Below are 43313 nucleotides of genomic sequence, written 5' to 3' on the forward strand. Positions count from 1 at the left end.
TCCCAAAGTCAATAACAGGCTCTAGCCATGACTGACCGCCGGCCACGTCTGCTGTTCATCAATCGGTCCTACTGGCCCGACGTCGAAGCGACGGGGCAGTTGCTGACTGAGTTGTGCGAGGATCTGGCCGAGCGATTTGACGTGACGGTGATTGCCGGCCAGCCAAATGTGAATGCCGCCGCCGAACGATTCGTGCCCCGCGGCAAGTCGATGCACAATGGCGTTCACATCGAGCGGGTCAGTCACACCCAATTCAACAAGGCGTCGTTCTGGGGGCGCGCCTGCAACCAGGTGAGCTTTCTGCTGGCTGCCGCCTGGCGCTCGCTGGATACCGAGCGCCCCGACGTCGTGATCGCGGAAAGCGATCCGCCCTTGCTCTGTCTGTTAGGAGCGCTGCTCAAGCGGCGCCATGGCTGCCGACTGATCGCGTATTTGCAAGACATTTACCCTGACGTGGCGGTCGCGCTCGGCGCGCTCCGCGAAGGCTGGCTGACTGCCGCGCTGCGACGCGCCTTCCGCGCGGCCTTAAGGCAAGTCGATGTCGTGATCGTGCCGGGGCATGACATGCGCCGCTGGCTGGCTGGCGACGGTATCGCGGCCAAGCAAATCGAATGCGTGCCGAATTGGATCGATACTTCGCTGGTGCGACCGACCGAGGCGTCCTGGGCGTTCCGTGCGCAACAAGGCTGGCAAGACAAATTCGTCGTGATGTACTCCGGCAACCTGGGACTCAGCCAGCGGCTGGATGATGTGCTCGAAGCGGCGGCGCGACTCCGCTTGACTCACCCCCAGGTGCAAATCGTGTTGATCGGCGACGGGGCGCGCAAGCCGGCCCTGGAAGCCCGCGCGGCGGAACGGCAACTGGCCAATGTGCAATTCCTGCCCTATCAGCCCAAGGCCCGGCTGTCCGAAAGCCTGGGAGCGGCGGATTTGCATCTGATTCCGGTCGATTCGCGTGTGACCAACTACTTGTTCCCGAGTAAGCTATACGGCATTCTAGCGGCGGGGCGGCCAGCGTTGGTCATCGCTCCGTCGCACAGTGAGATCGCTCAACTCGTTCACGAACAAGATTGCGGTCGCGCGGTCGAGCCGCAGCGGATCGAGCAACTGGCCGCGGCCGTCGCCTGGTACGTCGATCAACCCGACGTGGCGCGCGAGCAGGGTCGCCGGGCGCGACAGTTGGCCGAGCGTGAGTACGATCGGCGCTTGCTGACCAGCCGTTTTGCCGAGTTGCTTGACCGCTTGACCGGAACTGCGAACACCGCGCACGCCGCTAACGACGTCGGCGCACCCCGTCGCCCGGCGGAAGTTGTCACCTCGGCCCAGGAATAAGCACCCGATGAGTTCATTGCAAGGTCGACGCGTGGTGGTCACGGGCGGCGCAGGATTCCTGGGTCGGCACGTCGTCCAGGAGTTGGAACATTACGAACCCAGGTCGGTGTTCGCCCCGCGCAGCGCCCAGTACGACTTGCGCACTAGCGATGGGATCGAGCGGTTGCTGGAAGACGCCCGCCCTCAAGTGATTATTCACCTGGCGGCTGTCGTCGGCGGCATTGGCGCCAATCGCGAGAACCCCGGCCGGTACTTCTATGACAATGCGATCATGGGCTTGATGCTACTGGAACAAGCCCGACTCGCTGGCATCGAGAAGTTCGTCGCGCTGGCCACGATTTGCGCCTATCCCAAGTTCACGCCCGTGCCGTTCCGCGAAGACGATCTCTGGAGCGGCTATCCCGAGGAGACGAATGCGCCCTACGGACTGGCCAAGAAAATGCTGCTGGTGCAGTCCCAGGCGTACCGCCAGCAATACGGCACCAGCGCGATCACGCTGTTCCCCGTGAACCTGTACGGCCCGCACGACAACTTTGACCCGCAGTCGAGCCACGTGATCCCCGCCCTGATCCGCAAGTTCGTCGAAGCGCGCGAACAAGGCGACAAGGAAGTTGAGGTCTGGGGAACGGGCCTGGCGTCGCGCGAGTTCTTGTTCGTGCGCGACGCGGCCCAAGGCATCGCCCTGGCCGCCGACCGCTACGACAAGGCCGACCCGGTCAACCTGGGAGCGGGTCAGGAAATCACGATCCGCGAGCTGGCCGAGTTGATCGCCAAACATTGCCGCTTTGAAGGCGCGCTGCGATTTGACCCCAGCAAGCCCGACGGCCAGCCACGCCGCGCGCTCGACACCACGCGGGCCAAGCGCGAGTTCGGCTTCACCGCCACCACCGAGTTCTCGGCAGGACTGCGCGAGACGATCGCCTGGTATGAAGAGCATCGGCACCAGCTCGATCAAACGGTTGACGAGATACCTGCCGCGCCAACGGCCGTGCCGCGCAAGGCCCGCTAATACCTTCGATTCATCATCCTGTTGAACGCCGAAACCTCTGTCGCTGAAACATCGAGCGCCGCCGGCGAGGCGTCTTCCTCGTCAGCGCCGCCGCTGCTCAAGGTCATCGAGCCACGGGCCGGCGCCTGGTCGGGCATGCTGCCCGAGCTGTGGCGCTACCGCGAGTTGCTTTACTTCCTGACGTGGCGTGACATCAAAGTACGCTACAAGCAGACCGTGCTGGGCGCCGCCTGGGCGATTCTTCAGCCGGTCATGGCAATGGTCGTGCTGAACATCTTCTTCGGTGAACTGGGAGGGATGAACAAGTCGACCGACGTCTGGTATCCCCTGTTCCTCTATGCCGGCTTGCTTCCCTGGACATTCTTTGCCACCGCCGTCGGCCAGTCGGCCAACAGTCTGATCGGCAACAGCGCGCTACTCACCAAGGTCTACTTCCCGCGGTTGCTGGTTCCAGCAGCGACGATTCTGGCGGCGCTCGTTGACTTTGCCATCGCGTTTGGCGTGCTGCTAGTGTTAATGGTTTGGAGCGGTACGAAGTTCACCCTTGGCTTGTTGCTGGTGCCGCCGCTGATGCTGGCGATGGTGTTGGCGGCCCTGGCCGTGGGGGCGTTCTTGGCGGCGGCGACGGTGCGCTACCGAGACTTCCGCTACGTGGTGCCGTTCCTGCTGCAAATGTGGATGTTCGCCAGCCCCGTGGCTTACCAGCTCGATCAAAACAAGCTGCTCGCCCAGCACCACCTGTCGGAAAGTTGGCGGCTGGTCTACGCCTTGAATCCCGTGGCGGGGCCCATTCTGGCCCTTCGCGCGGCCGTGTTGGGCGAACCCTGGCCCGGCGTCGAATTGGCCATTTCGCTGGCGTCGACCGTGGCGTTGTTGCTACTGGGGTTGCGTTACTTCCTCCGCGTCGAGCGGCAGTTGGCCGACATCGTATGACCGCGGCCACCACCAGCCATCGACAGGAGCTTCGGACTTGAACCGGCTTTGGTACGCGCGCTGGATGCTGTTGGCCGGTTTGCTCAGCCTGGGAGCCGGCATTTTTGCCTGGTGGGTCCAGTATGAAATCGAAGCGCAAATCGAATCGAGCTTCTATGGTAAGCAATTGACAATCTCGGACGACGGCAAGTTGTTCGCCATTGGCACCGGAGTCTCGTGGCTGACGATCCGCGGCGCGCAAGACGGCGAGGTCCTGGCCCGGCGCAAGGAAGAAACTGTGCCCGTCTCGCTCGGTTTCAGCGACACCGGCCAGCAGTTGCTCTATGGAGGGCACGGACTCGTGCCTTCCACGGCGCTGGTTCGCAATGGGCATATCAAGGTCTACGAGAGCAAGAACCTGAACCAACAGCGCCGCATCCGCGTGCTCGGTGGGATCGTCAATGAGTGTGCCTGGGGGGCGGATAGCTCGATGATCGGCATCGTCCGATTCGCCGTGGGCAAATGGGACATGAAAACAGGCAACCGCGTCGTGTCGTACGAATTGCCAAGCCTTACCGGAGGACGTTTACGAGTGACCGACGGCGGTGTCTGGTTCGTGTACGGCGTGACGGGGCACGGCGGCAAGCAAATCATCGTCTATGACCCCAAGAACAAACGCACCCTACTGGATCAGACTCAGCCAGACCTGGCTGTCCATCACACGCACCTCTCGGCCGATGGCCGCTGGCTGGCTGTTGCGGCCGAGACGGCGGGGCGGCGCGGAAAACTGCAAGTCTGGGATGTGCCCGCCGGTCGCCGGGTGGCCGACATCAAACTGGAACAGTCGCAACGGCAAGTGCAATTTGGCGCCGGTGACCTGCTCTTTTCGGCGGGGGGCGAAGGTCAGCTCAACCGCTGGGAGTTCCGTCCCGACGCCGGCCTGAAATTGGTCAAGCAATTCTCCACCGGCGAGCCGTCGCTCGATCTGGTCAGTTGGACCCCCGATGGTCGGCGCGCGGCCGTGGCGTCGGAGTGGTCGCTCTCGATCTTCGACGGCGAAAGCGGCGATCGGCTGGTTCGCCCGATCGAACGGATGCCCACGCACGCCCAGCGGCGCTACGCGATGCTGGCCCGTTACGCCTTATTCGTCGTGTCGTTGGGATCGATCCTGGGCTGGTACTACATTCGCCCGCTGCGTCCGTTGCGCCGCCGATGACCGCACCCATCATTCGCGTCGAGCATTTGAAAAAGCGTTACCGCATCGGTGCCTTGGCCGAGCGGCGCACCACGCTGCGCGAAGCGCTGGCGAACGCCCTTCGACAACCCTGGCAAAGGCTGCGCAGCGCGCGGAGCGAGCCCACGGGCGCGGAACAATTCTGGGCCTTGGACGATGTTTCGTTCGAGGTCAACGCCGGAGACGCCATTGGCATCATCGGGCGCAACGGGGCCGGCAAGAGCACGCTGCTCAAGGTGCTGTCCCAGATCACCGAGCCGACGGCCGGCCGAATCGAACTGCGCGGGCGCGTGGCCAGTTTGCTCGAAGTGGGGACCGGGTTTCATTCCGAACTGACCGGCCGCGAGAACATTTACCTGAACGGCGCGATCCTGGGCATGACCCGCGCCGAGATCAAGCGGAAGTTCGACGAGATCGTGGCATTTGCCGAAGTGGAACGCTTTCTCGATACGCAAGTCAAGTATTACAGCAGCGGCATGTACATGCGGCTGGCGTTCGCGGTGGCGGCCCATTTGGAGCCGGAAATACTGATCGTCGACGAAGTGCTGGCCGTCGGGGATTTGGCCTTTCAAAAAAAATGCCTGGGGAAAATGGAGGAGGTGACACATCACAAGGGCCGCACGGTCCTGTTTGTCAGTCACAGCATGCAAGCGATCACCACGCTTTGCTCCCAGGCAGTGCTCTTGGACCGCGGTCGGGTACTGAAAGTCGGAGCGGTTCAAGACGTCGCGAGCGCCTATCTTCAACAGCTAAGCACTGTCAATGAAACAACGGTCTGGCAAGGCGATGCGGGAAACGACCTCTTGCGACTCAAATGCGCACGAGTCATCGGTGGCGCTGGCGGCGTATTTGGGACAGACGATGAACTGCGCATCCAGATGATCGCCGAGGTGCGTCAGCCCATCACTGGACTGGTTTATGCCATCGAGATTTACTCGATCGGCCGGCAATTGCTCGCCTATACAGCGCACGACGACGCCCACGAGCCACCAGCGCCACGGATTCCACCCGGGCCATTTGCCTGGGAATTGATAATCCCCGGCAATTCATTTGCATCCGGCACCTATGAGTTTCGGCTCGACGTCGGCATTCACAACGGCAAACGGTTGGTAAACGAGCGAATCGCATTTTCCATCACTTTTGAAAACCTGCGTGGGATTGGCCGCCGTTTTGAAAGCAGTTGGACTCAATGCTTTCGTCCAAATTGGCAATGGCGCCGAATCAGCGCGACAGAGCATGACCTGCCGTTGACCACGATCGCCGGATCGACCGATGTACCGGCGTCTGTAGCGGACGCGGAACGGCAATCTTAACACCCATGCGAATTCGGGGGCATTCTGGTTGCGAGGTTTCGTTCATTGACGAGTCCACGATTCGCAAGTCCGCCAAGGCCCAGCTTTCTCAACGACTTAAGAGACAGATTGAAAAGCAACAAGACTTTTCCAGCGCGGCGCCATTCGAACGAATTCGTACTCCGCGAGTGCTGCGTGTCAATTCAACGTCCGATGCGTACTACGCCGATATGGAGTTTATCTCCGCCAAGGACTTTGTTCAGTTCTTGACCGAGGCCGGCCAGGATGCGCTCGATGGGTTCTTGGAAACCGTCAGTGGATTCATCCACGCGAATCTCGCCAACTCACGTGTGGTCGAAGTGGGCCACTTGGTTGACGCCAAACTCATTGAGCTGGAGCGCCAGAACATCCCCGCACAATTCATCGCCGCGGCGCGCGAGCAGTGCGCCGATGGCGTCGTCATTCCCGTTGGGCCCTGCCACGGAGATTTGACGCTTTCGAATATCCTGTTTCAGACGTCGCGAATCTACTTGCTTGATTTCTTGGACGGCTTCGTTGAATCGCCCATCCTCGACATCGTCAAGCTGCGACAAGACACCTGTTTTGGCTGGTCAATCGAGTTATACGACCTTGAGTTCGATCGGACCAAGGTGCGGATTGCGCTTCGATACCTTGACCGGCACATCGAAAGTGCTTTCGCGACGTTCGATTGGTATCAGCGGCACTACGATTTATTTCAATTGATCAATTGGATGCGAATCCTGCCCTATTGCCGGGGCCGGCAGACGGCTGGATTTGTGAGTAGACGGCTGGCACAAATCGTCGGCGATTATCATCTGACAACTGTCCAAGCCGAGACGGACCACTCCCGTGACGTCCCCATGACACCGCAGGGCGAGCACTCATGAAACTGATCATTCCAGCCGCTGGGCAATCGTCTCGATTCCCGAATGTGAGACCCAAGTGGCTGTTGACGCATCCCAATGGCAATTTGATGTTGGCCGAATCGATTCGTGGGATCGCGCCGTTGGAGTTCGAGCAGGTTTACCTGACGGTGCTGGCGGAACATGTTCGCGACTTTGACTGCCTGCCGGGCATTCAAAAACAGTTCCAGCAGATCGGGCTGGGCGACAAGCTGACCGTGGTGCAATTGGAACAAGCAACCCAGTCTCAGCCAGAGACCGTCGCGCGAACTATCGAGGCGCATGACATTCGCGGTCCCATCTGCGTCAAGGACTCCGACAATTACTTTCGCGTGTCGTTGCGCCCCGGGAATTTCGTGTCGGTCGTTGACTTGAATAATGTCGGCTTCGTGAACCCCAGCAACAAGAGCTATGCCACCGTCAACGAATCGTCGATCGTCACGAACATAGTCGAGAAGCGGGTGATCAGCAATTATTTTTGCAGCGGCGCCTATGGATTCGAGGAATCGCGAGAGTATCTATCGGTCTATCGTGATTTGTCGCACCTCGATCAGCTTTACATTTCGCATGTGATTTACGAGATGATCCTGAGGAGCCGCGCTTTTTCAGCGGTCATCTGCTCCGATTACGCCGACTGGGGCACGTTGAGAGACTGGAATCGCTATAAATCGCAATTTGCTACTTTGTTTATCGATGTCGACGGCACGCTGGTGAAAAACTCGGGCGAGTTCTTTGCGCCCATGTGGGGAAGCACGGCAGGGATTCGCGAGAACATTCAAGTTACCAATCGTCTCTTCGACTCGGGCAAAGTGCAGATCATTTTGACAACTTCTCGCAAAGAGGAGTTTCGCGACGTTACCTTGGCGCAACTGCAGCGCGAGGGAGTGAAATTTCATCAGATACTATTTGGCTTGAACCACGGCAAACGAGTGGTTGTCAACGACTATGCCAAAACGAATCCGTTCAAGAGCTGCGACGCGGTGAATATCGCACGTGATTCAACTGACTTGAACGAGATGCTTGAATCAGTGTTGCAAATGGAAGACAACGGCTAGCAACAGCAAAGTCATCACGCATATCACCAACGTAGTGCCCGATTTCATTGGATCGTAACCGGCCATTCTGTTCATTCTTATGCAAGGCAACAGCGCCGGCGCGTTCATCGCCCTGATGGTGAAGTCATTGCAGAAATAGAGAGGTAAGCCTGACGATATGCGGCTTTTGTTTTCAGTTCCGGTCCACGAATCGAATGACACGGCCAAGGATCTGGCACGGAATGTCCTGCGATTCAATCCTGGTAGCATTTTGGTCGTGCATGTCTCGCAGCTATTTGACAATTTCGACTTTGGATATTTTGACAGCCTGCCGAACGTGATCGTCAATCCGCGACGACACGTCACCCAAAGAGGTCGAGGGCTCATGCATTGCCATTTGTCGAATTATCGTCACCTCAAGAAGCAAGGCATCGAGTTCGATGCCTTCTGCATCATTAGCAGCAACGAAATGTTTGTCAGGCCTGGCCTGGCTCAATACGTATCACGCGTCAAGAATGGGTTCCAGGCAGTTGAATTCAACAAAGAGGCTGGATGGCACAACTTCGCGCGTCACCACGAGGACAGTTCACAGGTCAAAATGCTGCTTAAATCCTTGAATGTCCCGCAAATGTTCGGCGGCCAAACCGAAGGCCAATTCTTCGAGCCCCGAGTCATGGATGAAATTGAAAAAGCATATCGAGATTCGTTCGGAGAGGAAGACATCAACGGCTTTGAGACTGAGGAGATCATCCCCCCGACGGTTTGCAGATCTTTGGGTATCCAGCCAGCAGATCCATTTACACTAGTCGACTATGCCCATTCGCTCGATTACCGGCTGAATGTAAATGCTGCCAGATTACTGGCAAACCCGCGGCTAGTGGGGCATGTCAGATTGAATCTTGGGGAAAAGGCTGTTCATATGCTTGTCAGCCCCCAGGTAGGTAAAACGAACGAGTATGTTTATTCCGTCAAACGCGTGGCGCGGCAGATGGATGACCCCGTGCGTCAATTCATCAACCAGCTAACCGGGCGCGAAACTGGCAATGAAGCATTTCTCTTGTTACCCGTCTGGCGTCGTATGCTCTATCGTGGCGCTGTTGTTCCCTTGGTGCCTATCCTTCATGTGCGCCAGGTTGTTCGCAAGTGCCTCACCTTTGCGCAACGCGTCATACGTCGGCTAAAAAGAACATGGCCGATCGGACTAGCGTTTCAAAAGTGATCACGCCGCTCGAAACCCACCTGTCGCACTTTCGCGCGCACGTCGTACGTGATGTTGCAGATTGACTACCTGATTGTCGGTTCCGGACTGACCGGCGCGGTGATTGCCCGGGCATTGGCTGATGCCGGTCGCGAGGTGCTGGTCGTCGACCGCCGCAGCCACATGGGCGGCAATGTCCACGATCACACCCACAGCAGCGGCATTCGCGTCCACACCTATGGCCCCCATTTCTTCCGCACGACCAGTGACGAGATTTGGGAGTTTGTGAATCGCTTTAGCGCGTTCTACAAGTTCGAGGGGTTTGTCAAAACATTGGTCGACGGCCAGTTCGAGAATTGGCCCATCGCAGGCAGCTATATCCGTCGCGCGATCGGCGCCAGTTGGCAGCCGGAGTTTCAAGGCACGCCCGCCAATTTTGAAGAGGCCTCGTTGACCATGATGCCGCGATTGATCTACGAAAAGTTCGTGCGCGGGTACAGCGAAAAGCAATGGGGGGTACCGGCTCGTGAGCTGTCGGCAGGCCTGGCACGGCGGTTTGATGTGCGCGTGGATGACGAACCGCGGCTGATGCGACACAAGCACCAGGGGCTGCCGGTCAATGGGTATGCCGAGCTGATGCCCAACATGCTGACCGGCATTCCGGTCTTGTTGAACTTCGATTACCTGCAGTACCGCCACGCGGTTACGGCCCGGCGCAAGTTGATCTTTTCCGGGCCCATCGACGAATACTATGGCTTTGAGCTGGGACGCCTGAAGTACCGTGGCCAGAAGCGCAAGCACGAGTATCACCCGGACGCGGTGTTGCTGCAACCTGCGCCGAGTGTGAACAACCCGGCGCACGACGGTGGACCCCATGTGCGAACGATCGAATGGAAGCACCTGATGGAGCCGCAATTTGCCGAGCGAATACGGGGCACCGTACTGACTCGCGAAACACCGTACACACCCGATCAGCCGCAACATTACGAGTATCCATTCCCCGATCAAGTGAACGCCGAACTGTACCAGCGATATCGTACCCGTGCCGACGCCGAAGAGCGGTTGCTCGTGTGCGGCCGACTGGGGGAATATCGCTACTACGATATGGACCAGGCCATTGGTCGGGCCATGATGCTGGGAGAACGCCTGCTGGCCGAGTGACGCGGCGCGACCGACACAAGCATGAAGCTAAACACGGTTCAACCTGACGTGAAAGCGAAGCGGAACATCCTGCCGATCGCGCCCGTGTCTGACAACGGCCCGCGACCGTTCTGGTCGGTGATGATTCCCACCTACAATTGCGCCCAGATGATGCGTCAGACGCTGCAAAGCGTGTTGCACCAAGACCCCGGCCCAGGAACGATGCAGGTCGAAATTGTCGACGACTTCTCCACGCGCGATGATCCCGAAGCGGTTGTGCGCGAACTCGGTGGCGACCGAGTTCAATACTATCGCCAACCGGCGAATGTCGGGCCGATCAACAATTTCAACACTTGCGTTCAGCGATCGCGCGGGCAATGGGTGCATATCTTGCACGGCGACGACCTGGCCCAACCAGGCTTCTACCGCAGGATGAAACAAGCGATCGCCGCCGAACCTGACGTCGGATTGTTCTTCTCGCGCTGCCTGATTATCGATGGCCAGGGCGAGATAGTGTCGTTGAACCTGCGTGCCATCGAATACGAAACGGCCAGCCGCGATCCGCGGCCGATGTACTATTCGAATCCGATTTGCACGCCGGGAGTTGTCGTCCATCGGCAAGCCTATGAAACCGTGGGAGGCTTTTTGCCGGAGCTTCCGCACGTGGCCGATTGGGAGATGTGGATGCGGGTGATCGAACGCTGCGGTGGCCGCTCGATCAACGAGCCCTTGGCCCGTTATCGTCAGCACGCGGCCAGCGATTCAGCCCAATTGAACCTGTCGGGTAATCAGCTGCGCGACTATTTGCGGCTGTCAGCTATCCTGGCCGAGCGCTACGCCGACTACGATAGCCAGCAAATGCGTCGCGGCGTGGCCCAAACCGCGTATTACCAGGCCCGGGCCGCACAAGCGGCGGGCAATCAACAGCAGGCCGCCGCGTACCAGCGGCTGTGTGCCGAGTTGACCCGGGATTTGGGTTGGCGGTTTCGCACGGCGTCGTGGGGGCGCCGGATGTTTCATCGTTGGTTCGGCTAGGCGATTGCTAGCAGGCTCCGTCTCGAGAAGCAACTGATGCGAATCGCGGTAATCACGGTACAAAGCCATCATATCTTCGGCGGCATCGACGTCTTGTGGCAAGCCATGGCGGAACGGGCCTTGGCCGCCGGACATGAATTGGGCGTCTTTGGCCAACCTGGACCAGGGGTCTCAGATCGATTGCAACGTCTCGTCGCAGCGGGCGCCAAACTATTCACCTGGAAAATGTCCCGCCATCGGCCCATCAATCGCTTAATCCGCCGCTGGCAGTTTCGCGAGGTGTTGCGGTATCGGCCCGACGTTGTCTATATCAACCAGTCCGAACCGGTTTTGGTTGCGAGTTTACCTGGACTGCGCGTGTTGGTTGAAGCGCTGATTGCCGAGCGAATCCCTTATGTGCTGATGTCGCATATGGATCCTGACTGGCCAGCAATGTACTCGTGGCAATGGCAGGCCGCCGATCCCCTGTATGCCGCCGCGGCCCGCGTGATTGTCAACTCGGAATATGGCCGTAGCGCGCTGCAGCGCAAGTTTGCTCACGAACTCAGCAATGTAACGATCGTTCCTAACCCACCGGGCTTCGCCAAGGTCGACGCGCTGGCGTGGCCCGAGACGCCGCAGCCCTGTCTGGCCTCGGTCGCGCGCTATGATATCAATAGCAAGGCGCAGGACATCCTGTTCGAGGCGTTCGCAAATCTAAAGTCGGAGCTTGGCGACTGGCGTCTCGACTGTTACGGAGCGGGAATTGACCGGCGCCGCCTCGAAGAGTTAATTCGCTATTTCGGCATTGATCGTCAAGTGAAGCTGCACGACTTCGTTGACGACGTGCGTTCGGTCTGGTCCGAGCACCAGGCGCTCGTCCTCGCCTCGCGCCATGAACTACACCCCGTCGCCATGGTCGAAGCGATGGTTTGTGGTCGGCCGGTGTTTTCCACGCCTGCGGCCGGAGTCGTCGACTGGCTCCAGGACGAATCGAATGGTTTGTTGGCCGCGGACTGCAGCGTACCGGCCCTGGTGGCAATGCTGCGCCGCGCATCGCAGGAGCGCCATCGCTGGCGCGCCATGGGCGAACAGGCCCGCACTGACGCGATACGATTGCTAACTCCCTGGCCTGGCGATGCCCTTTGGCAAGTAATTCGGGAAGCGGCAGCGGGCCGAAACGCCGTCGTTGGCCCTGAGCCGGCGCAAACGTCAGGGGGCCAGCGGTGAAGATAGTTCAACGAGTTGAGGGGACATTGGACTCGGTGTGATGGCCGACACCGTTCGTACTACCTGCGCGGAGGCATCGTTCGACGAGAATCAAGGTCTCGCTTCCCTGCGCAATCGACACACGATTGTGATTCTGACGGGGAATCACCTCTGCCACAATCCGCGCGTGATCAAGGAAGCCGACGCGCTGCATGCGGCGGGCTATCAGATTGAAGTGCTGGCCGGCTGGATTGACGATACGCTGGCCGAACGCGATCGCGAGCTGATGAAAACTCGCGCTTGGCGGTTAGCGGTGGTGGCCGATTGGCGCCCGTCACAACCTTGGGGACCGTGGCGCCGGCGCGGCCATTCGCTGTGGCGTCGTTGGGCAATCTGGCGGCAGCGGCAGCTCGGCCGTGAAAGCGTCGACCAATTCGGAGCGCCGGCCGGCGCTTTGCTATCAGCCGCAAACCAGCGCCCCGCGGCGCTGTACATTGCCCACAGCGAGGCCGCGATGTGGGTTGCCGTGCGAATGCTCGACCAAGGGGCAACCGTCGGCGTCGACTTCGAGGATTGGTTCTCCGAGGATTTGCCCAGCGAGGCGCGGCGCATCCGCCCCATCGAGTTAATGAAACGCTGGGAGCAACGACTGCTGGCCGAGGGGCAATACCGGGTCTGCGCATCCCAGGCTCTCAGCCAGCGCCTAGCCGAAACGTATCAGGTGGCCGCGCCCGACGTCATTTACAACGTGTTTCCCTGGGCCGATCGCGACCACCTCGACGGCTTGACCAAGGATCGCCGCGATTGTGAACGGGTTTCCATCCATTGGTTCTCGCAAACGCTTGGCGCTGGACGAGGGCTGGAAGATTTGCTGGCGGCGCTGCCGTTGCTCAATCAGCCGGTCGAAGTTCACCTGCGCGGCATGCCAAAAAGCGATTGGCCGTCGCTATTCGAGAAACACTGCCCGGCACGGTGCCGCGATTGGGTACACGTTCACACGCTGGTCAGTAACACGGAATTGTTGTCGAGGATTGCCGAGCACGACATAGGCTTTGCCGGCGAGGTGTCCCAGACAGCCAGCCGCGACCTGACCGCGACCAACAAATTGTTTCAATACTTGCTGGCGGGGCTGCCCGTGGTGGCCAGCAACACCATGGGTCAACGCGAGGTAATCGACGCCGTTGGCGACGCGGGGGCCCTGTATCCACAAGGTGACGTTACGGCATTGGCGGCAACCTTACGACAATGGATTGCTGATCGCGACGCACTCGCTGCCCGCAAACAGGCTGCGCTGGCCGCGGCGCGAGACTTATATCACTGGGAAGGCCAACTCGCTCGGGTCATCCACGCCGCCGATCGGGCCATATTGGCTTCGCCCATTGGTGAAGCGTTCGACAGGACATGAAGACCGAAACAACTCGCGACGAGAACCGCGGCATCGTCCCCTCCAAATGAGCGGGAATAGCCTCAACTTGTTTTATGATGAGCCGGAACCCGATCGTTGGTTCCACGGGGATCGGTATCCACGACGGATCATTCGTCGTTTGATCCGTGGCAATCACGCGGTCAGTGGGCAGCGACGCGTCTTTCTCAATCTTCGCGCCGGACTCGATCGTTTGGGAGTTTCCTACCGGCTGAACGATTACCGTCACCTGCGGCGCCATCCCGGTGCGTTGGCTTGTGTGGTGGGTAAGTCCTGCGTGTTGCCGCGGATTCCGCCAGGCAACCCGATCGTATTTGGCTCCGCCGTGTGCTCGCACCCTTGTGATGACCCCACGCTGTTGGAGCGATTCGCCATTCGTCGCATCCTTGTCCCCGGCGAATGGATGCGGGAGATGTGGGCCGATTACTTCGGCGATCGGGTGGTAAGTTGGCCAACCGGAATCGATGTCGACCGTTGGAAACCCGATCCCGCGATCGAGCCGGCTTGGGATGTCCTGGTCTACGACAAGGTGCGCTGGGAACACGAACGCTATCAACAGGAGTTGCTCGAGCCGATCTTGAACGAGTTGCGACGGCGAAACTTGACCATTACCACCATCCAATACGGCCACTATCGCGAAGACGACTTCCTGGAGCGCTTGCGGCGCGTGCGCTGGATGTTATTTGTGACCGAACACGAGACCCAGGGATTTGCGTATCAAGAGGCGCTTTCAACCGGAGTGCCAGTGTTGGCCTGGGACCGCGGTGGCTACTGGCAGGATCCCAGCTACTTCCCCGCTCGCGTCAAATTCTCGCCCGTTAGTTCGGTCCCCTATTGGGACGCGAGGTGCGGCACGAGGTTTTCAACCACGGCCGAGTTCCCGCGACGGCTTGACGAGTTTCTCGAACAACGGCAAGCCAACCGCTTTACCCCGCGACAATTCATTCTCGATAACTTGACGCTGGAGCGCTGTGCTCGGCATTACCTAAACCTCGTTGAACAAGCTTCCCCCTCATCTTGAAATGCTTGTTGCTTTGAACTTCCCGTTGCGTTACACGATCGCTTGCCTTCGGCCAGAGCATGTCGTGGCGATTGCCATTTTGAGCGGGCCCTGAGAGCATGTGCGGCATCGCGGGCATCCTGACGTCGCGAGTTGACCTCGATCTGGCGCAAGTCTGCGCGCAAATGCAAGGCGCGCTGGCCCACCGTGGGCCCGATGATCGCGGCATCGAACTGCTCGATGTCGGCGGAAACTGTCGGCTGGGCCTGGTCCACACTCGGCTGGCGATTCTCGATTTGTCTACGGCCGGCCACCAGCCCATGCACAATCCCGAGTCTGACTCATGGGTCGTCTTTAACGGCGAGATCTACAACTTCCGCACATTGCGTGAAACGCTGCCGGGCCCGTTTCGCTCGAACAGCGACACGGAAATCATCCTCAAAATGTGGAGCGAGCATGGCCCCGCCGCGATCGACAAGATCGGCGGCATGTTCGCCTGGGCGTTGTACGACGCCCGGCGGCGGCAATTGCACCTGGTCCGCGATCGGTTGGGAATCAAGCCGCTGTACGTGTATCGACACAGTGACGACATCTTGTTGTTTGCGTCCGAACTGCGAGCGCTATTGGCATCGGGACTGGTGCCCCGGAAACTATCTCGCCAGGCAATCGATAACTATTTAGCCTTTGGCGCTGTGAATGCTCCGCTGACGCTGCTCGAAGGCGTCGAAAGCTTGCTGCCGGCCGAGCATTGGCAGATCGAATGCGACAACGGCCGCATCAAGGAGCCGCTGCGGCGCAACTTCTGGTCGGTTCGATTCGCCAGCGCGGACCAGTCGATGCGCTATGACGAGGCCGTCGAGCGCGTCCGGCCCGTGCTGCTCGACTCGATGGCGCGGCATATGGTCGCCGACACGCCCGTGGGCGTGTTCCTTTCCGGCGGCATCGACTCGAGCGCCATCGTCGGCTCGCTGACGCATCTGGGCTTCCCCTTGCAAACCTTCTCGGTGTTGTTCAGCGAGCGGGGCTTTGACGAATCGGTTCACGCGCTGCAAGTGTCACAGACCTTCGGCACCGACCACCGCCCGCTGCAACTGCGCCCCGATACGCTGGTCGAGAGCTACCAAGGGGCGCTCGACGCCTATGACCAGCCTTCGATCGACGGCGTTAACACCTACTTGATCGCCCAAGCGGTTTCCCGGGCCGGCATGAAGGTGGCGCTGTCTGGTTTGGGTGGCGACGAACTGTTCGCCGGCTATCCATCGTTCCAGGCGGTGCGGCGGCTGGAGAGTCCCCTGTTTCGCGGTCTGGCCCTGGCTCTCGGGGGTATGCTGTCCACCTTCGCGCCGCATCAGGCGCGAACTGAAAAGCTGGCGGCCATTTTGCGCCACGTTGGCAATCACGTCGAAAATTACTGCATTATTCGGCAGGTACTCTCTCCCCAGCGACGCCGCGCGCTGCTGCATCGAGACGTCGTCGAGGACATGACGTTTTTGCCCCTCGATCGCTTGGAAACGCTGCTCGACCAGACGGCCGATTGCGATGCGGTCAACGCCCAGTCGTTGCTGGAATTGTCGGTCTACGTCGGCGACATGTTGCTGCGCGACGCCGACCAGATGAGCATGGCCCATCCGGTCGAGGTGCGCGTGCCGTTGCTCGACCACCTGCTGGTCGAGACGCTGGCCACCATACCTGGTCGACTCAAGTTGAGAGACGCTGGCTGGGGAGAAAAGAAACGGTTGCTGATCGACGCGCTGCCGGTGACGTTGCCGCGCAATATCACCCATCGACCCAAGATGGGCTTTGTCTTCCCATGGGAAGTCTGGTTGCGTGACGATTTGCGCGAACACGTGGCCGCGGTCTTGAACGATCAAGCGGCCATTCACAGCGCCGGCCTGGATGCCGCGGTCGTGAAGCAATTGACTAGCGACTTCGACCAACGAGCGCCGGGCATCCGCTACTCCGACGTGTTGGCGCTGGTCCACCTGCTGCACTGGGTCCGGCGACACGGGCTGACGCTATGACCGTGGAATCGACAACCATTGAGACCGCCCCGTCGGGTCGAGACTCGGCCGTCTCGGCCAGCGCCGCTCCTCGCCGCCGTCGCGTGCTGATCGTCGTGGGCTGCTACGAACCGTGTATGTTGGCCGACATGCATCGCGCGCGGATGCTGGCGTTCGATCTGCCTAAGTGTGGATGGGACGTCGAAATCCTCGCCCCGGAACAAGCGTTCCAGGCGGCGAACATCGTTGACCAGGACTCGGCCGGCCTGTTCGCGCCGAACGTCCCCGTGCATTACGCTCGGCGATCGTTTGATGCGTTGTTTCGGCGGCTCACCGTTCGGAGCGTGGTCTGGCGCGCCTGGTGGCCGATGTATCGGCTCGGTGCGTCACTCTTGTCGTCGGGGCGCTTCGATCTGGTTTACATTTCCACGGCGCAGCCTCAATTCTTCTGCCTGGGACCGATGTGGAAGCGACGCTACGACATCCCTTACGTCCTCGACTTTCATGACCCCTGGTATCGCCCGCAAGTTGCTTACGAAACCAGCACTCGGGCGTGGCGCGCGAAGGTCGTTCGCAAGATCAACGGGCCGCTGGAACAACTGGCGGTCTGCGGCGCGGCGGGATTGGTGGCCGTTTCACCTCATTATTTGAACACTTTGACGGATCGCTACGCCCGGCGGCAGCCCGCTTGGCTGCACTCGGGCAGGAACAAAGCGATTCCCTTCGCGGCCCTTGAGCACGATCTGGCCGCCGTTGGCGTTTGGTCGGCGCCTGCGCCACCTGTGAAACAGGACGCGACCTTTCGACTGGTCCATATCGGCGGTGGCGGCAATGTGCGTCGCGATGCGGTGATGGCACTCTGCCAGTCGTTGCGTGCGTTCCGTGCGGCAAAGCCCGAACTGGCCAACCGGCTGCGCTTCGAGCTGCACGCCACCACGCGCGATCCCGAGGATCCCTACGCGGGCATGCTGGCCGAGATCGCTCGGCGGTACGACGTCGGCGACCTGGTGGTCGAGTTTCCTGGCGCCGTGACCTATCGACGTTCGCTCGAATTGGCGCGCGACGCCGACGGACTGTTGATCCTGGGCGTTGACGACGTGGCCTACACTCCGTCAAAGCTGTTCAGCTATTTACTGTTTGGCAAGCCGGTGCTGGCGTCGCTGCGTCAGTATTCACCGGCCAGCAGCTATTTGCGCGAGCACCCAGAACTGGCCTCGCAGGTCGATTTTGGAACAGATGGAGCGATCGATGCGCCGGCGGCGGTCGCGACGCTCGACACGCTGTGCGATGCCTTGCGCTCCGGCCAGCGTCACGATCGGCGCACCGCGTTGGCTGAACATCTTTCGCCGGCAATGGCCGCGGCCCATGCTCGGCTGTTTGAGCGGTGCTTGTCGAGGCCTGACGTTTCGGCCCCAGGCGCGGCAGAGGCGGCGGGACGGTCGGCTTGACGGTGCTGTTTGGCCATCCGGGCGGCAACCCGAACTCGCACCATGCGGCACTCGCCCATTTTGAGCGCGGGAGACTCGAAGCATTTTGCGTCCCTTGGATGCCACGTCCGGCGGAACTGGCCGTGCTCGGCATGGCGCCTGGACTTGGCCGCTGGCGCGAACGTGTCGCGCGCCGCGCGTTTGCACCGTTGCAGGACGCGCCGCTGATTGAAGGGCGTCTTGGCGAATGGGGCCGTATGGTCCAGCGCGTATTGATGCCCAAGGCCGACGAAGGTCGATTCGCCAGGCAAGCCAATCAGTGGCTGATGCGAACCATGGCCAAACACGCTCGACACAGGGCCGTGACCGCGGTGCATGCTTATGAAGACTGTTCCTTGGCCCAGTTCGAAGTCGCCCGCCAACTGGGCAAGGCTTGCATTTATGATTTGCCGATCGGCTATACCGAAGCCTGGCAACAGCGGCGCGCCCAACTGTTGAATGAGTACGCCCCGTGGGTCGGCCGGGAAGCCAACGAAATCGACTCGGTGGTTAGCCTTGAGCAGAAGCAGCGCGAGATGAGGTTGGCTGATCTGGTGTTGGCGCCGAGCGCCTTCGTGGCCGACTCGATCAAACCATTTCACGACAAAACGGTCGCCGTGGCGCGATATGGGGTCGACAGCCAGTTCTGGTCGCCGCGGCCAAGCGACATCCCGCGCCGAAGCGGGCCGTTGCGGTTCATGTACGCCGGGCACATGTCCATTCGCAAAGGGGTTCCGCTGTTGCTGCGAGCGTGGAGCGCCGCGTCCATCGCCGACGCCGAGTTGCAACTGGTGGGCAATTGGCGCCTTGCCGAGCGCGCTAGGGCCGACCTGCCCACCGGAGTGGTCTACTCCGGCCCCTGCTCGCGGGAAGAGTTGCGCGACCGCTTTCAACAAGCGGACGTGTTTGTCTTCCCTTCATTCTTTGAAGGGGCGGCGCTCGTCGTGGCCGAAGCTTTGGCCACGGGGTTGCCAGTGTTGGCCAGCGACGCCAGCGGATATGCCGAAGTGATCGGTAATGAATTCGGACTGGTCTTCCCGGCGGGGAATCTCGAGGCCCTGGTGGTGGCCCTGCGCCGGTTGTCAGACTGCCGCGATCAGCTCCCCGCGATGGCAGTCAGCGCGCTTAAGGCTGCGGAACAACTGACATGGGGCAGTTACCGCCGATCGGTGTCAGCGGCGGTCGATACGTTGGGGGTAGCGTGACCGCCGAGGTGTTAACGCCGGTGCAACATGCCACTGTCGCGCGCCGCCGGCTCGCGTTCGTGGTTTCGCACCCGATCCAGTATTACGTGCCGATGTATCGGCAACTGGCGGCGCGTGGCGACCTTGACGTGCGCGTGTTCTATACCTGGCACGCGGGCGCTGGGCCCGTCGACGACCCAGGGTTTCAGCGAGCCATCGCTTGGGACATCCCGCTGACTGATGGCTACGAGTGGGAGTCGGTTCCGAACACTTCGCCTCGGCCAGGCACGGAGCACTTTGCTGGCCTGCAAAACCCGACGTTGTCACGCGCCGTACTTGATTGGCATCCCGACGCGGTCCACCTGACCGGTTACAATTACCAAAGCCATTATCGATTGCTGCGCGACCTGGCCCGCGTTGACATTCCCGTCATGTTTCGCGGCGACTCGCACTTGCTTTCGCCACGTCCTTGGTGGTGGCGAATTGCGCGCCAGTTCGCGCTGCGCAGGGTTTTCAGGCTTCCAGCAGTGTTCCTGTACACGGGCAAACACAATCACGACTATTACCGCGCCTTTGGCGTACCCGAGTCGAAGCTGTTCTACTGTCCCCACTCGATCGACGCGGTGCGGTTTCTTGACCCGCGGGGGATTCACGAAGCGGCAGCCACCGAGTGGCGCCGCGAACTGTCGATCGCCGACGACGAAGTGGTGATCCTGTTCGCTGGCAAGCTGCAAGAGAAGAAACAGCCGCTGGCGCTGATCGAAGCCGTGGCGCGTGCCGCCTTGCCCAACCTGGTGCTGGTGATTGTCGGCGATGGCGAACTACGCGCCCTGGCCGAGCGACAAGTGAATGTCCTGGGCATTCGCACGCGGTTTCTACCCTTTCAAAATCAAAGTCGCATGCCGGTCGTTTACCGCCTGGCCGATTTGTTCGTCCTGCCGTCCAATGCCGACGAGACTTGGGGGTTGGCGGTGAACGAAGCGATGGCCTGCGGGCGGCCGGCGCTGGTCAGCGATCAGGTTGGCTGCGTGCCAGAGCTTATCAAGTCGGGCGTGACTGGTGACGTTTTTCCTGCCAATGCGATTGGCGAGTTGGCGAATCGGCTCGTTGGATTGGCGACGGCGGGTCGAGCGAGATTGCGCGAGATGGGACACCGCGCGGAAGACTGGTCATCGCGACTCAGCGTCGAGGCCACTTGCGCCGGGGTATTGAATGCATTGGCACAATTGACGCCGAAATGACTCCGCTACTCGCCCCGCTGTTGAACTGGGAACAGTTTTCCTCATTGTCCTCGACGAGGCAACGCGCAAAGTATTTTCTGCAATCGGCCTGCAAGTTGGCTTGGGGGCGACAATTGAATTGCCCGTCGTGCGGCGAAAGCCGCTCGCACGTGGTCGATCGCAAATGGCTGGTCACCACATTGCGACGTTGCGATTCCTGCCGATTGTTGTATCGCGCTCCGACGACCTCGGCGGCCGAATACGAACGATTTTACCAGCGCCAATATGGGCAAGGTTTTACCACTGATTTGCCCGATGACGCCACGCTCGAACGATTGAAGCGGTCGCACTTTCGCGACAGCCCCAAGGACTATCAGCACTATCTCAACGTGCTGACAGCGCTAGGGGGCCGGCCGGGGCAGCGATTGTTCGACTTCGGTTGTTCGTGGGGGTACGGAAGTTGGCAACTGAGCCAAGCGGGCTACCAAGTTGATGCCTGCGAGATTTCTGTACCGCGCGGCCATTTTGCGCGTGATCGGTTAGGCGTGCGCGTGATGTCGGTCACCGAGATTGCCCCGGGAAGCTACGATCTGTTTTTCTCATCGCATGTCATCGAACACGTACCGAGCGTTGCGAAAATGCTCGCTCTCGGCCTGCGGGCATTGCGGCCGGGCGGTCTGTTTGTCGCCTTTACTCCGAATGGCAGCACTCCATTTCGGCAGCGATTTCCAGCGCTATTCCACCATGTCTGGGGCTTCGTGCATCCGCAACTGATCGATGGTGAATTCGCTCAGCACCTGGCTTTGAAATACACCGTGTTAACCGACTCTTCCCCCTATTCACTTGACAACATTGCGTGTTGCGCCTGGCAAGGGCACCAGGCCGTCAAACTCGATGGCCACGAATTGTTGCTAGTCGTGCGCAAGGACGATTGATGTTGCCGACGTTTCTCAGTCCTGATCGCGGTGTGATTTGGGCACACCCAGCGACATTGCTTGCGACAGCGAAGCTCTGCCACGCGCGGATCACGCATTCCGCCAGCGCTTGTTCAGGGACAAATGCACTCCATGCCCAGGCAGCCTTCCCAGCGTGCCGGATCCTCGACTTCGCGGAACATGGGATCGACCGCGTCGCCAAACTGCGCGCGGCGAATGCGCGTAAAACCAGCAGCGGACAACTCTCGGGTCAACGTCCTTTCGTCCCACATCCAGCGATGCCGGCTGTTGCCGAGCCATTCTCGCAACAACCCCATCAGGCCGCGCGGCCGGCGAGAATATCCCAGGCACGACTCTTGCATGAACCAATGCGCCGGCAACTCGACCGACAAAGCCAAATAGTCTCGAGCCAATCGTTCCAAGTCGGGCACCACGCAACGAAAGGTTCCTCCCGGTACCAGATACCGCCGCGTGTGTCGTACGGCGACCCGAAAGTCATCGAGCGCCAGATGCTCGAGCGTGTGCGAACAATACACGCCGCGGAAACTCGCGGCCACGACCGGCAAGCCGCGCACAATGTCGCCGTAGCGGACCTGGGGTGGGAATGGCGGACCAAAACGACGAACCAACTGTTCCGCCAGCGGCAGCCGCCGCCAGCGCACGATGGGACTGGCGTCAAAATTCAGCCACGACTCTGGCGCACACAGTCCACATCCAAATTGCAAGTATTCAATACGTGCCATGCGGCGAATCGCTCTACGAACGTGCGAATGTGCGCGGACAGGACGCGCGGGCATCGGCCAGTCTCCAATGTCCGTCACGCATCGGAAATGATTGGCCGAAGTTCCTTACCCTCCCATGATAGCAGCCGGGCGGATTGTTCGGGCTGAGCCGGAAGGGCGAACCACGCCCCAGCAACTGGCGGTAGCGCCGATTAAAACGGTTATAGGCAAATTGCCAGTCCTTTCCCCTGGACGCAATGACCACCCGCCTTGTGCATGACGAAATGTCGAAGCGATTGCCATATCATGGTAACATGAGTTTCTTCCTGGCCTCGCCCTACTGACATGCACTTCGTGGCGCCTCGCTAATCCGTTCTTGTCATGCCCCTTCAAACCCATCCCGCTGTAGTCGCACCCAAAGGGAGTGTCCGCAAGCTTCCTCCGATCAAGCTGCACTATATTTGGTTGCCGCTGGTCGTTTTGGCTTTTGAATTCGTGCGCAGCAAGAATTTCGACCAGCTACATCCGCTGGAAATCTGCCTGGGGATCTTCATCACGCTGCTCTGCTTTCTGCCCGGGTTCATTTGGGCGTCGCAAAAAGAGCGCGAGCCGCCAGCGTTTCAATGTTTTTGCGCCATTCACTACCCCTACTACGGTTATCCGATTGTTGTCGCTCAGTCGTCTTACATGAACTGTAACACCGCCGATCGATTGATGGCCGGCGCGGCCGTGACGTTGTTCTTGGTAGTGGCGATTGTCACCTACTACTTCAATCGGCCGCCAGACTTCTGCTCACGGCCGACCAAGTTGATTCAGATTCGCGAGATTCCGGAGCGCACGGCGACGGGCCTGGCATTTGGGCTGCTGCTTGCCTGGTGCGTCTTCACCATCTTGTGGACCTTGGGAATGGTGCAGGAATTCCTGACTCAGTCCTACCGGAACCCCGCGTTTGTGGCGGCATTCGGCGCCGGCACGATTGCCGTGTGGACCTTGGCGCGACAATTCGGCGCAAACAAACTGCGCTCGGGTGAGAAGCTGGTGTTTGTGTTGATCTTTGGCGTGGGCATGATCTTCCTGGCGTCCATCGTAATGCTCGTCCAGCCGATGACATTTTGCGTGGTTGGAATCATTGCCTTCATGATGGGGCGGGGCAAGATTCCTTGGTTGATGTTGGCCACCGTCCTGGTGGTGGCTGCCTTTCTGAACCTGGGCAAAGGTCCGGCCCGCGATAAAATCTGGGTGGGCGGCTCGGCACCCTATATGACGCCTGAGATGGTTATCCAATCCTACGAGACCTGGATCGCCGAATCGTTCAACGTGATCGTGACGGGCCGTGCGCAAGAACGAGAAGAACGCAGCATCTTTTCCCGCGCTAACCTGATTACCCTGCTGTCCCGCGTGATGAACGTGGTTCCAGGTCGCAAGCCATATATGTACGGTGAAACTTATGGCTACATCCCCGAGATGTTGGTCCCACGCGTCTTTTGGAAAAACAAGCCTCAAGTCCATGCCGCAAACAACCTGATCAGCCTCAACTGCGGCTTGTCCAGCCGCGCGAATCTGCGGTCGACTACCGTTGGAGTAGGACTATTGGCCGAGGCCTGGGTGAATTTTGGCTGGGCGGGGATCATCGGTCTCGCGGTCATCATCGGCGGCGCGATGCGATTTATGGCTCGGGCGCTGGCGGCGGCGGCCCCAACGATGATGCACGGACTCATCTCCGTCGTCTGGGTCGCCTATAGTTTTCAGGTTGAACAAGTCACGAGCGCCTGGTTTTCCTCGTTCTCCCAGGCCGTACTTGTGATGATCATCATGCTCTATCCCTTCAGCAGGCCGGTGCGCGACACGCCCCCGGCAACGTCCCCTCGAGGCGCGCCGGTCGCCCCCGGCGCGGCCAGAGGCTAGCCGCTGACGTCGATGGTGGCGAGCGCGACAATTTCAAATGCAACTGGCGCCCCAGGCAAACCGACCCGCATGAGTTCGACCGGCACCATTGCCCAGGTCGTGCCGGCCGTTGATCCGCGCTTTGGCGGCACCTCGGTCTCGGTGCCGGCCCTGGCGCGAGCCATGCACGCGCGCGATGCACGCACCAAGTTGTTCTTTGCCCATGCCTCTTCGCGGCAGGTTGATTGGCCCGACTACTTCTTGAACTTTGCCGATGACTGGCCGGGGGTCTTTCGTAGTTCTCGATCGCTTAACACGGCCTTGCAAGCGACGGACTGTTCCGTGGTCCATCACCACGCGCTGTGGCTTCCTTCGCTTGGCTACGCCCATCGCGCCGCGACCAGGCACGGTGCCCCGCTAGTCATCAGTCCGCGCGGCATGTTGTCACCCTATGCCCGACGACGCTCGCGCTTGAAGAAGTGGTTCGCCCATCGCGTGATTCATCCAGGGGCGCTGCGCCAGGCGGCCGGCTGGCACGCCACCAGCGAGCAGGAGCGCGACAACATACACAACGCCGGTTTCACCCAGCCAATCGTGGTCGCGGCCAATGGCTTTGACCCACCGGTCTGGAATAAGGCGCACGATCGCGCAGCCTGGCTGGCCCGCTTTCCCGAACTAACCGGCAAGCGCATCTTGCTGTTCTTCGCCCGCTGGCATTCCAAGAAGGGACTCGACTGGCTGATCCACTGGTGGGGAGAGCGTCATCGATCCTTCCCCGATTGGCACTTGCTGATCGCCGGCCAGAACGATGAATGGACCGGCGCCGAGCTGAAAGCGCTGGCCGCCCGCCGGGGCATTGCCGCCCGCGTGACCATCGCCGCGACAAATGACCTGGCCAAGCCCTACGCCCTGGCTCAGGTGTACGTTTTGCCGACGCTGTCCGAGAACTTCGGTCTGACCGTGGCCGAGGCCCTTTCGGCTGGCATCCCCGTGGCCACGACCAGCGATGCACCGTGGCAGGCGTTGAACGAGCTGGGGGCCGGCGCCTGTGTGCCACGCGCCGAGTTGGGCAACGCACTTGCGCGATTGCTCTCGCTCGATGAAACTGAACTGTCTCGTATGGGGAAAGCCGGACAGGCATTTGTCACGGCTAACTTCTCGTGGGATCGCCAGGCCGCTCTTTTGCTCGACTTCTACCAGACGTTGAACTAGCCCCCAGCGACCATCAATAAGCCTTGAACCTGAACGATATCACCCCCGTCGTGCTGACCAAGAACGAGGAGCCCAACATCGGGCGTTGCCTCGACGACTTGCATTGGGCGCGGCGTGTGGTCGTACTCGATAGCCAAAGCACCGACGCCACCGAGCGCCTGGCCAAACAACGCGCGAACGTCGCTTGGTACGTCCGGCCGTTCGATGTGCTGGCTACGCAATGGAATCACGCGCTGACCGATACCGGCATTGAAACTCCTTGGATCCTGGCCCTCGACGCCGACTATCGCCTGACCCCCGAGTTGCTCGACGAACTACGCGCGCTTGAACCGCCGGCCGACGTCTCGGCCTACTGGGCGCGCTTCGTCTGGTGCGTCTGGGGGCGTCCTCTGCGCGGCACGGCCTATGGTCCGATCGCCGTGCTGTTTCGCAGCGGCCAGGCCCACTATCGCGCCGACGGTCACGCTCACCGCTTGGTGGTCGAGCGCGGCCGAACTGAGACCCTGCGCCACCCCATCGAGCACGACGATCGCAAATCGCTGCGCCGGTTCCTCGACTCGCAGTGGCTCTACATGGACCTCGAAGCGCGAAAGCTGCTCACCAGCCAGCCTGCCGGGCTGTCGCTGGCTGATCGGCTGCGCAAGACGATCTTGCTTGGTCCGCCGCTGGTGCTCGTCTATTGCCTGGTCTGGAAGCTCGGGCTGCTCGACGGCTGGGCCGGTTGGTACTACGCCTTGCAGCGCGTGGCGGCCGAAACGATCCTAAGCCTGAAGCTGATCGAACACCGCCTTGGCGCGCGTTCAGCCGACGCTTCCGCTACGGCCTCCAAGGACCGACAGCCGTGATCATCCTGGGAGTCAACGCCTATCACGGCGACGCCTCGGCCGCGATTGTCGTCGACGGCCAGTTGTTGGCCGCCGTCGAAGAAGAACGGCTCGTCCGCGTCAAGCATTGGGCCGGCTTTCCGGTCGAAGCCATTCGCTATTGCCTCGGCGTGGCGGGCGTTACACCCGGCGATGTCGATGTCCTGGCGGTCAATCGACAGCCGCGGGCGCACTTGCTGCGCAAGGTCGCCTTCGCTTTGCGGCGTCGCCCGTCGTGGGGCCTAGTGCGAGATCGGCTGCGCAACGCGGGGCAAATTCGCGATGTGTCCCAAGTCTATCGCGAGGCGTTCAAACTGGCCACCGGCGCTGCCGCTCCGCGGATCGAGCACGTCGAGCACCACGTCGCCCACCTGGACAGTGCGTTCTTGGTCTCCCCTTGGTCGCGCGCGGCCGTTGTCTCGGTTGATGGCTTTGGCGACTTTGTCGGCGCGATGTGGGGTGTGGGCAACGACCAGCAAGTGCAAGTCGCCGATCGGGTTTACTTCCCGCACTCGCTGGGCTTGCTCTACCTGGCTCTGACTCAGTTCCTGGGCTTTCCGCACTATGGCGACGAGTACAAAGTGATGGGCCTCGCCGCGTACGGGCGTCCGATGTTTCGCGAACAATTCAGCAAGCTGGTCCAATTGCTCCCCGAGGGGCGCTTTCAACTTGGACTCGACTACTTTGTCCACCATCACTCGGGGGCGAACATGACGTGGGACAAGGGGGCGCCGACGATCGGGCCGGTCTTCTCGGCGGCCATGTCCGCGTTGCTGGGGCCGCCACGCGCGCCGACCGAGCCGATCACCGAGCGACATCACGATCTGGCCGCGTCGCTGCAAGCCGCCTATGAAGACGCCTTCTTCCATCTGCTGAATCACGCGCAACAGGTCTCGGGGCTCGACAAGTTATGCCTGGCTGGCGGCTGTGCGATGAACAGCGTCGCCAACGGCAAAATCTCGCTCCGCACGAAGTTTCAACAGACCTACATCCCCCCTGCCCCGGGCGACGCCGGCGGTGCAGTCGGCGCGGCCTTCCACGTCTGGAACACCGTTCAGCAACAGCCGCGCTCGTTCACGATGGAATCTCCCTACTGGGGGCCCGAGTTCAGCGACGCGCAAATCGCCGCCGAGATCGAACGATCCACCGAACTCCGCGCGGCCGCCGAGATCGAGCATCTCGATGAACAGGCTTTGGCCGAGCGAACGGCCGACGCGCTGGTGGCTGGTAATGTGGTCGGCTGGTTTCAAGGCCGGCTAGAGTGGGGCCCCCGGGCGCTGGGAAGCCGCAGCATCTTGGTCGACCCGCGGCATCTCGAGATGAAAGACATCTTGAACGCGCGGATCAAGCGCCGCGAGGGCTTCCGGCCATTCGCGCCGGCCATCCTTGAGGAAGCGACCGCCGAATACTTCGAGCAGACCGAGCCCGACCCGTTCATGTCGCGGGTCTACAAGGTGCGCCCAGAGAAGCGCGCGGCCATTCCGACCGCCGTCCACGTTGACGGCACGGGACGACTTCAAACCGTGCGCCGGTCGACCAATCCGCGCTATTGGGGCGTGATCGACGCCTTCCGGCGCCGCACCGGCGTACCGATTGTCATCAACACCTCGTTCAACGAGAACGAGCCGATCGTCCATCAGCCCAGCGAAGCGATCGACTGCTTCCTGCGGACCAAGATGGACGTGCTGGTGCTGGGTTCTTACTTCTGTCGCAAGCGTCCGGCGCCGCAGGCCTGATACCGTGGCAAGCATTCCTTAACGCAGGACTATGGATCGCTCCTTTCTCGTTCGCTGGTTCGGTTTCCCCGCCACGTTGATTCATGGCGACACGCTGGTCTATGACCGCTGGCAATGGCTGCGCGCGCGGTTGCCGGTGACCGATCGCGAGCCGCGACTGATTGACATCGGCTGCGGCACGGGTGCGTTTACCATCGGCGCTGGCCGGCGCGGTTACCGCGGCTTGGGCCTGAGCTGGGATGAAGCCAACCAGCGCGAAGCGCGCCGCCGCGCCGAGCAATGCCAGGTGGCGAACGTCGAGTTCGACGTGTGCGACGTCCGCTACCTGGATCAGCGCGACCAATATCGCGACCAGTACGACGTGGCGATTTGCTTGGAGGTCATCGAGCACGTTCTGGACGACGAGCGTTTGATGCGCGGCATTGCCCGGTGCGTGAAACCTGGCGGGCGCGTGCTGCTGACCACTCCCAGTTTCCATTACCGTGCAATTACGCCCAGTGACGATGGCCCCTTTCGCCCGGTCGAAGACGGCGGCCACGTGCGACGCGGATACACGCCCGAGCGGTTGCTCGCGCTGTGCCATGCCGCGGGCCTGGTCGAACCTAAGATCAGCTACTGTAGCGGGTTCCTCAGCCAAAAAATCACCTGGCTATTGCGCGTGATCGGTCGCTGGAATCATTGGCTAGCGTGGGCCGCTATCCTGCCGCTGCGGCCGTTTGTCCCCTGGTGCGATCCCCTCTTGAGCCGGTTGATCGGTTGGCCGTATTATTCGATTGCTCTCGAAGCCCGCCGGCCCGAGAGCGCGTGATCCATCGCGATTCGGCGCGCCGCGGCAATCGACGTCGAACCGTTGCACAACTTGCGAGCTTGTGATGACTCTGGCTGTTGATGGTTTTCTGGGCACCCGCGCTTCGTTCATGCTCGACGTGGTCTTTCTGGCCATGTTTGCCGTGGTACCGATCATGTTCTGGAACGTCTGGCTCGTGCGGAGCCGGAAGAACTATCGCTTGCACAAGCGTGTGCAATTGCTGCTGGGAGCGGTGCTGCTGCTGGCCGTCACGCTGTTTGAAGTCGACATGCGCGTCAACGGCTGGAAACACCGTGCCGTTGATTCGTCTTATCCCGGCCTGGTGATGCCCAGCTTGTACATTCACTTGTGCTTCGCGGTGCCGACGGCCGTGGTTTGGAGTTGGGTGATCTTTCGCGCCGTGCGCCGGTTCGCACACGATCCGGTGCCGAACATGCACAGCGTCGAACACCGCCGCTGGGGATGGATCGGCGTGTTCCTGATGACGATGACGGCCCTGACAGGTTGGGCCTTCTACGCATTCGCCTTCATCTAACGATTGCGCAACGGCTGCCGCGGTCAGCCATGCGCGGTTCAAGCAATCGTTAGCTCTTGCCTTGGCGACACTCCGCCAGCCCCCCCTAAAGTGTCGGTTTTCGCGGAGGAGCCAAAGCGAATCCTCGCAGATTGCGCTGTACTTTTTTTGCCTCCAGGCACAAAATGAGAATAGCTTATTGAAATGCTGCCAGAGGTTTGCTTGGCGGCCCGCGCAGGACTTGCGGAGTACGCGGCAATGCCCGATACCGTCGGACGAATGATGGAGATTCTGCTCGTCGAGGATAGCCTGGTCGACGCGTGTGCCACGATCGGCGCGCTGCGTCACTCTCAGGTCAAGCACCGGCTCACGCTGGTCCGCGACGGTGAAGAAGCGATTCTGTTCCTGCAACGCGAGGGGCGCTTTGCCCGGGCACCGCGGCCCGATCTGGTTCTGCTCGATTTGCACCTGCCCAAGCGGGACGGCTTTGAAGTTCTGACCGACATGCGAGCCGACGAGCATCTGCAAACGATTCCAGTCGTTGTCCTCACCGCGTCCAATGACGAGGCTGATCGTACGCGCAGCCAGTTGCTCGACGTCGATTGCGACAATTACCTGACCAAGCCAGTGAACCTCGACAAGTTCGTCGAAGTGGTGCGGCAGATGAAGCACTACTGGTTCACCGATCTGATCCTGGCCAAGGCGGCCGTTTAGCTCGATCTCATCACTCGCGCGCCACTCGATTTGCACTTCAAATGCGGCAGGCTGCGCGGCGCAGCCGATCCTGAATCGCCAGCCATGCGTGATCCTCGGGGGGAGTGTCGACCACGATTCGCGTGACGTCCGCCCCTTCTAGTTCGTGCAGCGCGGCATATAACCGCGCCGCATAGCCCGCCGGTTGCTCGGGCATTTCGATCGCGACCAGGGCACCGCTGCTCGACGCTTCGGACTGAGCAGCGTGCGACGCCCAGCGCAGCCAGCCCACCCGCTCGCCGGCGGCCAACAAGCCCTTCACGCGCGCCGCGGTCTCGCTCGCCGGCAAACATTCCAGCGGCACCAGCGGCGCGTAGTGCCGCGCTAATGTCCCCGGCGAAGCCAGCGGCGCAGCGTCATTGGCGCCGGCCCTGACGTCTCGCACCACCACGGGCTGGTCGAGGGCCGCCTCAAGCTGCGCGGCCATCAACGGGCCAGGTCGCAGGATGTTTACCTGGCCATCAACGCAACCGACCACGGTTGACTCAATTCCCCCCGAGGTCGCGCCGGCGTCGATCACCAGTTCGATTCGGCCGTCGAGCATGCCCAGCACATGGTCGGCCGTGGTGGGCGAAATGCGCGTCGAGCGATTCGCGCTAGGGGCGGCCAAAGGGGATTGGCCGAGTTCGATCAGCCGACGCGCCACCGGATGAGCCGGCATCCGCAGCGCCACGGTCGCGCCGCCGCCGGTAATCGCGTCGCTTACCGCCGGGCCGCGCGGCACGACGATCGTCAACGGCCCGGGCCAGAACCGCTCGGCCAAGCGCGCGGCCCAGTCGGGCCACTCGACCGCTAGCGAGCGGGCCTGCTCGAGGCTGGCCACGTGGACGATCAACGGGTTGTTCGAGGGGCGGCCTTTGGCTTCGTAGATCCGCCGCACTGCCCTTGGATCGAGCGCGCTCGCCGCCAGCCCATAGACCGTCTCGGTCGGAATCGCCACCAACCCGCCGGCTTGCAACACGCCCACCGCGCGGCGCAAGACCGCCTCATCGGGCAAGTGCGGATCGACAATCAGCCGTTCAGTCTTCACCGCTCACTCAACATGGTCAAAATCAATGAGAATCGCCAACGGCTGAACGATAGAGGATTGTGGCCGAGAGCGAAAGGAGCCACCACCGCGCGGAAGCGGACAGGTTCGCCCCTAAGCGTCGGCCTGGCGGACGACGATCCGGTTGCCACGGGCCTGGACGACGACGACTTCGTGATTCCGGTCGATGAACTGACCTTCGGCAATCACGTCGATCAGGTCGTCGCCGAACTGGGCCTTGCCGCTGGGCAACAGCGGCGTGACCGTCGTGCCGTGCTGGCCAATCAAATGGTCCCAGTGGACCAGCGATTCACGCTGGGCCAGCTCGGACAACTCGTTCCCCTTGGGGGGCGCGAGCAACATCCGATTGAACATCGGCGTATGAGGCAAGTAGCGATTCATCAATACCGCCGCCGCAATCGCCGCCATGGCCGCGGTGACCATCACCGTCAGCGTCGTCTGTAGGTGCAACACCTGGTATTCATTGCGCGGCAAGACAAATGTCTGGCTGGCCAGGATCACCGAGCTGATAATCATCAAGCCGCCGGCCAGCCCGAACACCGCCACGCCTGGAAAGACAAAGAACTCCAGCGCCAAGCAGACAATGCCACCCAGGAATAGCAACACCTCCAGCCAGCCGGCCGTGCCACCCAGGTACTGCGCCCAGAAATAGAGCATGAAACAGACAGCGCCGACGATACCTCCCAGACCGATGCCAGGCGATTGCAACTCGGCATACAGCGCGGCCGCGCCGAGGAACAACAAGAACCAGGTCACGCCCGGCGAGCGCAGCGCGTCGATCAACGTGGTGGCCCAGGTCGGCTCGATCAAATGAGGATCGGCTTCCAGACCATAGCTGGCCTTCAGTTCGGCAAAGCTATCGACCAAGCCCGAGGCCAGCCCCAACTCTTCCCCCTGATGCCCGGCAACCTTCAATAGATGGCCGCGGGTCGTCACTTCCTCTTCCTTGCGCCACTTGTCGCCGCCGGCGTTCCGCTCGATTTCGCGCAAGGCCTCGTCGCTCAGATACTCGACCACGCCGTCCCGCGTGCGCACGCAACGATAGACCGCCAACTTGTCGTCAACCATCGCCGCGGCCAGCGACGGCGAGCGGAGCTTCTTGACGCAGATCAGATTGAGCGACTGTTTTATCAGCGGAATAGCCGCTTCGTCGTACACGCTGGCCCCCGCACCGCCCAGAACGGCCGTGGGATGCATGATGATCTGATCGCAGGCCAGAGCGATGAACGCCGCGTCGCCACGCGCTTCGTGCGGGACATAAGCGATCGTGCGAATCTTCCCCGCCGGCAATTCGGCCAGATAGTTGGCTAGTTCCATACTGCCCCCCGGCGCACCGCCGGGACTATCGATCCACAAGCAGATCAAATTCAGCCCCTGCTCCGAAATTTTGGTTCGGACCAGGTTCTGTAGCTTGGCCAATTCCTCCGCCGAAAGCACGCCCTTGATGTCAAATCGCGCCGCCCGCCATTCGCCGCCGAACGAGGCGTCCTCTTGCAGCACGTCGCGCGGCAGCTTCCAGAGCTTGGCCACCTCGAGGCGATCTTGCGCCAAGTAGTTGACGATGCCCATCTCGCGACCTTGCGCGCCGGTGAACAGAGCCGGCTGGCCCGGTCGCTTGATCGTCTTGACCACCCGGATTGGCTTTTCCTTGCGTAGCTCGTCAAGTCGCGAGGCCAGCACGTATTCGCGGCTGACATCGGTGGCGATCTCGACCAGTTCCGCGCTGGGGTCGAGCATGGCCTCGGCCACGTCGTGCGGAATGGTTTTGCGCCGGTCGGCGATTTCGCCATAGGCGCGGCGCATCAGCGGCTCGATCGCCGACTCGTTCTTGCCGGCGTCGCCGATTTCGGCGTCGGGGCGCATGACGATTTCATCGCAGGCCATCGCCACCAGCACGTTGTGGCCGTTGAGCGGTTGGTTGATATAGGCGACGGTCGTGGCGCCGCTGAGCGCCGGGCTCGACAGATACCGGGCCAGGTCATAGGCCTGGCCAAAATCGGTGCGGCCCGAGCTGAGTTCGATGATGAAGACCGGCCATTTGTGCTGGCGTTTGGCCTCGCGCATGGCGGTATCGACCGTGCGGCGAATCCGCTGGTCGACCTTGTCGGTGATCGCCCCTTTGACCTGCAATAACTGGCCGACGCGAGGCATCTCCTCGGCCGGCTTGGCGGCGGGGGCCTCTTGGGCCTGGGCCGGATACGAAGCCAGCGCCAGGGCCGCCAGCAGGTAGACGGCTACCTGGAACGGCCAAGCAAGTTCCGCAGCCACGCTCTGAGCCGCGAACCGCTGACGGGGAGAGGTCGTCTCGAAGGCCATGCTTCACGCTTCTGCGGATGCCCCGACGAGGGGGCTGCCAATATTGGCGCAACTGATTAGCGCCAAAGAATTTCCGAGCGTAGCGATTATAGGATGACAGGGGCGTTAGTCAAACTTTCGCTACCAGCCGCCGGAAGTGTCGACAGCCAGTTAACGCGCTAAGCAATTGTCGCGCAATGGCTTGCCCCGGTCATGGCAGAAGATCGCCGACACTGGGGGAATGGTGCGCGACAGTCCGGCGATTGATTACGACGCGGTTAGCGGCGTTGGACCGCGCCGGGGCCGGCGGGCTGTGGAACGCCCGGCTGAGGCGCGCCGAGTTGAGGCGTGGCCTTGTTGGCGATGGGAGCCGCCGTTGGGTAATTTGGCGGCTGCAGTTGCTGGGGCGCTTGCGCCGCCGCGGTCGGCGGCTCTTCGACAACTCGCGTCCAACCCAACGGCGTCGAGGGACTAACGAAGGCGTTCATGAACTCGTTGAGCCGGTCGATCACACCGTTTCGCTTGATGTTCCTGAAGGCGTATACCTTGGCCACGCGCTTGCGCGGCGAGTCGTCGGTCGGGGCGAAGACTTGTACCGCGGATGGCAGCAAATCGTTGGCATCGAGAATCACTTCGACCTTGCGATAGTTGGCCAGGTCGGCCGCTCGTTTGGGATACGCTTCGACCCAGACCTGATTGCGCGCATTCGAGGGGGTGATGATCCGGACCCAGTAGCGTTCCTTGAGCTTGCGCGCCTCGACGCCGAACACGAACGGCAAGGGGCTCTCCGTGATCAGCTTGCCTTGCATCTCGGCCGGCAAGCGATGTTCGACAATCCGCTTGTCGGCAAAGTCTTTGGTAAACACCGCTTTGCCGTCGCAAATCCAGCATTCGCCAGAGTCTTCTTTCTCTTTGGGCAACTCGATGTACGCGCCCTTGTCGGGTTTGGCAAACTTGATTTGCCCGTCGACCTGTCGGCGGGGCGTCTTGTTGGGGTCGGCCGCCGGAACCGTCCAGTTAGCGTCATAATCGAACAGCGTGAAGTCGCAGCTAAAGGTCACGATCTGACCGCTGCGCTGCTCCCACGCAAACAGCAACTGGTCCACCCCCGCTTGCTCTTGCGGCGTCAGGGGCGGGAAAGGGAGCAGCGGCTGCTGCGGCGCAAGCGGCGCGCCTTGGGGCATGCGCGGATCGACGGGGCCAGCCTGGGGGCCAACGGGGGGCTGGGCCGGAAGCGGTTGCTGAGCCACGACCGAGGTGGCCGCGATCAATATGACGAACGCCCAAATCAGCAGACTGCGCCCAGCTCGCCACATCGAAGTGCTCTCCTCGCCTGAACTAGATCAAATGAACGACGCACCGGCCGCGCGTCGCGCAAAATCTGTGGCGACAGCGGGGGCGCAGTCCATGAAGCGAGGGTTTATAGCAACTCGGGCCCACGGGCCCTAGAGCAGCTTGGCATGCTAGCTGGGGGTGAATGCCCCGGCCCCGCGTGCATGCCGCCAACCGCGACCTTATTTCTTCTTCTTGGCGGCCTTCTTCTTGCCCGATGGCTTGGCTGCCTTGGCAGTCTTCTTAGCGGCGGCCGTGGCCTTACCGGCCGACTTCTTGCCCGACGACTTCTTGGCGAAGACGGAATCCCAGTTTTCGGTGAACAAGGCGCTGGCGCCTGTGCGAACAATCGGACCCGACATTGTTGCGATGCTCCGCTAAGTGAACAGATGAAATGAGTTGGCCAGGGCTCATTCTAGAATAGCCGGGCGCGCAAGCAAGGGTTCATGGCGCCGCGGCAGGCTTCTCGCTCGACGCTTCAGGCAGGCTGACTTGTTGCATCGCCACGGCCGTGACGGCAGGCAAGTCAAGAAACATCGCCTGACTGCGAATCGTCAACATCAGCGACGATGAGGCTAGGAAGTGGGACCAGCCGTGCCGGCGGCCGAGTTCCCCCCCCGTGTTGCGATACTGAATCTTCTTGGCATCCTCACCCAGCGTCGACAGCCCCGCCACGCCCCGATTGCCAATCGCCCCCACGCTCCCCCGATGTGCCAGAAGCCGATAATGGTGCAACACCATGTCGTGCGGATTATAGAGGACGGCCACGCGCTCGACGTCCTTCGTCGCCAGGCCATAACGCCGGTTCGGCATCAGCCAATCTTCATCGACCGCGGCAGCGACCAGGATCGCTCGCACCGGCGCGACGCGCTCTGGCGCGGCAAAGTCAATCGGTCGGCCGTTCAACGCGCCACCGGCCAACAGGTGGAGCGCCCCGCAGCACACCCGGCCCCCCAGGCTGTAGCCGATCACGCTGACGCGGACCTGAGGATTGATGCCCGACATGAACCGGGCCAGGAACCGCGCTTCGACATCGGCGCGGCAAGCCTTGGCGGCGACATCTTGCACCGGGCGATGGTTGCACGGCATGGTGGGCCACGACCAGATCACGAACCGGAGCTTGCCCGAGCAGCAACTGGCTCGCAACCGCCGCCAAGTGGCCAGCCCTTCGCTCACGGCATTCTCGGGCGAGTGGCGATAGCCGTGGATCAACACCACGGTCGTTACGGTGGGATCGTCGGTGGCCTGGAAATCTTCCCACGCGGCCGAGCGCCAGCCTTGGCCGCAATCGTAGCGCTGCCAGCGCCAGGCGGGCATCTGATCGCTGCAGCAACTGCCGCCGATCGCACGAGTGTTCACCAGCCAGGCCGACTCGTTGAGCGAAAGCGCGGCATCGGCGGCCGAGGTTTCAAGGGCCGGAGTCGCTGCCGCTAGCGCGTCGTCAGCGTCGATTGGCTCGGGCAACTCGCCCAGCGCGGCAGAGCCGGCAGGCAACTCGTCGGCCGCAACCGCGGCACCGAGCGCTGGTCCGCTGGTGGAATCAGATGACGCCGTTTCGGCGCGCGCGCCGGCCACGGCCCACAGGCCGATCGCCAAGGCGATGATCCAGCGACGTGCATCCATGGCCGCGAGCCAGGTCGTTGGGAAGTGTAGCGGTTATACCGTCCGTGACGGTCCGTCGGGCGGGGCACGCATCTTTGTGCGCGCTCCCGCAGGCCCTCAACTTTACCCCACGATTCGACTCGGTGCGTTGCTTTTTTTTCAACCGGCCAAGTGGCGAAAAAACCACGCGTTGCGTTTGCACATCGCAAACCCTGGGGTAGAGTTGCTCGACCCCAGGCCGCACTTTCGCCAGCCGAGACGGATCTGAACATTGAGGAGACGGAAATCATGAACAAGCTTCTATGGTTAGCAGTCGTGGCGGTTTCGCTGTCGACGGCCGGAGGCTGCTCGTGGTGGAACAACATGTTCCATCGTGGTCAGCCCTGCAACTCGTGTGGCCCAACGGGCGCCTATACGGCGGCCCCGGTGGTCAGCGAGCCAGGCGTGACGTACGCCCCGGGCCCGATGGCCAACTAGTCCGCGCTCTCTGAACTGACGACTTGTCGTCGGCAATACCTGGACCCCGTGGCGCTTGCTGAGGGGCTGCGACGCCACCCGCACGCAACTTGCGCGCTGCCCATGTCCAGGCCCGCCGGCCTTGGCTCACCCAATCGCTGGGAAATGCCGGGGCTGCTTTGCCGCGCGACGAGTCGAAGTCGTCAACAACGCTTGTCACGAGCGAGGCGTTCGAGCCATCCTGAACTCGGCGCCTCGCTTGTGGCAAGACGAGGCCAGCGCTCCACGGATCGCTGGCCAAGGGTCGTTTCGTCGGTGCGTCGTTCGCTCGTTTCGCACTGCTGATTAAGGAACGGAACTATGCGCCTTGCATCACGGCAGGCGTGTCCCTCGCGGCGCGGCCGCTTGCTGCTGCAGACGGTGTTTCTCAACGCCGCTAAACACGCGGGCCGAGGTCCGGTCGCGCCAGCCGCGCCGACGGTAGCGACGGTGACGCCTGGTCCGATTGCGCGGCCGCACTTCCTGCGTCGGGCCGCGGCAACGCCACATTCGGGTGTGGTGACCGACGCGCTGGGTTCACGCGCCTAGTCGCGTTCAACGGCGAACCGGCTGCCAATCGCGCCGGACGTAACGCGCCGCCGGGGGATCGAATTGCGCTAAATTCATATCGGGCCGCTTCTTTCCACCGCCGGTCGAAATAAGGTGGAATAGAAGAGGCGCCGCTGGCGCGTGCTTGTCATGCGCGCCGCTTGTCGCCTCGCCCCTTGTTCGAGGCCCCCATGACGCGAATCGCTTGCTGCTGTGCCGCCCTCTTGACCCTGGCTTCGTCGGCCAGCGCGCAGACGTTCGGTACTCCCACCGCGACCAAAGGCCCGCGCCCCGACAAGCAGCAGACTCACTTGCTGCAAGTGGGCATGATCGTGACGGCCGAAGGGGTCGCCTGTCAGGGGATCGTGGCCTCGGCCCAGGTGCCGATCGACTGGCCCGAGCAGGAAGTCAAGGAAGTCCGCCGTGAATTCGACGCCACGGCGCGCGATGTCAACTACAAGCAGATCGGCGCCACGGCCAAGCAGATGGCCGTCACCATGCCATACATCGCCCCGGGCGATTCGTGCAAGGCGATCGTGGTCTATGAAATCAAACGGACCAGTTTGCTGCCACCGGCTGACACTTCGATTTTCGTGAAGCCGAACCTGAAGAAGTTAAAGAGCGACATCCGCATCTATCTGGGCCCAAGCCCGAACATCGAATCGAATTCCCCCAAGATCAAGCTATTGGCCAAGGATATCACCAAAGACTCGACCAATGCCTGGGACCGGGTCGAGTTGATCTACGACTGGACGCGCAAGAACATCGAGTTCATCAATGGCCCGTTGAAGAACGTGCTGCAGACGTTGAAGGACGGCCGCGGCGATAGCGAAGAGCTGAGCAGCGTGTTCGTGGCCATTTGCCGCGCGGCCGAGGTGCCGGCCCGGCTGGTGTTCGTGTCGTGCCCGGGGCACTGTTACGCCGAGTTCTACTTGGAAGACGCCGACGGCCAGGGCTATTGGATTCCGTGCCGGCCGGCGGGCAACCGCGAGTTTGGCGGTATCGAGGAGTTCCGGCCCATCATCCAGAAGGGGGACAACTTTATTGTCCCCGAGCGGCCGAAAGACCGCCTGCGTTTTATTAACGAACACCTGACTGGCAGCGGCGGCGCGCCAACCGTGAAGTTCGTCCGCGACCTGACGAACTAAGCTATCAGAATGCAGCTATTGAACCGCAAAGGCGCGAAGGGCGCAAAGAAAACAGGCGGATAAGAATAACTACCTGCTGGCCCCCCGTCTCCGTGCCAACCTCGGTGCCTCAGTGACTCCGTGGCTAGCATTTTCCAAATAGGAGACTGGCTGCTAGCGCTCGGCCTTGGTCAGGCCCCAGTTCGCCAGGATCTGGTCGGCGCCAGTCGTCATCCGGCGGACCTTTTCGGTAATCATCTGCTTTTCCGAGACGCTGGCCTTCTTTAGCTTCGTGGCCAGCTTGGCCAGCTTTTCCCGACGCTTGCGGCGACGACGAATCTCTTGCGCGCGATCACTAATACCACCCACAGGAACTCTCCAGGTAAGCAGACAGCAGCCCGTAAACAGCCAGCGGCTCCCGGCCGCGCAAACGGAAGCTACGCATTTAACCATTCCGCATGTGGCGAGTCAACCGGCCAGCAACTCGTCCAGGGGGGCACCAAGCCAACGGCCAGCCGGAATTGCCGCTAGCGAACGCATGCCCGCAAAGCCGTCAACGAAAGCAATTCGGGCACAAACCGCATAATCCGCAAAGTTCACTCAACAACACTATCAGGCTGGTCCGAATTAAGTGAGTAAATCGTCCGAAGGTTTGGAAGACGCGGTAGCTGCCGCCATCGGCAGCGTCCCACGGCGCCTTCCATTTTTGGACGGGCAGGGTAGCCAGGATGGCGGACAGCCGCCTCATGGCTGGTGATTTCTCGTATGTCAGAGCAGTGCCCTATGGCTTTACCGATGAACTGCAACCAACCAACGTCGTTGCCGCCGAAGCGAGCTGCGCGCTGGTTGCACTGCATTGGTGTATTGGTCGGTTGGGCCTGCGCATTGAGCCAGGCATCGGCCCAGGCGCCTGGCTATCCGCCGCTGCCGATTCCACCGCAAGCCGGGCCGCAACCTTCGGTACAAACCATCGACCCAGGCGTCCGCAACCAAGCGCCGCAAAGCGGTCAGGTGTTCTTCCTGCCCAACGCGCCCACGAGCAACGCTCCGGGCGCCACGACCGAAGCCAAGCCGGTGGCCAATACCGTGCCGCCGGTCGAGACGGCCAGTCCCGCCTTGCGCGCCAAGGTCGAGACCCTGATTGACGACATCCAAGATCCTGACGTGCGGCTCGACCTGCTGACGCGCAAGTCGCGACTGGTGCGGACCAAGTTGCCGGTCATGCGGGTGGCCATCGCCGATCCGTCGATTGTCGAGACAGTGCAGTTCGGCCCGACCGAATTCGAGTTGATCGGTCGCACGCCCGGCGAGACGACGATGACGCTCTGGTTCCACGGCGCGCCTCAAAATGGCTATCCGCCGAGCCTGCGATACCTGATCAAGGTCACGCGGGACGAACAAAACGAAGACCAGGCGCGGATCGAATATGGCGCCTTGCAACGCCGCATCAACGAGCTGTTCCCGAACAGCTATATCCAACTGATTCCCGTGCTCGACAAACTGATTGTGCGCGGCCAGGCCCGCGACGCGGCCGAAGCCGCCCAGATCATGTCGGTGTTGCGCGGTGAATCGATCGACCAGTCGGGCGCCACGCTGGGCCCTGGAGCGGGCTTCGGTTGGGGCGGGGGCGGGGGCGGTTTCGGCATGGGTGGTCGGATGGGCCGTCTCTACGGCGCGAATGATATGCCAGCCTCGTCGGTCGTGAACATGATCACCATCCCCGGCGAACAGCAAGTGATGCTCAAGGTTCGCATCGCCGAGCTGTCGCGGGCGGCGCTGCGTGAAATGGGCGCCAGTTTCAGCTACCACGTCAACGATGTCACCTTCAACGGGTTTCTGGGGATTGCCGGCGCTGGCAGCGTGGTGTTGAACAATGCCGACGTGCAACTGACCCTGTCGGCGCTGGCCAGCAACAATACGAACAAGGTTTTGGCCGAGCCCAACCTGGTCACGCTGAGCGGCTTCCCGGCCAGCTTCATCGCCGGTGGCAGCTTTGCCGTGCCGACCGCCCTCGTGGGCGCCGCCGGCGGTCTGGCCGCCACGACCAGCTTTCAAGGGTTCGGTACCCAAATCCAATTCACGCCAACGGTGCTCGATAAGGATCACATTCGCTTACAGGTCACGCCGACCTTCAGCGAAATCAACAGCGGCAACTCGGTGAACGGGATTCCGGGGTTGAATACGCGCAGCGTCTTTACCACGGTCGATCTCCGCGAAGGCCAATGGCTGGCCATTGCCGGCTTGCTGCAAGACCAGATGCAATCGTCCAAGGTCCGCATTCCCTGGATCGGTGACATTCCCATCCTGGGCGGCCTGTTCAGCCACGTGCGTGCGCAACGCGCCGAGACCGAGTTGGTAGTGCTGGTCAGCCCCGAGCTGATCCATCCGTTGGAACCGGACCAGATGCCGCTGATTCTGACCGGCATGGAAGTGACCGAGCCGGATGACGCCGCCTTGTACTTGCGTCAACGCTGGGAAGGAAACCCCGACGTCAATCACCGCAGCACGGTGTGGCCGATCTATCAGCAAGACAATTTCGACGCTCGGTTGCGGGCCTGCCGGGCCGCCAAATCGCAGTCGGGCTTTATGTCAACCGAACAATACTACATGAGCGGCCCGTTCGGCTTCTCGAACTGAGCCGCACCACGCAACGACCACACACGATCGCACGCGCCGCGAGGCTAGCCGGCGATTGATTCGGCCAAGGATGGCGAACGATGAAACTGGAAACCCGAGCCTGGATTTCGGCCAAGCTCTGCACCGCGGCGCTGGTGGCAGCCAGTTGCGGCTGCATTCATCGCGTGCCGGCGCGGGTAGGCTATTATCAACGGCCGTCAACGATTCCGCCTTTGGGAACCTTGACCGATCCGATCTGGCAGGCCCAGGAAGACAATGCCGAGCCGGCCAAGTTCATCGTCTTCCAACACGAGTGGCAATTGAACACCACCCGGCTGAACTGGGCGGGTGAAGATCACGTCAAGCAAATTGCCTCGCGGCTGGTCGCCGGCCAGAACTTCCCGGTGATGGTCGAGCGCAGCGAAACCAGCGCTCGCGAAGCGACGGAATACAAGTACCCAGTTCACGTCAACAGCGAGCTGGACATGAAGCGGCGCGAAGTGCTGGTTCACGCCTTGATGGCGTTGGGCGTGCCCGACGCCAATCAGCGGACCTTCGTCGCGCCGAACCTGGCCAAGGGCTTCAGCGAAATGGAAGGCGAACGAGCCTACTACCGCACGTTGTACGGCGGCATGGGTGGCGGCTTTGGCGGCTTTGGCGGCCAGGGCGCGTTCGGTGGTGGTGGCGCGATGGGTGGTGGGATGGGTGGTGGATTTGGCGGCGGTGGTGGTGGCATGTTCTAAAAAACTGCACGGCGAACGCGCCCTGGCCGGGGGGTACGGGGCGCGTTCGACTTTTCCACCGCAAACATCTAACACGGAGCAGGCACGAACGTGCAACGCAAACAACCCTCCCCTCCTGTCGAGTCGCTCGACTCGCTCCGCTCGGTCGCGCGACGCTCAATCTTGCTGGCGCTGGTGCTCTCATTCACCGGCTGCATGCAGCTTCCCAAGCTGCCGCCACTGCCCACGCCGGCCAATCGCCGCGCCCAGGAAAAACAGCGCATGGACATGGCGCGGCTGGCCGAAAACCATGCCAAGCTGGCCGAGGCGCGACAGGTCTACAACAAGATCCTCGAACGCAATCCCAAACAGCGCGAAGCCTGGCATCGGTTGGCGGTCGTCGCGTCGCGCGAGGCCAAGTGGGACGAGGCCGAGGATCACTATCGCCGCGTGCTCGAGCTCGGGGCGCCCAATGCGCAAATCCTCGGCGACATGGGTTATACGCTCTATCTACAACACCGCCTGCCCGAAGCGGAAAAGGTGCTGCGCGACGCGCTGGCCCAAGAGCCGCGGCATCGCTCGGCGTCGAACAATCTGGCGTTGGTGCTGGGTCAGCAAGGCCGCTTTGACGAATGCCTGGCCATGTTCCGCAACGTCAATGACGAAGCCGAGGCCGAATCGAATCTGGCCTATGTGCTGACGCAAATGGGTCAACCCAAGCTGGCCCAAGTTCATTTTAGTCGAGCGCTGTCGCTGAACCCTGAAATGAAGAAATCGGCGCAGGCGCTCCTGCAATTGGCTCGTGCCGAGGGTGGTGGCCAGCCGGTCGCGCCGGTGGTGGACCAGCGTCTGATCGCTGGCAACAACACCGCTGGCAATTACAACAACCCCGTCAACAACGGCCAGCCTGGCTTTGTGCCGACGGCCGCCCCGGCCAGCATGCCGCCCAACGCCGCGGTGTTCGGAGCGTACCAGGGCACTCCGATGACCTCGGCCAATGTGCAACCGGCGACGATGAACATGCCGAACAATGTGCCCGCGCAGACGTCGCCGATGTATTCGCCGACCAATGTGCTGCCGGCGGGTTATCTGCCGCAAGCGGGCGTCGCGCCCCAGCAAGCCGTGCCCATCCCGGCCACGCCGAACATGCCTGGCGCGCCTCCGGCCCAAAACGCGCCGGCGTTCTATAACACACAACGCCCGGCGGGCACGCAGGCCCCGTATGCCACGACCGCGTACCAGGGGCAACAGCCGGCCGCCATCTATCCTGGCGCTGGTTCGCCGCCGACTAACATGCAGCCGAACAACATGGTCCAGCCGTTTAACGTCGTCCCGGCGGGCGGGGGCGCCGCCGGGGCGACGAACGGCATTCCTTATGGCTCGCAGCCTGGCGCCACCACCAGCCAGTTGCCGCCGGGCTTCCCCGCGCCTTTCGTGCGCTAACCTACGCGAATAGATCGCTGACTGGCGAGGCTTGCACCAGCTCGCGCGGCTGGTTCAGGTGGTTGTA

The 43313-nt window shown here is 61.6% G+C and carries 38 protein-coding genes; 31 read left to right on the top strand and 7 right to left on the bottom strand.

Features of this window, described 5'->3' with window-relative positions:
- Positions 1-27: 27 nt before the first annotated feature.
- The 18 genes from JSS27_09550 (at position 28) to JSS27_09635 (ending at position 21525) form a co-directional block, all read left to right on the top strand.
- Entirely contained in the window at positions 28-1332 is a 1305-nt protein-coding gene (locus JSS27_09550; protein MBS0209186.1) for a glycosyltransferase family 4 protein, read from the top strand.
- A 7-nt stretch (positions 1333-1339) separates the two neighbouring features.
- On the top strand, positions 1340-2341 hold the full coding sequence (locus JSS27_09555; protein ID MBS0209187.1) for a GDP-L-fucose synthase: 1002 nt from the start codon (positions 1340-1342) through the stop codon (positions 2339-2341).
- Positions 2342-2476: 135 nt separating this feature from the next.
- Entirely contained in the window at positions 2477-3274 is a 798-nt protein-coding gene (locus JSS27_09560; protein MBS0209188.1) for an ABC transporter permease, read from the top strand.
- A gap of 37 nt (positions 3275-3311) precedes the next feature.
- Positions 3312-4469, top strand: coding sequence for a hypothetical protein (locus JSS27_09565; GenBank protein MBS0209189.1), 1158 nt, complete (start codon positions 3312-3314; stop codon positions 4467-4469).
- Complete coding sequence (locus JSS27_09570; GenBank protein MBS0209190.1) at positions 4466-5800, top strand: ABC transporter ATP-binding protein; 1335 nt, start codon at positions 4466-4468, stop codon at positions 5798-5800. The genes JSS27_09565 and JSS27_09570 overlap by 4 nt, the downstream gene beginning before the upstream one ends.
- A 5-nt stretch (positions 5801-5805) precedes the next feature.
- A complete protein-coding gene (locus JSS27_09575) occupies positions 5806-6687 on the top strand; it encodes a phosphotransferase (protein ID MBS0209191.1) in 882 nt (293 codons plus the stop codon).
- Positions 6684-7757 (top strand): hypothetical protein, encoded by a 1074-nt coding sequence (locus JSS27_09580; protein MBS0209192.1) that lies wholly within the window; start codon positions 6684-6686, stop codon positions 7755-7757. The genes JSS27_09575 and JSS27_09580 overlap by 4 nt, the downstream gene beginning before the upstream one ends.
- Before the next feature lie 157 nt (positions 7758-7914).
- The gene (locus JSS27_09585; GenBank protein ID MBS0209193.1) at positions 7915-8955 is read left to right on the top strand and encodes a hypothetical protein; all 1041 of its coding nucleotides are present in this window, start codon (positions 7915-7917) and stop codon (positions 8953-8955) included.
- Between the two features lie 48 nt (positions 8956-9003).
- Positions 9004-10095: an NAD(P)-binding protein gene (locus tag JSS27_09590; protein MBS0209194.1), complete on the top strand. Its 1092-nt coding sequence runs from the start codon at positions 9004-9006 to the stop codon at positions 10093-10095.
- A 21-nt stretch (positions 10096-10116) separates the two neighbouring features.
- Positions 10117-11109: a glycosyltransferase gene (locus JSS27_09595; GenBank protein ID MBS0209195.1), complete on the top strand. Its 993-nt coding sequence runs from the start codon at positions 10117-10119 to the stop codon at positions 11107-11109.
- A gap of 93 nt (positions 11110-11202) precedes the next feature.
- Positions 11203-12318, top strand: coding sequence for a glycosyltransferase (locus JSS27_09600; protein MBS0209196.1), 1116 nt, complete (start codon positions 11203-11205; stop codon positions 12316-12318).
- Positions 12319-12358: 40 nt separating this feature from the next.
- A complete protein-coding gene (locus JSS27_09605; GenBank protein ID MBS0209197.1) occupies positions 12359-13702 on the top strand; it encodes a glycosyltransferase in 1344 nt (447 codons plus the stop codon).
- A gap of 280 nt (positions 13703-13982) precedes the next feature.
- On the top strand, positions 13983-14741 hold the full coding sequence (locus JSS27_09610; protein MBS0209198.1) for a glycosyltransferase: 759 nt from the start codon (positions 13983-13985) through the stop codon (positions 14739-14741).
- Positions 14742-14839: 98 nt separating this feature from the next.
- A complete protein-coding gene (asnB, locus tag JSS27_09615) occupies positions 14840-16741 on the top strand; it encodes an asparagine synthase (glutamine-hydrolyzing) (GenBank protein MBS0209199.1) in 1902 nt (633 codons plus the stop codon).
- Positions 16738-18168 carry a glycosyltransferase gene (locus JSS27_09620; GenBank protein MBS0209200.1) on the top strand — a complete coding sequence of 477 codons (1431 nt, stop codon included), beginning with the start codon at positions 16738-16740 and terminating at the stop codon, positions 18166-18168. Before asnB ends, JSS27_09620 begins: the two co-directional genes overlap by 4 nt.
- Positions 18169-18266: 98 nt before the next feature.
- Positions 18267-19391, top strand: a complete 1125-nt coding sequence (locus JSS27_09625) for a glycosyltransferase (GenBank protein ID MBS0209201.1) — start codon at positions 18267-18269, stop codon at positions 19389-19391.
- Positions 19392-19411: 20 nt separating this feature from the next.
- On the top strand, positions 19412-20611 hold the full coding sequence (locus tag JSS27_09630) for a glycosyltransferase family 4 protein (GenBank protein ID MBS0209202.1): 1200 nt from the start codon (positions 19412-19414) through the stop codon (positions 20609-20611).
- Entirely contained in the window at positions 20608-21525 is a 918-nt protein-coding gene (locus tag JSS27_09635; GenBank protein MBS0209203.1) for a class I SAM-dependent methyltransferase, read from the top strand. Before JSS27_09630 ends, JSS27_09635 begins: the two co-directional genes overlap by 4 nt.
- A gap of 113 nt (positions 21526-21638) precedes the next feature.
- Here the strand turns inward: JSS27_09635 and JSS27_09640 are convergent, their stop codons facing one another.
- The gene (locus JSS27_09640; protein MBS0209204.1) at positions 21639-22268 is read right to left on the bottom strand and encodes a methyltransferase domain-containing protein; all 630 of its coding nucleotides are present in this window, start codon (positions 22266-22268) and stop codon (positions 21639-21641) included.
- A gap of 693 nt (positions 22269-22961) precedes the next feature.
- Here JSS27_09640 and JSS27_09645 point away from each other — a divergent pair.
- The 7 genes from JSS27_09645 to JSS27_09675 all read left to right on the top strand — a co-directional run bounded on the left by JSS27_09645 (position 22962) and on the right by JSS27_09675 (position 29978).
- Positions 22962-24152, top strand: coding sequence for a hypothetical protein (locus tag JSS27_09645; protein MBS0209205.1), 1191 nt, complete (start codon positions 22962-22964; stop codon positions 24150-24152).
- Positions 24153-24221: 69 nt separating this feature from the next.
- Complete coding sequence (locus tag JSS27_09650) at positions 24222-25343, top strand: glycosyltransferase (protein ID MBS0209206.1); 1122 nt, start codon at positions 24222-24224, stop codon at positions 25341-25343.
- A gap of 23 nt (positions 25344-25366) precedes the next feature.
- Entirely contained in the window at positions 25367-26188 is an 822-nt protein-coding gene (locus JSS27_09655) for a glycosyltransferase family 2 protein (GenBank protein MBS0209207.1), read from the top strand.
- A complete protein-coding gene (locus JSS27_09660; GenBank protein MBS0209208.1) occupies positions 26185-27942 on the top strand; it encodes a carbamoyltransferase in 1758 nt (585 codons plus the stop codon). Before JSS27_09655 ends, JSS27_09660 begins: the two co-directional genes overlap by 4 nt.
- 31 nt (positions 27943-27973) lie before the next feature.
- The gene (locus JSS27_09665; GenBank protein MBS0209209.1) at positions 27974-28750 is read left to right on the top strand and encodes a methyltransferase domain-containing protein; all 777 of its coding nucleotides are present in this window, start codon (positions 27974-27976) and stop codon (positions 28748-28750) included.
- Positions 28751-28814: 64 nt separating this feature from the next.
- Positions 28815-29285: a DUF420 domain-containing protein gene (locus tag JSS27_09670; GenBank protein MBS0209210.1), complete on the top strand. Its 471-nt coding sequence runs from the start codon at positions 28815-28817 to the stop codon at positions 29283-29285.
- A 237-nt stretch (positions 29286-29522) separates the two neighbouring features.
- Positions 29523-29978 carry a response regulator gene (locus JSS27_09675; protein ID MBS0209211.1) on the top strand — a complete coding sequence of 152 codons (456 nt, stop codon included), beginning with the start codon at positions 29523-29525 and terminating at the stop codon, positions 29976-29978.
- A 37-nt stretch (positions 29979-30015) separates the two neighbouring features.
- On the opposite strand, the gene JSS27_09680 is transcribed toward JSS27_09675, so the two are convergent.
- From JSS27_09680 to JSS27_09700, 5 genes are all read right to left on the bottom strand, one after another.
- A complete protein-coding gene (locus tag JSS27_09680; protein ID MBS0209212.1) occupies positions 30016-31032 on the bottom strand; it encodes a threonylcarbamoyl-AMP synthase in 1017 nt (338 codons plus the stop codon).
- Between the two features lie 126 nt (positions 31033-31158).
- Positions 31159-33381, bottom strand: coding sequence for a hypothetical protein (locus tag JSS27_09685; GenBank protein MBS0209213.1), 2223 nt, complete (start codon positions 33379-33381; stop codon positions 31159-31161).
- Between the two features lie 257 nt (positions 33382-33638).
- The gene (locus tag JSS27_09690) at positions 33639-34676 is read right to left on the bottom strand and encodes a TIGR03009 domain-containing protein (protein ID MBS0209214.1); all 1038 of its coding nucleotides are present in this window, start codon (positions 34674-34676) and stop codon (positions 33639-33641) included.
- A gap of 198 nt (positions 34677-34874) precedes the next feature.
- Positions 34875-35054 carry an RNA polymerase subunit sigma gene (locus JSS27_09695; GenBank protein MBS0209215.1) on the bottom strand — a complete coding sequence of 60 codons (180 nt, stop codon included), beginning with the start codon at positions 35052-35054 and terminating at the stop codon, positions 34875-34877.
- A gap of 82 nt (positions 35055-35136) precedes the next feature.
- On the bottom strand, positions 35137-36315 hold the full coding sequence (locus JSS27_09700) for an alpha/beta hydrolase (GenBank protein MBS0209216.1): 1179 nt from the start codon (positions 36313-36315) through the stop codon (positions 35137-35139).
- A 267-nt stretch (positions 36316-36582) separates the two neighbouring features.
- Here JSS27_09700 and JSS27_09705 point away from each other — a divergent pair, with 267 nt between their 5' ends.
- The 3 genes from JSS27_09705 (at position 36583) to JSS27_09715 (ending at position 38486) form a co-directional block, all read left to right on the top strand.
- Positions 36583-36771, top strand: coding sequence for a hypothetical protein (locus tag JSS27_09705; protein ID MBS0209217.1), 189 nt, complete (start codon positions 36583-36585; stop codon positions 36769-36771).
- Between the two features lie 339 nt (positions 36772-37110).
- A complete protein-coding gene (locus JSS27_09710; protein MBS0209218.1) occupies positions 37111-37338 on the top strand; it encodes a hypothetical protein in 228 nt (75 codons plus the stop codon).
- A gap of 191 nt (positions 37339-37529) precedes the next feature.
- Entirely contained in the window at positions 37530-38486 is a 957-nt protein-coding gene (locus JSS27_09715) for a transglutaminase domain-containing protein (protein ID MBS0209219.1), read from the top strand.
- Between the two features lie 153 nt (positions 38487-38639).
- Here the strand turns inward: JSS27_09715 and JSS27_09720 are convergent, their stop codons facing one another.
- Positions 38640-38834 (bottom strand): hypothetical protein, encoded by a 195-nt coding sequence (locus JSS27_09720; protein ID MBS0209220.1) that lies wholly within the window; start codon positions 38832-38834, stop codon positions 38640-38642.
- Between the two features lie 426 nt (positions 38835-39260).
- On the opposite strand from JSS27_09720, the gene JSS27_09725 reads away from it, so the two are divergent.
- The 3 genes from JSS27_09725 (at position 39261) to JSS27_09735 (ending at position 43246) form a co-directional block, all read left to right on the top strand.
- Positions 39261-41102: a pilus assembly protein N-terminal domain-containing protein gene (locus tag JSS27_09725; protein ID MBS0209221.1), complete on the top strand. Its 1842-nt coding sequence runs from the start codon at positions 39261-39263 to the stop codon at positions 41100-41102.
- An 80-nt stretch (positions 41103-41182) separates the two neighbouring features.
- A complete protein-coding gene (locus tag JSS27_09730; GenBank protein MBS0209222.1) occupies positions 41183-41824 on the top strand; it encodes a hypothetical protein in 642 nt (213 codons plus the stop codon).
- Between the two features lie 90 nt (positions 41825-41914).
- Positions 41915-43246 carry a tetratricopeptide repeat protein gene (locus JSS27_09735; GenBank protein MBS0209223.1) on the top strand — a complete coding sequence of 444 codons (1332 nt, stop codon included), beginning with the start codon at positions 41915-41917 and terminating at the stop codon, positions 43244-43246.
- Positions 43247-43313: the final 67 nt, after the last annotated feature.

This window comes from Planctomycetota bacterium, assembly GCA_018242585.1.
GTDB lineage: Bacteria > Planctomycetota > Planctomycetia > Pirellulales > PNKZ01 > JAFEBQ01.

What these genes read in the sequence shown, in the direction of transcription:
- JSS27_09690 (MBS0209214.1), bottom strand. Translation starts at nt 34,676, where the DNA reads ATGTGGCGAGCTGGGCGCAGTCTGCTGATTTGGGCGTTCGTCATATTG.
- JSS27_09705 (MBS0209217.1), top strand. Translation starts at nt 36,583, where the DNA reads ATGAACAAGCTTCTATGGTTAGCAGTCGTGGCGGTTTCGCTGTCGACG.
- JSS27_09575 (MBS0209191.1), top strand. Translation starts at nt 5,806, where the DNA reads ATGCGAATTCGGGGGCATTCTGGTTGCGAGGTTTCGTTCATTGACGAG.
- JSS27_09640 (MBS0209204.1), bottom strand. Translation starts at nt 22,268, where the DNA reads ATGGCACGTATTGAATACTTGCAATTTGGATGTGGACTGTGTGCGCCA.
- JSS27_09670 (MBS0209210.1), top strand. Translation starts at nt 28,815, where the DNA reads ATGACTCTGGCTGTTGATGGTTTTCTGGGCACCCGCGCTTCGTTCATG.
- JSS27_09570 (MBS0209190.1), top strand. Translation starts at nt 4,466, where the DNA reads ATGACCGCACCCATCATTCGCGTCGAGCATTTGAAAAAGCGTTACCGC.
- JSS27_09580 (MBS0209192.1), top strand. Translation starts at nt 6,684, where the DNA reads ATGAAACTGATCATTCCAGCCGCTGGGCAATCGTCTCGATTCCCGAAT.
- JSS27_09725 (MBS0209221.1), top strand. Translation starts at nt 39,261, where the DNA reads ATGAACTGCAACCAACCAACGTCGTTGCCGCCGAAGCGAGCTGCGCGC.
- JSS27_09555 (MBS0209187.1), top strand. Translation starts at nt 1,340, where the DNA reads ATGAGTTCATTGCAAGGTCGACGCGTGGTGGTCACGGGCGGCGCAGGA.
- JSS27_09560 (MBS0209188.1), top strand. Translation starts at nt 2,477, where the DNA reads ATGCTGCCCGAGCTGTGGCGCTACCGCGAGTTGCTTTACTTCCTGACG.
- JSS27_09625 (MBS0209201.1), top strand. Translation starts at nt 18,267, where the DNA reads ATGCCACGTCCGGCGGAACTGGCCGTGCTCGGCATGGCGCCTGGACTT.
- JSS27_09645 (MBS0209205.1), top strand. Translation starts at nt 22,962, where the DNA reads ATGGCCGGCGCGGCCGTGACGTTGTTCTTGGTAGTGGCGATTGTCACC.
- JSS27_09620 (MBS0209200.1), top strand. Translation starts at nt 16,738, where the DNA reads ATGACCGTGGAATCGACAACCATTGAGACCGCCCCGTCGGGTCGAGAC.
- JSS27_09700 (MBS0209216.1), bottom strand. Translation starts at nt 36,315, where the DNA reads ATGGATGCACGTCGCTGGATCATCGCCTTGGCGATCGGCCTGTGGGCC.
- JSS27_09650 (MBS0209206.1), top strand. Translation starts at nt 24,222, where the DNA reads ATGAGTTCGACCGGCACCATTGCCCAGGTCGTGCCGGCCGTTGATCCG.
- JSS27_09635 (MBS0209203.1), top strand. Translation starts at nt 20,608, where the DNA reads ATGACTCCGCTACTCGCCCCGCTGTTGAACTGGGAACAGTTTTCCTCA.
- JSS27_09710 (MBS0209218.1), top strand. Translation starts at nt 37,111, where the DNA reads ATGCGCCTTGCATCACGGCAGGCGTGTCCCTCGCGGCGCGGCCGCTTG.
- JSS27_09685 (MBS0209213.1), bottom strand. Translation starts at nt 33,381, where the DNA reads ATGGCCTTCGAGACGACCTCTCCCCGTCAGCGGTTCGCGGCTCAGAGC.
- JSS27_09605 (MBS0209197.1), top strand. Translation starts at nt 12,359, where the DNA reads ATGGCCGACACCGTTCGTACTACCTGCGCGGAGGCATCGTTCGACGAG.
- JSS27_09730 (MBS0209222.1), top strand. Translation starts at nt 41,183, where the DNA reads ATGAAACTGGAAACCCGAGCCTGGATTTCGGCCAAGCTCTGCACCGCG.
- JSS27_09595 (MBS0209195.1), top strand. Translation starts at nt 10,117, where the DNA reads ATGAAGCTAAACACGGTTCAACCTGACGTGAAAGCGAAGCGGAACATC.
- asnB (MBS0209199.1), top strand. Translation starts at nt 14,840, where the DNA reads ATGTGCGGCATCGCGGGCATCCTGACGTCGCGAGTTGACCTCGATCTG.
- JSS27_09550 (MBS0209186.1), top strand. Translation starts at nt 28, where the DNA reads ATGACTGACCGCCGGCCACGTCTGCTGTTCATCAATCGGTCCTACTGG.
- JSS27_09695 (MBS0209215.1), bottom strand. Translation starts at nt 35,054, where the DNA reads ATGTCGGGTCCGATTGTTCGCACAGGCGCCAGCGCCTTGTTCACCGAA.
- JSS27_09665 (MBS0209209.1), top strand. Translation starts at nt 27,974, where the DNA reads ATGGATCGCTCCTTTCTCGTTCGCTGGTTCGGTTTCCCCGCCACGTTG.
- JSS27_09585 (MBS0209193.1), top strand. Translation starts at nt 7,915, where the DNA reads ATGCGGCTTTTGTTTTCAGTTCCGGTCCACGAATCGAATGACACGGCC.
- JSS27_09715 (MBS0209219.1), top strand. Translation starts at nt 37,530, where the DNA reads ATGACGCGAATCGCTTGCTGCTGTGCCGCCCTCTTGACCCTGGCTTCG.
- JSS27_09675 (MBS0209211.1), top strand. Translation starts at nt 29,523, where the DNA reads ATGCCCGATACCGTCGGACGAATGATGGAGATTCTGCTCGTCGAGGAT.